Raw genomic sequence first — 57671 nt, 5'->3', positions numbered from 1 at the left:
CTACGCTCCTCGCGAATCCGCGCGACGCGCGTGAAGTCCACCTCGAACACGGAGTGCACGTGTGCCGACGTGCGACGGCTCACGATCATGTGGTCGGCGATCTTCTTGCGCATGACGGACATCGGCACGATCTCGACCGCTTCGCCTGGCGCGTATGCGGAAACGTGCGGCAGCGCGCCACCCGCCGCGGCAACCGCCGGCAGTCTTTGTCGTTCGTCGATGAACTTCAGGATGTCTGCCTTCGTGACACGGCCATTGATTCCGGTGCCGGAGATTTGTGCGATCTCGACGTTGTGTTCTCGCGCGATCTTCCGCACGAGCGGGGATGACTTCCGCCGACGCAAACCTTCACGCTCGGCCTCGGGCGAGACCGGCTCGTCCCTCGACGGTCGGCGAGCGTCTTCAACGAGGGGGAGCGGCTTGGCCTCCTGCGCGGGCGCTGGCGCCTGCTCCACTGCTGCTCGATCGCCGTCGTTCCCGACAACCTGCTCCTCAGCGCCGTTGATTACACCCACAACCGTGTCAACCGGCACCGTCTCACCTTCCTTCACGCGGATCTGCGCGAGGACGCCGGCCACGGGCGACGGAATCTCCGCATCCACCTTGTCGGTCGAGATCTCGAAGAGCGGCTCGTCGCGGTCAACGGAGTCGCCGAGCTGTTTGATCCAACGCGTGACCGTCCCTTCCGCGACGGACTCGCCCATCTGGGGCATGACAACGTTTGTTGGCATCTTGGACCTCGCGACACAGGTAGGGCGCGTCAGCCTCCCGCGCCGTCACGGCCGCCTCGGCGAGGCGGCCCTACCTAGTATTCCACCAATTCTCTTACGGCGGCCGCCACCTTGGCCGCGTTTGGCATGAAGGCCTGCTCCAGCGGCGGGCTGTATGGGACTGGTGTGTCGAGCGAGGCAAGCCGCTTGACGGGCGCGTCCAGGAGCTCAAAGCCCTCGTCTGCAACAATGGCGGCGAGCTCGCCGCCAATGCCGCCCGTCAGCGGTGCCTCGTGCACCACGAGGATGCGACTTGTCTTGGCCACTGACGTGAGAACCGTCTCGCGATCGAGTGGCGCGAGTGTTCGCAGATCCAATACCTCGATTTCGATCCCGTCGCGCGCCAGCTCGGTCGCCGCATCGAGCACATGCTGCACCATGGCGCCAAACGTGACAACGCTGGCGTCGCGTCCCTCTCGCCGGACCGACGCGCGGCCGAGCGGCACGACGTAGTCGGCGTCGGGAACTTCATCTTTGACGCGTCTATAGAGATACTTGTGCTCGAAGAACAGCACCGGATCGTCGTCACGTATCGCTGCTTTGAGCAATCCCTTTGCGTCGTAGGCGGTGGCGGGCTCGACGATCTTGAGACCTGGCGTGTTCAAGAACGACGCTTCGGGGTTTCCCGAGTGAAACGGCCCGCCGCTGACACCTCCGCCGCACGGCCCCCGCACGACCAGCGGCACGCCCACGCCCGAGCGATATCGGCTCTTCGCAGCAAAGTTCGTCAGCATGTCGAAGGCACCCGCAATGAAGTCGATGAACTGCATTTCCACGACGGGACGCATGCCCATGTAGGCGGCGCCTATCGCGGCGCCGACGATGGCCGCTTCCGAGAGCGGGCTGTCGATGACGCGGTCGGGGCCGAAGCGATCGAGGAGGCCCTCGGTGACCTTGAAGGCGCCGCCGTAGATACCAATATCCTCGCCGAGAAGAAAGACGCGGTCGTCGCGGGCCATCTCTTCGGCCAGCGCCTGCCTGAGCGCCTCGACGTACGTGATGATTGGCATGATCGGACTTTTGAGTTCTTGCGGACCGCCTCGCCGAGGCGGCCATGACAGCGCGGGAGGCTGACGCGCCCTACCATCGCTGAGGGATCAGTTCAAAACTCACAACTCCCTAAACGGCGAGCGGACGAGCTCGACGCGGCGACCTGGGAACGGATGCGTGCCCGCGTACAGATCCCGTGTCACATCAGCCGGGTCCGGCCTTGGTTGCGCGAGTGCGTCGTTCGCCTCCGCTTCCGCAAAGCTCCGTGTCCGACGATCGATCTCGTGGAGATCGGTATCTGTGGCAAGGCTCAATTCCACGAGCAAGGTGCGGAGCTTCGCGATGGGATCGCGCGTCGTCCATTGTTCGAGCATCGCCTTCGGAACGTATCGCATGTCATCGTGCTCCGCATGACCGCGCATCCGCATCGTGTCAACACCGATGAGCGTCGCGCCTTCGCCACGACGACCACGATCGACCGCACGCTTCGTGGCTTCGTAGACGGCAATCATGTCGTTGCCGTCCACCATCTCGTGTGCGACGCCGTAAGCCTCGGCGCGCTGGTCGATTCGCTCGATGGCCATTTGGCGCGCAATGGGCGTCGAGTAGGCGAACTTGTTGTCCTCGGCAATCACGACGAGCGGGAGCCGCTGGACGGCGGCAAAGTTCATGCCTTCGTGAAATGCGCCGGTGCTCGTGCCGCCGTCGCCGATATAGGTCAGCGCCACCAGCCGTCGCTGTTGCATGCGTCCTCCCAACAGCGCGCCGGCAACCACCGGGATGAGATCACCGAGCATACTGATCGGTCCGATGATGGTTGGCTCACCGCTCGCCGCCGGCGGGATGTGGGAAAAGTGCAGGTTGAGGTCTCGGCCGCGGCTCGGCGACGCTCCCCTGGCCATGTATTGGGCGAAGATATCTCGCGGTCGTACGCCGCGCGCGAGGAGGGAGCCGAGATTGCGAATGAGTGGCCCAATGATGTCACTCGGCTCGAGGGCGAGGGCGGACGCCACCGACTCGCCCTCCTGACCGAGACTCCGATACAATCCGCCGACGACTTGGTTGGTGCGGTAGAGGATCGCGAGCCGCTCTTCGACATCGCGCGTCAGCCGCGCATAGTAGTAAAGCTCGAGCAGCGTCGTTCGGTCTAGCATGCTCAAAGGGGTCAAGGGATCTAGGGCTCAAGGAATCCAGGGTCGAGGGAGAAGCCATAGGTGGCCCTGTCGCCTGCTCCCTTGATCCCTTGACTCCTTGATCCCTTGATCCCTACATATGTATGGCCGCGCCGTGCGCTGCATGAGCCGCCTCCCCCACAGCCTCCGACATCGTGGGATGTGCGTGTATGGTGCGGAGCAGCTCCTCAACCGTGCACTCGAGACGCAACGCCATCGTCGCTTCGGCCACCAGCTCTGTGGCTCGCGGGCCAATCATGTGCACGCCCAGGATCTCGTCGTACTTCTTCTCGGCGACGATCTTGACAAACCCTTCCGTCTCGCCCGCAATCTTCGCGCGGCCGAGCACGCCAAACGGAAACGTGCCCACGACCACGTCGTAGTTGCGTGCGTGCGCCTCTTCCTCGGTCAAGCCGACGCTTCCAATCTCTGGATCGCAGTAGGTGCACGCCGGGACGTGATCGTAGTTGATTGGCCGCGTCTCCCGTCCGGCCGCGCGCTCCGCTGCAACGATCCCCTCCGCGGATGAAAGGTGCGCGAGCTGCGGATGCGCTTGGCCATCGCCCAGCGTAATCACGTCGCCGACGGCAGAAATGCCGGCAGCGCTCGTGCGAAACAGCTGATCCACCTTGATGTAGCCACGGTCGAACGCGAGCCCCACGTCTTCGGCACCGAGCCCCTTCGTCACCGGACCGCGGCCCGTCGCGACGAGCAGGTAGTCGGCAACAATCTTCGTGCTCTTGCCGTCGGAGAGCGTCGCGTCGATCTGCACGGCGCTTGCCTTGACCGCTGCCGCCGTGACTTTTGTACCGGTGAGCACCTTGATCCGTTGCTTCTTGAAGCTCTTCTCGAGCTCCGCCGATACCGCCGCATCCTCGGCCGGCACGAGGCGAGGGAGCAGCTCGACGAGCGTGACCTCACTACCGAACCGGCTGAAGATCGAGGCGAATTCCACACCCACCGCGCCGCTGCCCAACACGACGATCGACTTCGGCACTTCGCGGAGGTTCATGGCCTCGTCACTCGTGATGATGCGCGTGCGATCGATCTCGATCCCGGGAACGCTCCGCGGCTCGGAGCCCGTGGCGACAATGATCTCTTGACCAACGATCTTCTGCGTCTGCCCCTTCTCGTCGGCCACCTCTACCTGACCATCGCCCAACAGTCGGCCGCTCCCCTTGACCCATTCGACCCCATTCTTCTTGAAGAGATAGCCGATGCCACTCGTCAGCCCCTTGACGATCTTGGCCTTCCGGGCGTGCACGCGTGTCATATCGATGCCGACGGCGGCTTCGCCCAGCGTCAGCCCCCATTCCTTGGCATCCCGAGCAATCTTCAGGGCGTGCGCATGCTCCAGCAACGCCTTTGTCGGAATACAGCCCCAATTGAGGCAGGTCCCACCAAGCACCGGCTCTCTCTCGATGCAGGCGGTCTTGAGGCCGAGCTGCGCGGCGCGGATGGCCGCCACATAGCCGCCCGTGCCAGAGCCAATCACGACGACATCGAACTCGTTCGCCAAAAGATAGCTCCCATTGCTGAAAGGTTGAGACTACAGTGAAAGGGTCATGGGTCACTAGGGTGTTACCCCTGCTTGACGCCCCACGTATCATACCCAGAGGCTGAGGGATTACAATACGAGCCCACCTTCCGGCGCGGTCCAGATGCCAATCGAGCCCAAAGTTCTCCTGATCGTCGATGACGATGAGGGGATGCGCGATACGCTGACGGCGATCCTCAAGCGCGACTACACGGTGCGGACGGCGGCGTCTGCCGAAGCAGGCCTCGAGGTCCTCCGGGCGGTCAACGTGCATCTCATGCTGCTCGACGTCCGACTGCCCGGGATGAGCGGTCTGGATCTGCTCCGTATCGTCCGCGAGCAGTACTCGATGGTCGAGGCCATCGTGATCTCGGCCATCAGCGAGGTCGAGACCGCCGTGCAGGCGATGAAGTTGGGCGCCTACCACTACATCACGAAGGAGTTCGAGTACGATGCGCTGCGGTCGTTGATGCGCCACGCGAGTGAGCGGCAGGACCTCAACCGCCGTGTCCTCACGCTGACGGCGCAAGTGGCCGAGCAGCAGGACGAGCGTGAGTTCATCATCGGTCCGAGCCCGAACAGCCGAGCGGTCCTTGAGCTGGCGGCCAAGGTTGCCGGTCTCTCCGCCACGGTCTTGGTGACGGGAGAGAGTGGTACCGGCAAGGAATTGCTGGCGCGCAGGGTTCATCGCGACTCGGCCCAGCGCGACGGTCCGTTCATTCCGGTCAATCTCGCCGCCATCCCAACCGAGCTGGTCGAGAGCACGCTCTTCGGCCATGAGCGCGGCGCCTTCACCGGTGCCGTTCGCCAGCAGATGGGCAAGTTCGAGATGGCGGCGGGCGGTACGCTCTTCCTCGACGAGATTGGCGACCTCCGCGTGGAACTGCAGGCCAAGCTGCTCCGCGCGTTACAGGAAGGAGAGATCGAGCGGGTTGGCGGAACCAAGCCGATCAAGACGCAGTTCCGGCTGGTGGTGGCCACCAATATCGACCTCGAGCGAGCCGTCAGGGAAGGTCGCTTCCGTGAAGATCTCTACTATCGCATCAACGTCGTGCCGGTTCGATTGCCGCCGCTGCGCGAGCGCGCCGAGGATGTGCCGGTGCTCGCCGAAGTGTTCCTGCGCCGATATGCGGCGCGCTTCCGCAAGCCGATCACAGGCCTGTCGCCCGGCGCGCTCGAGATCCTCAAGGGCTACTACTGGCCGGGCAACATTCGAGAGCTGCAGAATCTCATCGAACGGCTCGTGGCGACGAGCGACGCTCTGGTGCTCACCGAGGGCGATGTCCCCATCGAGCTCCATCTCTCGCAGCTCGGCACACGTCCTGGTCGCAGCGACAGTCTCCTCGATGACGCACTCAGCACCTTCGAGCGCAGCTTCCTGCTCAAGTCGCTCGAGCGGTGCGAGTGGAACATCACGGCTACGGCGCGGTATCTCGGCATTCCACTCAGCACGCTGAAGTTCAAGCTCGGTCGCCTGGACGTGTATCGACTGGCGCGGCGACTTCGCGAGTCATGAGAGGCCCGAGACTGCACCGCGCAGGCTCTAGGGTCGACAGCCACAGCCCCGCGACCCAACCTCCCGGCCGTCGACCAACTGTCAGATTTCAGGATTCTCAAGAGGCGCCGTCGTCGTGTACTATGTTCTTCTCCTCCCTTTCTTAGTGTCATTCCCCTACATTTCTTAATACAGACGAGGTATGGGTTTTCGCCTGATCATCTCGGGACGTAGTTGTATGTACTATGGACCACTTAAGTATTAAACCTCCTCTTCACCCCGAAAATACGAGCGTTTTTCTTGCTTGCTGGCTGGCATGAAGCGTCGCCCTTCAGGTATGTTGTAGCGGCTGATGCTTGTGACGATCCCGCTCGTCAACGAGTTGGAGCGGCGCTTGCAACGGTCAGCAGATCTCATCGAGCGGCCTCGAAGCTGCTCATGGTTTTCGTGCGAGATGTTAGCCGATGCTCGTTCGGGCTAGACGCGAAGCGACCCGAGCAGGCACTTGGATTTTGCTGTCGAGCTCGTCTCCTAGCGCTCGACCTTTTCTCGTCCTATCGAGTGACTAGCTCGGCTCACGCCGGTGAGTCGAGCGGCCGGCCAGCTACCCGATGCGCACGCGCGTCAGAGCGTGGGTGTCGCCCACGTGCTCGTGTCGAGCACTCCACGCTCCGCGGTTCTGAATCTACACCCTAGGGGAGGAGTTTGCTATGCAAGCGTCGCTTTTCAATGTTCGCGTCCCGCTGCCGGACCGGGGAGAAGTGTTTCTCATGAACACGCTCACCGACGCGCAGCTGATCGTCTCGGAAGATGTCGCGACGTTGTTGGATCGGCTGGATGGAAGCAGGGGGCCGGCCGATCTCGAGACCGAGGAGCGCGAGGCTGTGGAGACGTTACAGGCGCATGGCTTCGTGGCGCCCAGCCGGGAGCAGGAGCGCCTGCAGCTCGAGCGCTTCTTTCGGGACGTCCGAGAGGACACGAGCGAGCTGCGAGTCACGGTGCTCACGACGCTGCAGTGTAACTTCGCGTGTGACTATTGCATCCAGGGCGACCATGGCGATTACAACGCCAAGGCGACGAAGATGTCTCTGCAGACCGCTGACCGTGTGGTGGCCTGGTGCGAGAAGAAGATCGACGCCTTGCAACCGAAACGGCTCGTGCTGACGTTCTTTGGTGGCGAGCCGTTGATCAATCTGCCGGTCTTGTATCACCTCGCCGAGCGGGTTTGGGAGGTCTCACAAGCGCGCGGCGTCACACTCGTGATCAATATGATTACGAACGGATTGCTGCTCACGCCGGAGGTCGTCGATCGTCTCCTGCCGTACGGCTTCAACGGCGTGAAGGTCACGCTCGACGGTGACCGTGAGACGCACAATCGGATGCGGCCGTTGCGTGGCGGGCAAGGCACGTTCGACAAGATCATCCACAACCTCCGTCAGATCTCAGGGAAGTGCGCCATCGCCATCGGCGGCAACTTCGACGCCGACACGGTCGAGAGCTACCCTGCCCTCCTCGACTTCCTCCGCGCGCAGGACTTCGCCGACGGGCTCGTCAAGGTCAATTTCAAGCCAGTGATTCGCGACCAGAGTACCAGCCAAACGGCATCCGTCGTCCGGCAGCCGGACGGCCGCCACATGATTCCGCTGGCAGTGGTCGATGGTCAAGGCAAGCCGCTGGGCGGCACCTGCATGACGTCGGTGGGCGCTGCGACCAGCTCGCCGTGCGATAGCTGTCATTTCGTGGATGAGCAGTTGTCATTCTTACGTGAGGAAACGAAGAAGCGAGGTTTCCCCACGCCCGACGGTGTGCACATGGGTCCATGCGAGCTGCACAAACGGCACGCGTACACGATTGGCCCCGACGGCGAGTTATACGCCTGTCCTGGGTTCACGGGTGATCCCACGCTGTCAGTCGGCGATGTCGATGACAAGCAGCGGCCTTCGCAAACGGCCGCAGCGGCACGGTTCGAGCAACACGCCCCGTGGAAGGCGTGCGGCGATTGCTCGTTCATTCCTGTGTGCGGAGGCGGCTGCTCGGTCGCGGCGCACACGGAGCTGGGTGACATGCACGCGCCCTCATGTCACAAGAGCAGTATGGAAACGGCGCTGGTCTCGCTCGCGCAGGAAGCCGCGAGTGGTGTGTGAAGGAGATTGATGATGAAGGTCAAGATTCACGTGGTTCGCAGCGGCAATATCGCTCCATCAAGCAATAACTGTCCTTGGTACGTCGATTTCATGCCTAGCTCCTCTAAAAAGTAAGCAACAGTGCCAACTCGTGGGTGCCATCGTGGGGCCCACAGGTGAAGGAGGTTCTCGTGAAGATCAGAATCGCCGCTCGCAATAACGACGAAGGTCGCGTTCAGGGCAAGGTCTCTCCGTGGCTCGTCGACGTCCCTGATGTGCCACCAACAGGACCTCACAAGTAGCACGTAGAAATTGTGCGTGCGACGCGCGGTGCGCCTGAGAGAGCTTTCTTGAGGGACGCGCGCGCCACGCTCTCGAGAATCGCGAATAACGCGCAAGGGAGATTTAGATGAAGGCAAAAATTACCGTCGTCCGCAGTGGCAACATCGCTCCGTCGAGCAACAACTGCCCCTGGTACGTCGATTTCATGCCGACGGCGCCGAAGAAGTAGGCCCAGGCTTCTAGCTGGGTGAACGTCCCTGCTGTCGTTCACAGCAGACGAAGGAGGTTCGTCATGAAGATCAGAATCGTCGCACGCGACAACGATGAAGGTCGCGTTCAGGGCAAGATCTCTCCGTGGCTCGTCGACGTGCCCGACGTGCCGCCCCTGGGGCCTCAAAAGCAGGCGTAGGCCCCCGTGTCCGCTCGTGAACATGCAGCCGGGGACCAGGGGCCCGGCTGCTCTCGGCCGCGCTGGGCTCCATCCGGCAAGTCGCGGTAACATGAGCACTACGGATGCCCTGGTGAAGCAACCGGCACTCTCGCGCGCAACGGCCGAGTCGGCCCCCGAGGCAGTTCGGCTGTCCGGCCGACCGGTAACAAGTGTGTGTAATCGGCGCTCCTGGATTCGCCGAGGGAATGGGTGTGTGCTCGGCGCCCTGACCGCGGCTGCATTCGTAGTGACACTCGCGAGCGCCTGCAGCTCTCAAAGCCGTGGTGCTGCGACGTCGGACGGTCCTGTGACACTGCGAATCGGCTACGCCGCCCCGCAGCCGGCTGAGAAGGCGGACGGCCGCGTCGGCTTGGAGGCCGTCCTCAGTTTTCTGTCCGAAGCCCGACTCGTCACGCCGACCCGAGCCGGTGAGGTGGAACCTGGGCTGGCGGAGCGCTGGCAAACGTCTGGCGACGGCCGCACGTGGCACTTCTGGTTGCGGCCAGACCTTCGGTTCCACAGTGGCACGCTGCTCACCGCCGACACCCTCGCGAGAGTCCTTTCCGAGGCCTTGGAGGGGCCCCGCCAAACGCTCTATCCCGGCTTACGGGATATTGTGTCCATTGAAGCAGCGAGCAACACAGAGCTCGTGATCCGCCTTCGCGCGCCCTCGTGGCTCCTCCTGGAGGCGCTCAGCCTGCACAACATCAGCGATACGAGCGTCGAGCGCCGTGCCGGCCCCTTCATGATTGGGCCGCGACAAGGTAGGGAAGCGACGCTGCTCGCCTTCGAGGAGTACTACGGCCGTCGACCGGCCATCGACCGCATCACATTGCGTGGGTATGCGCGCCCACGCGCGGCCTGGGCAGCGCTCCTCCGCGGCGACATTGATTTCGTCTACGACGTCGCACCAGAAGCGCTCGGCTTTCTCGAGCATGCCCGCGAGGTGCAGGTGCGCTCGTTCTTGCGCCCTTACGTCACGCTCCTTGGCTTCAATCTTCGCCACCCGGTGCTCCGGCGGCAGGATGTGCGATTGGCACTGAATTACGCCGTGGACCGCAAGACCATTGTCGAGCAGGTCTTGGCGGACCGTGGCGTGCCTGCGAGCGGACACATTTCGCCCGAGCATTGGGCCTTCGACAAGGGTGTCACGACGTTTCCGTACCAACCCGATCGCACGGCGGCCCTCCTGGCAAGTGCTAATGAACAACGCGTGGAGTTCACCTGTCTCGTCGCCGCTCATATCCCCCGTGTCGAGCGCCTTGCGCTGTTGCTGCAGCGGCAACTCATCGAAGTGGGAGTCGACATGCGGATCGAGCTGCTTCCGCTGAATGAGCTGGGTCGCCGTCTCGCGCGAGGCGATTTCGACGCCTACCTCGTAGAGATGGCGGCGCATTTGAACTATCCCTATGTGTTCTGGCATTCAGGAACTGGCGACGATGCGCCGTGGGTCGCGTCCGGGTATACGGCCGCCGATGGGGCCCTCGATCGACTGCGGCATGCTCGAACCACCCCCGAGGCCGCCGTGGCGGTTCGCGAATTCCAGCGCGTCTTGCGTGACGATCCACCCGGACTGTTCCTGTATTGGGAGCAGACCTCCCGTGCCCTGAGCGCGCGGTTCACCCTTCCGGAAAGCTCCGAAGGGGACATGCTCAGCATGATTGCTGAGGCGAGCATCGCGGATACGCAGCCCGGTGCACGACGGGGCCGCCTGAGCACGGCCAGCTCGCCATGACGACGCTCACTCAGCGCTTCGTGATGTTGGTGGCCACGGCTGCCGTTGCGCCGCTGCTGCTCTTCGGCATCGTCGCGATCTGGTCGCTCGACACACGGACGCGAGAGTCGGCGGTCTTGGCCAACCAGGAAACCGCAAGGCGCGCGGCCGAGGAGATCGGTTCCTATCTCTCACAGAACATGAAGATGCTCCAGGCCGTCGCGGCCGACCTGCAGCACACGCGTCTCGATCATTGGCAGCGGGAGCGCATTCTCCGAAACTATGTCCTGGCGTTCCCGGAAGTGCGCGAGATTACGCTCTTCGACGTGAACGGGCGTGTGCTGGCGACGAGCCGGCTTGGTGAGACTGCTCTCCAGCCACAGACGTCCGAGGTCACCAGCTTGGGTGGCGTGCTGGTCTCTCCGATCGAAGTCGACGATGATCTCCTGCCTCGCAGCACAATGACGCTGCCTCTCCGAGGCCAAGGCGATCGTGCTGGTATGCTGGTCGCCGACCTCACGCTCGAAGAACTGTGGCGCCTCGTCGACCGAATCCGCATCGGCGATCAAGGATTTGCCCTGCTCGTCGATCGCGCCGCCAAGCTAATCGCGCACGGGAATCCGGACGAGAAGGCGCGCATCGCGCGCGGTGAGTATTTGCGCGATCATCCGCTGGTTGCGGCGACCCTCCCCAATGGCGGTGGGCCGACAACCGTCGAGTACCGAGACGCCGCCGGGCGTGAGCTTCTCTCTGTGGCGGCGTCGGTCCCGCAGCTCGAGTGGATCGTTCTCGTGGATCAGCCGACGGCCGAAGCGTTCGCGGCCGCCCGCCGCCTTCGCAGCTTGCTGCTTACGGTGGTCGCCCTGGCTCTCCTCACCACCGTGGTCGTAGGAGGAGCCTGGGGCAGGTCGTTCATTCGGCCGATCTTTGCGCTCCTGCGCGGCACCGAAGCGCTCTCCCGAGGGCGGTTCGACACGCATGTCCACATCGCCCGGCGTGACGAGTTTCGAACGCTCGGCGACGCCTTCAACAGCATGGCGGACCGGCTGCTCGAGCTGCAGCGGAAGACCATTCGGCAAGAGCGTCAGGCGATGTTCGGCCGGATCGCGGCCGGTCTCGCCCACGACCTGTCTCACCCGCTGCACAACATCAAGAACAACTGCAAGCTGATTCTGAAGCTCCACACCGACACCGATTATCGCGGGTTGTTCGACCGCACCGTCAGCCGCGAGTTCGGCACGATTCAGCGCATCGTCGAAGACCTGCGCAACATCGCCAGGCCGATTCCGCTCGAGCGCTTCCCCCTCGATGTCAATCGTTCGATTCTCGACGTCGTCGAGCGCATGCGCGCGCCCCAACAGGCTGCGGGTGTGGACATCGAGCTCGATCTCGCCGACGACGAGGTGCACATCGAAGGCGATCTCTTCGCGTTCAGCCGCGTCCTGCGCAATCTCATCACGAATGCGCTTCAAGCGACGGCGCCGGGCGGGCGGGTCACGTTCACCTCGCGCGCCGTCGATTCGCAGGTAGAGATCTCCCTGGCAGACACCGGATGCGGCATCCCGCCCGATCGCCTGGCCGCGATCTTCGACGACTTCGTCACCACGAAGCGCCGCGGCCTTGGCCTCGGCCTCGCCATCTCACGCAAGATTGTGGAGCAGCTCGATGGGACGATCGCTGTCGCGAGCGAAGTGGGCAAAGGGACAACGTTCGTGCTCCGGTTCCCGGCGCTCGCGCGGCAGCAGGAGCACTTGCAGCGACCGGTCGCCTCCTAGGCGCACGCATCCGGACGCGGGAACCCGAGATGGCGCGGTGGCCACCACTCTCCGGTTCCCGGCGCCCGGGCTCTCCAGCCCGCACCGCTGCCGCCTACTTTCGCGGCAGGACCGCGTCTTTGATCTGCTTGACCGGCCGCGCCTTCACCACGGTCTTGGCGGGAATCTTGATCGGCTCACCGGTCGCGGGGTTACGACCCATCCGCGCCTTCCGCTTCTGGACCACCAGCTTGACGACGCCCGGGATGGTGAACTCGCCGGAGCGCTTGAGCTCCTTCTCCGCGAGCGTGGTGACCTCGTCGAAGAGCTCACGCACCTCGGTGCGCTTCATGTCGTACTTTTCCGCGAAATGCGAAAACAGCTCAGACTTCCCCATTCTCCGGGCTTCGGCCATCGTGACCCCCTGGCGCGCATGCGTGAGTCAGGCGACCGCGAGCCGCCGCGCGCGCAGGCGGCAGACACTCACGGATTGCACCCCACGCGGTCCCGCCGCGTGGGCGCCAAATCCTAGCAGTTTGCCGAGAAACCCTCAATGGACGAGCGGCCAGGTGACTTCCGAGGCAGCCGACCTACCCCGACAGCTCGCACACGGGCTCCCCTAGCCCGCAGCATCTCGAGCGGCCCCGCCGGATCCCACCCTCAGCGCTGTTCAAGCCCGTCTGGCGGCTTCGGCTCGCAATGACGCCTGAATGATACACTGATTTGATGAGTGGCTCACGCGTGGAAACATTCCGCAATCCCGAGCCCAATCGCGATTACACCATCGACATCCGCTGCCCCGAGTTCACGTCGGTCTGTCCCAAGACTGGGCTGCCCGACTTTGGCGAGATTCGGATCAGTTACGTTCCGGACGCCCACTGCTTGGAGCTCAAGGCCCTCAAGTACTACCTGCTCGAATACCGGAACAAGGGGGTCTTCTACGAGGCCCTCACCAACCAGATCCTCGACGACCTCGTCGCATCTTGCCAGCCGCGCCGGATGACGATCGTCGGCGACTTCTCGGTCCGCGGTGGGATCAAGACGTCGGTGACAGTGGAGTACGCAAGCGGCAAAGGTGAGGGCGTAACAAGGTGAGGGGCAGGCCGAGACTGTATAGGTCGTTGTCCGAGACAGTGGCGCTTCGTCGCGATGAACGAATCACCCCCTCACGCCGTGCGGTTTACCGCTGCTTCCTCCGCGGGGCCTGAAGGCCCCGCGCTACGTACGCTGAAAGCGACCCCCGTCCCCTTCCCCCCTCACCCCTTCACCTTGTCACCTCCGACCCGGCACGTCCCTTGCCTGATCACTGTGTGAGGAGGCGCGAAGATGGCGTTTCGTGCAGATTCTGCACCGCGAACGTCCGTGACGCGCGCAAGAAATGCAACACACAGGGCAAGGGGCGAGGGGTGACGAGGCAAAGGCAAGGGGTGAGGGCCAAAGAGCGAGGGAGCTGCGTGAGCCGGTCGCCTGGCCGGGTGATCTCGTCCGGCTCCGTGACCGCGCCTGGCGCGTTACTCGCACGCACCGCGATGATGACGTGGCGGCGCTCGCTCTTTGCGGTGTGGAACCCGACAATCGACACGATGCGCGGACCGTGCTCGCACCGTTCGAGCAGATCGTCCCGATCGCGTGCCCCGCACGGCCGCATGGCGTGACGCTGGGTCGGTGGCTGCGCGGCTTGGTGGCACTAGGTCTCCACGACGGTGCGTACGCGCTTCCGCGCTCAGCCGCTCTGGCTCGCGTGGCCCTGTTCCCATATCAGCTGGCGCCGACCTTGGCCGTTCTCAATGGCCAGGCATCGCGACTTCTCGTGGCCGACGAAGTGGGCCTCGGCAAGACCATCCAGGCCGCAATCCTCCTCCGTGAGCTCACCGATCGCGACCTCGTGCGGCGCGCCCTCATCATCGTGCCTGCTGGCCTGCGAGAGCAGTGGCAGGGCGAGCTAGCTACTCGCGTGGACATCCATGCCGAGGTCGGCGATGCCGCCTGGGCCATGCGCGTCGGACAGACACTGCCGCCGGACACCAATCCATGGCAGCTACCGGCGGTCTGTCTCGTGTCGCACGACTACATCAAACAGCCGGAAGTACTGAATGCGGTTGCCGCCTGTTCCTGGGATCTCGTGATCATCGACGAAGCGCACACGCTCACGCCGCCAACGTGGCGTGCCGAGGCCGCTCAACGGCTCGGCCGCACGGCACGTTGGCTCCTCTTGCTCACGGCTACACCACATCGGGGCGACGAGGCGGCGTTCCGCGCACTGTGCAACACAGGTCGCCTCGGACATGACGATGTGGTCGTCATGTTCCGGAGACGGCGCGAGGATGTAGGCCTTCTACGCGCGCGCACGACACGTGTCTTGCGCATACGCCCGTCGACCGCGGAAGTACGCCTCCACGCCGAGCTCACGCGCTACGCCACGCGCATCTGGGCGGAGCCGTCGGTGAGCGCGGGCGCACGCCTGGTCACGTCCGTGCTCACCAAGCGCGCGCTATCGTGCGCCTTTTCGCTCGCCAGATCGCTCGAGCGGCGGCGTGCGCTGCTGGACCGAGCGCCTTCCCTCGAAACCGAACAGCTCTCGCTGCCGCTCGACGTCGGCACGGAGCCTTCCCGGCCCGAAGACGATGTGTCGGACGAGGTGCTGATGGCGCCTGGACTCTCGGACCGCAGGCTCGAGCAGCGCTGGCTTGGCACGCTCGGCACCTTGGCAATGCGTGCACAAGAGACCGAGCGCAAGCGGGCTGCCCTCGTGCGGCTCGTTCGACGGACCGACGAGCCTCTGGTGGTGTTCACGGAGTACCGCGACACACTCGCCATGCTGGTGCAGGCAGTGAGGCGGGTTGCCTCCGTTGCCGTGCTCCACGGAGCGCAGGACGCTGGGGAGCGCCGTGACGCGCTGGCTTGCTTCGACGATGGCCGCGCGCGAGTCCTGGTTGCCACCGACGCTGCCTGCGAGGGGCTGAACTTGCATGCGCGGTGCCGGTTCGTGGTCGTGTACGAGCTCCCGTGGAATCCAAACCGTCTCGAGCAGCGCATCGGGCGCGTCGACCGACTTGGACAGGCGAAGCGTGTCCACGTGATCGAGCTCGTCCTCGCGGGCTCGCGCGAAGACACCGTCCTCACCCGGTTATGTGCTCGCCTGTCGCGCATCGGTGCAGCTCTCGATCCCTTCGGAGAGCCAGCCGCGGACTCAGCGACCCGCACAGATCGCCCGGCAAAGATCGGCCCTGACAGCGCGATGCACGCGCTGGAGGCGGCAATGGTCGTCGGCAATCACGGCGCCCTCGGGGATCCACGTCACACGCTCGAGCCTCGCGCGACACAGGGCGATCCGGCGCAGGTGGTGAGGACCGGCGATGGGCAGACTCGACTGACGCCGCCGGACGAGCAGGCGCACTTCCTCTCCAGGCTGGACCTCGAAGTGCAGAGCCGCGAGGCGTGTGCAGAGCTGCGGCGCCTCCGGCGGCTCAGGGCATTGTGGGGCGGGAAGATACCTCGCATCCGCGAGATCTCCTCCGTTGTCGGGCAGATGCAGCGCCGGGCGCCCTGGATTGCCGTGCTCGACGCGCGCCGGCGCATGAAGCACAGGCAAGGGGGATCCGCGCTGCCAGCGGCGTGGATGCCCGGCACAACGCTGGTGCTGCTGTTTATCACGGAGCTGCGGGACTCGTCTGGGCGCGCGGTCATCTCCATCCCAACGATACTGGCCGGAGCGTGCTCGGCGCTCCAGGGTGTGACAGGAGAGAGAAAGGTAATGGACGCCTCGGCGAGGCGCCGGGGTCCCCAGCGCGGCAGCCGCGCTGGGGTGGCCCGTCCCTACCTTCCGCCTATGGTGGGGCGGGTCCGCCGAACGCGCCGTGCCAGACAGTTCATCGACCAGTTGGTCGCGAGCCCGCATTGGCGCGAGCGCGTTGCGGCTGCGACTGACGCAGCCCTCGCAGCGGCGCGCGACGCCGACGAGCGCCTGCTCGCCCGTCTCCGTGAACGTGAGCGACGAGCTCACGGTGAGCGTGAGCGGCTCGCACGCCTCCACGCGCCGGATCTGTTCGGCCGCTCACCCACGCATCTATCGCAACCCAGACGTGCGACAACGGATACTCGGACCTTTGCACCACCCGAGCCGCGCTACATCACCCGCGTCTCGTTGCAGCTCGCGCTCCTGATTGCCGACGGTTGAGTCCCGTTCCTGAATCCTGAATCCCGAAAATGGAAGGTCTGGACGGTCCGCTCATCTCGCATCACGCGGCGAGCCACCTCGTGTGGCCGGCATTCCGCGGCCAGCTTGGCGAGCAGAGCGCAGCCGGTGCCGGCCGCCGCTTTCGCGCGTGTCAACGATCCGCACAGGCGACGCTCGGTCCGGCATCTGGTCTGCGCGCCGTTCTGGAGGTGGCGGTTACCCCGGTGGCGAGGCTGCTCGGCTACACGGTGCACGACGCAGTTCGCGAGGAGAACGCGCTCTTTGGTGAGCTGCGGGCGCTGCGTGAGGTTCGGCTCGGGCTGGTCGTCCTAGCCTGGGACGCCTCGCTTGCAGCGGGATGGCGGGCGACCGTGCGCGACGGGCTTGCGCGCAGTACCCCTTGGTCGATCTGTTGTAACGGCACGCGCCTGCGGGTGGTTGATATTCGGCGCTCTCACGCCAGACGATATGTCGAGTTCGATCTTGCAGCGGCGGAGCGCGATCCTCACCTCTTTGCCCTGATGTGGGCGCTGTGCCGGGCGGCAGCGTTCGCACCCAACCCTCGTCTGGGCGGAGATGACACGCTCTTTGCGCAGATCGTCGCGCTCTCGGCGCGTCACGGCGTGAGCGTGTGCCAGTCGCTGCACGGCGGCGTGCGCCTGGCTCTGGACCGCCTTGGCACTGCCCTCGCGCCCAGCGAAAGGAGACTGTCGCGCGAAAAGCGGAAGGGCCAGGCAGGGGCCCGTTCCGAGGCTCGTGCCCAGGCTCGTTCCCAGGCTCCTTCTTTGGGCCCGGGGCTCGCCGAGCAATCGCTCACGCTCATCTATCGCCTGCTCTTCCTGCTCTTCGCCGAGGCACGGCGGCTCGTGCCCGTCTGGCATCCCGTCTATCGGGCGAGCTACTCGATGGCGGCCTTGATCGACGCGCTTCGCTCGTCACGCCCCCCGGTTGGGTTGTGGTCCTCGCTCCAGGCCACGTGCCGTCTCGCCCACAGCGGTTGTCGCTTCGAAGACCTCATCGTCACGCCGTTCAACGGCCGTCTCTTTGCTCCGGCGCGCACCCCGCTTGGTGAAGCGGCACGGGTGTCGGACGACGTCATGCGTGACGTGCTGCTCGCGCTCACGACCCGCCGGACGGTCGGTGGCCGCGAGCACATCTCATACGGGGACCTGGGCGTCGAGGAGCTCGGCGCCGTCTATGAGCGTGTGCTCGACCACGCGGTGTCGCTCGACCTGAAGGAGTCGAAGGATAGCCGCAGCGAGCGGCCGTCGACGCGCAAGGAGACCGCTACCTTCTATACGCCGCGAAGCATCACGGACTTCCTCGTGCGGCGCACGCTGGCCCCGCTCGTGGTGGACGCGGGAAGTGAAGACATTCTCAGGCTGAAAGTGCTCGACCCGGCCATGGGCAGCGGCGCATTCCTGGTTGCGGCGTGCCGGTTCCTCGCCGATGCCTACGAGCGTGCTTTGGTCGCGGAACGACGGGCCGGGCCAGGCGACATCACGGACAAGGAGCGCGTGGTCTTTCGCCGCCTCGTGGCGCAGCGCTGCTTGTATGGGGTGGATCTCAATCCAATGGCTGTGCAGCTCGCTCGCCTCTCACTCTGGCTGGCGTCGCTCGCGGCGGACCTCCCGCTCACCTTCCTCGATCATCACCTCCGCGTGGGCGACAGCTTGCTTGGTGCGTCGTTGGCCGACGTCGCGCGCCGTCAACCAGGCGCCCGGATTCGTCGGGCGCGATCGGCCGGCGGGCAGATCCCCTTGTTCGACGCGGAGGCACTCGAGGCGGATGTGCGCGCCACGCTCCCGGATGTCTGGCGTCTGGCGCTGGACGAGGACGCATCCCCGCAGGTGGTGACGAGCAAGGAGCGCCGCCTCGCGGCACTACGCTCTGACGGTGCACCGCTTGCCAAGTGGCGGCGTGTCCTCGATTTCTGGTGCACCTCCTTCCTTCGGCCTGAGGGGCTCCCGCTGTCGCCGGCCATGGCTGGGGGAATCATCGACGATCTCTTGGGCCGAGACTCGGTCGTCCCGCACGGTCTGTGCGACGCGTGGCGCACACGAGGAACGGAGGTCGCGGCGGAGGCTCGGCTGTTTCACTGGACACTCGAGTTCCCCGAAGTGTTTGCCAACACCGATGGGGCGCCCCGAGCGGCGCAGGGGTTCGACGCGGTGCTGAGCAATCCTCCGTGGGACATGCTCCGTGCCGACACGCAATCGGACCGTGGCCAGTCTCGAGCACGGGCGAAGAGCATCGCCCGCTTCGTGCGTGACTCGGGCATCTACGCGACCGGCCGCGAGGCGCACGTGAACTCGTATCAGCTCTTCGTCGAGCGAGCGCTGCAACTTACGCGATCAGGTGGCCGCCTAGGGATGGTTCTCCCGTGGGGTCTGGCCACCGACCTGGGCTCGAGCGGGCTGCGGCAGCGACTGCTCGACACCTGCACGCTGGATGCGCTCGTCGGATTCGAGAACACGCGAGGTGTGTTTCCCATCCATCGCGGCGTGCGCTTTCTACTGCTCGCCGCCACGGCCGCCGGACGCACGGACCACCTACCGTGCCGGTTTGGCGTGGTCACACCAGGTGACCTCGACAGCATTCCCGATACTCACCACGGCGAGCCGGTTCGGTTCTGGACTTCAATCGCAACGTCGCTCCTGCGTCGGCTCTCGGGCTCGCGGCTCGCAATCCCCAATGTGCGGTCGCCAGTTGACCTCCGCTTTCTCGCACACCTCTGCGCCTCGGCGCCGGCACTTGGCAGCTCTGACGGCTGGCAAGTCCACTTCGGACGTGAGCTGAACGCCAGCGACGATCGCGCTCGACTTCGGTTGCCAGGCCACGGGATGCCCGTTGTCGAGGGGAAGCACGTGAGACCGTTCGTCGTGGATGTCTCCGCCTCGCGAGCCAGCGTACCGCTCGATCTGCTGGGCGCGACACCGGGCCGGCTCGCGAGAGTCCGCCATGAGAGGCTCGCGTATCGAGATGTCGCCTCTGCAACGAATCGCGTGAGTCTCATCGCGGCCATCCTGCCGGCCATGACCGCGTCGACGCATACGTTGTTCACGCTCGAAACGCCGCTCGAGCGTGACGAGCAGCTATTCCTGTGTGCCGTGCTCAACAGCTATGTCGCGAACGCCTACGTGAGGCTGTTCATCAGTAACCACGTCACCACCACGCTCCTCGAGACACTCCCGGTGCCGCGACCGCCACGCGGTAGTCCTGAGCACAGCGTCATCGTCTCGCTGGCGCGCCGTCTGCACGACGATCCAGCGGATCTCGCATCACATGCGATGCTGCAAGCGGCCGTCGCCCACCTCTATCGGCTCGACAAGGCGCTCTATGCACACGTGCTCGCTGGCTTCCCTCTCGTGGAAGCGCCCCTGCGGCAGGCGGCGCTGGAGGAATTCAGTCGAAGGCTGCACGAGCCCGGCTGAGCGTTCACGGTCGTCTGGTCATCGCTGAAGCATCGCCGCCCAGAAGGTGCCGCCGAGCACGGCCAGCACCGCGAGCGTGACCAGCATGAAGAACCAGTCTCGCGCCCGCGCAAACTCTACGACCGAGACCACGACGCGCAGCACTGGCGTAAGCATGAGCGTGATGAGACCGGCATGAAGCAGCTGGAGCGCTATCGTGGGCTCGACGCGAGGCACCCAGAGCGCGAGTCCCACCACGAGCAGCACCGTCGCCACGACCACGCCAATGCGCAGGATACGGCCGACAATGAGCTCGAGCCGAGCGAGGGTTTCGGTACTGGAGGCGGTGGACGAAAGGTGCGTCATCGTACCCCCATCACCATGAGAAGCGACACAGTGAGCAGCACGCAGGCCATGAGGATCTTCAGCCGCTTCGCACGCGTGCGTTCGCACAGCCAGAGGCCCGCCTGGGATCCGGCGAGCACCCCGAGGACGGCCGCCGCTGCCAGATGAGGCACCACATCGCCGTTCGCGTAGTAGAGCGGAACTGTTGCGACGGCCGTGACGCCAATCATCAGCGAGCTCGTGCTCGCTGCGACACGCAGCGGCACGCCGCACCACGCGTTCAGTGCCGGCACCTTGAGAATCCCGCCGCCAACGCCCAGCAGACCTGACACGTTGCCGGCGAGGAAGGACATCCCGAGTGCCACGGGTAGCCGCTTGACGCGATAGGTGACCTGACGGCCCCGGTCATATGAGTAGAAGCGGCCGCCGAGCCACCCGGGATCGGCCGCTTCGTCGAGGACGGTCACGAGCTCGTTGCGCTGGCGCAACATGACCACGGCAATGAGCATCGCCACGACGCCAAACAGCGCGCTGAGCACGCGGTGCGACAGCGTGAGCGCGGTCAGGCCGCCCGCCAGACCGCCCAATGTCGTCGCGACCTCGAGCACCATGCCAAGCCGGACGTTGATGACGCGGCGGCCGGTGCTCCCGGCCGTGACCATACTGGAGGTGGCGATTACCGCGAGCAGACTGATTGCTGCCGCATGCCTGAATGGAAGGCCGAGGCCCAACGTCAGCAGCGGCACCAGGAAGACGCCACCGCCGAGGCCGAGCAGCGCCCCGAGCACGCCAGCGACGGCGCCGCCGCCCACGACCAACAGCACGTAGACTGATGTCATCACGCACGCCCATGTTACGAGAAAAGATGACGGGCATGTTTCTCCCCGTTTTCCCGTTTTCCGACGCCGGACGCCCTTTCCGATCTAGAATGACGCGTTCGCCACGAGCGTCGCTATGGCCGCACGCCTAACTGCTTACCTCGTCTCTGTCATCGTCGCTGGCACGCTCATCGCCGGCCTCCTCGTTGGAGCGCAAAATGACGGTGAGGGCCCGGTGGACCTCATCATATACAACGGTAAGGTCTACACTGGCGCTGGCCAGCCAATGGCCGAAGCGGTCGCAGTCCGCGGCAATCGCATCCTCCGCGTCGGCACCGATTGGGAAATCAGACGCCTCCGCCGCCGCGAAACGCGCTTCGTCGACGCACATGGCGGGACGGTCTTGCCCGGCTTCAATGAGGCACACGCCCGTGTGGTGGAGGCCGGTCTCTCACGCGACGAGGACACTCGGACACTCGTCGAGCCAGTGGAGCCGCAGCACACGCGCGGCGAGCGTCTGCAGGCCATCCGCAGCGTGCTGGCTCGGGCGCATCGCCTCGGCATCACGAGCATTCAGGACATCAGCGCCGGCGCCGAAGATCTGGAGCTCTACGAGCAGCTTCGCGCTGCGGACGAGCTAGGAGTACGTGTCTATGCGCTCCTCGCCGTGCGGACCGATCTCACAGAGGAGGACGCCGCACGCCTCGACGCCGTTCGCAAACAGTATCTGGATGACCCGCTGCTCAAGACCGGCGGCGTGCGCGTGACCGTGGGGGACGTCCTCGATCAGCGGGGTCCCCAGGCCGGCAGCCGGCCTGGGGTGGAGAGCGGGCCGCAGAAGCTGCTGCGCCAGGCCGACACCAGCGCGCCACTTCGCCCGACGCAGGCAGAATTGAACCACGTCGTCGCGCTGATGGATGAGCGTGGTTGGCAGGTGATGGTTCAGGCACCTACTGCCGATGTTGCAGATATGGGACTCGAAGCATTTCTCCATGCGCTCGAGGTCAACCGCGGCGGTGAGAGACATATCCGCCGCCATCGCATCGAGCTCGACGTCCCGCTCGACAACGTCGACTGGCTCCGCTTCCAGTCGCTCGGCATTCTCGCCGATCTCGCATCGCCGGTCGCGCGTTCCTTTGCGTCGCTCGAGGGCGGCGACGAGATCCTGCTCGGCAGCCGCTGGCTGGGTGATCCAGGCGATCCACTTTCCGCCATTTTCACGGCGGCTGGCGCCGGGCCGGACGGCCAGAGGCTCGCGGCGGCGATCGACGCCTACACGCGCGCGCCCGCTTATGCGTCCTTCGAGGACAGTCGCAAGGGTGTTATCGCGCCAGAGATGCTCGCGGACCTCGTGGTACTCTCCACCGATATCTTCTCGCTGCCTCCCGACCGTCTTGCCGACAGCGTCGTCCAGACCACGATCTTCGATGGGCGCGTCGTGTACAGCCGCGCGGAGGACGACACGCAGACAGAGTAGGGAGGGCGAGTTCGCCGACTCGTCCGCCGTAGCGCGGAGCGCGAAGGCGTGAACGCGCCGTTCGGCCGCCTCGGCGAGGCGGCCCTACCTAAGGACTCGTCTAACTGTCCAGCAGACGTAGCACTTCATCGAGCGAGGGCACGCTTGCGATCGCGCCGGGGCGAGTACAGCTCAGGCCGGCTGCGGCATTGGCGAAGCGGAGGATGCGATCGGTAGGCCAGCCCTGCAGCCAGGCATAGATGAAGCCAGCCCGAAAGACGTCACCGGCGCCTGTTGTGTCGACGGCGGTCACTTCGTACGCGGGGGAGTGGATCAGCTGATCGCTGTCCAGCGCCAGCGCACCTTCCGATCCCAGCGTGACGCACAAGAGCCCAGGCTGCCTCGTCCGCAGCTGCTTCAGGGCCGTCTCGGCGTCACGGGCACCGGTCAGGCCGAGCGGCACGTGCTCTGCGAAGATCGGGATCGTCACGGCGTCGACTAAATCAAGCGTGCGGTCGGTCAGCCGGTCGATGTCGGTCGTGACGGGGTGACCAGCCTCCCGCGCCAGCAACGCCGCCCTGATCGCTGCCTCCTGATCCACGTCGTCGACGTGGAGGAGCCGCGCCGACGTGATCGCGCTCTTCGGGATCTCACGCTGGCGAAGGTGTAGGCACTCGTCGCGGTCCCACAAAACGATGCGCTCGCCGCTTCGTTCGTCGACCAAGATGACGGCGTACTGGTTCGGCGCGTCATGGATGACCGCATCCGCAGTGTCGATCTTGTGGTGGGCGAGCTCCTGACGAATCCGCCGGCCATTCTCGTCGGTGCCCGTGGCGCCCAGGTATTTTGTCCGCAAACCAAAGCGCGCGCAGGCGACGAGCGCGGTAGTCATCTGACCGCCGCACGAGATTGTGCGCTGAGCGATGCGCATCTTCGCGCATGCGCCCTGCGCCTGAGGTGCCGCCGGCAGCCGGTACACGAAGTCGACCGAGTTCGCCCCCAGGCCGACGACATCCCAGCGAAACTGGTCGGAAGAGGTGTGTGACGTCACGACGCGTCAGTATAGGCTAACCGTGGTCCGGCTCGAGTGCCCAGCCCGAGCACGTAGCGAGGGTTCTTTAGACCCATCGCCGCGCGACCAAGAAAGCAACCGCCATGGCAACACCGCGTTTCGAGCGCCTCTCGACGTGGCGCGAGTATCCACCTGACGAAATGGAGCGGCGCGCGCGGGCGTTCTACGAAGACATGCGCCAGCGGCGGACCGTGCGCCACTTTTCGGAACGGGCCGTCCCACGTGCTGTCATCGAGCAGTGCCTCTGCGCGGCGCTGACGGCACCTAGCGGTGCGAACATGCAGCCGTGGCACTTCGTCGTCGTCAGCGATGCCAGCACGAAGCGGCGGATCCGCGAGGCCGCAGAGGCCGAAGAACGGGAGTTCTACGAGAAGCGGGCACCGCAGGAGTGGCTCGATGCCCTCGCGGCGCTCGGCACCGATTGGCGCAAGCCCTTCCTCGAAGCCGCACCGCACCTGATCGCGATCTTCGCCGAGACCTACGGCGTGCTGTCCGACAGCCGCCGAGTGAAGCACTACTACGTCCAGGAATCGGTTGGCCTGGCGACCGGCCTGCTCATCGCGGCTGTACACCATGCTGGCTTGGTGTCGCTCACGCACACACCGAGCCCCATGGGCTTTCTCAATACGATTCTCGGCCGGCCATCCCACGAACGTCCATTTCTCTTGCTCGTTGTCGGCTATCCGGCCGAAGATGTGGAGGTCCCGGTCATCACGAAGAAACCATTCGACGCCTGCGTAACCTTCTGGCGCTGAGATTGCGGAGGGACCCAATGGTGATGCCAGTGGAGCACGTTGAGCGGGAACTGTCGGTCAAGGACCAACCACCACGATCTGCCGCACACGATACCGGCCAGGCGTGCTCTGCGGCTCGAGGAGGAGCAGCTCCGCGGGCTGGCCGAGGCCGATGAAGGGCCGGCTCGCGGGTCCGCGCTCGGAGGGTTCACTCGAATCTCCGTTGCTCGGGCTCGCGGGTGACGCCTCGGGTAGGCTGATGACTTGCCCGATGTCTGCGTCGGTAATTCGAGGAGCAACCACGAGTCCTTCCGCGTCGATCGTCTCCAGGGCGCCGTAGACCCGCATGTCTCCAAGCTCCTGAATACTCGACACCCACTGGATTTCGCGACCGGCCTTCGTTTGGCGGACAACGCGCGTGGCGCCGAGGCCGATGTCGCCCTTGAACGGCGCGACACCAGTGCCGGGCCAAATCGTTCCGCCTTTCACGATCGTGTGAAAGAGATTCGAGTCGTTCTCGGGCAGCGTGGTATAGAGCTCGGGGTCCGCGCGATCGACCGAGCCGGAGGCCAACGCCTCGAGGGCAGAGAAGATCGCCACGAAATTGATCCGGACGAGCGCACGATCAGGCTCGGGTCCGGGCCACGGCCCCGTCTCGATGAGCACGACGCCGGTGCCTGCGCGAGAGAAGTTGTCGCCGAACGCCCGGACGTTGAACGTCTCGTCGTAGCGGCCGATCTGGCCTCGAGCAAAGGGCTCGATGGCCTGTCTCACGACCGCCGCCGTCTTCTTGGCAAGCACGCGCTGCGGCGTGTCACTGAGCGCCTCGTCTGACGCGACGGCGAGCAACGAGATGGCGGCCGGCTGCGGCGGCGCTCCCACCGAGGTCCGCCAGTTCTGATTGTGCAGATTGAACCCGACCGCCGGTTCGAGCCGATCCCGAAGCGCCTTGAGCGCGCGCGCCTCAGGTGATTGAAGCAGCGCCGCATCGCGATTGATGTCGAGGCCCTGGGCATTCCGGCGTGTCCAACGCTCAGCTCCGTCCGGATTGACCATGGGCACCATGTGAACCGTCAGACGTTCGAGGATCTGCGCCACGTGCGGCTCAACGCGATGGCGGGCAATGTAGGTGCACACGTCGAACAACGCACTGGTCGCAGTCGGCTCATCGCCATGCATCTGCGACCAGAGCAACACGTGCAACGGCCCGTTCCCGAACCAGATGTGGTTCAGGCTCCGATCTTCGACGGACGCTCCAATCCGTTCGACCTGGAACAGGCTCCCGTCGGCGGTCTTCAACTGCTCGATGAGACGGAGGACGTCCGCGTGACGCACTAGCGGCGCCGGTGGCAAAGGTAAGCGCTCGGCGTCCCAGGCACGAGCCAGCACTTGCGGGTCGACAGCAGACTGGGCCGGCGCTGGAGCCGCCACACAGCCGGTGAGGAGGGGGGAGAGAACGAGCGCAAGCCGAAGGCGACGCGGCGACATGCGACGAGTCTACGACACGAGCCGGAATCTGGGGTAGGGCCGCCGCATCCTCGTCCTTTTGCATTTTGTCGTGCGAGACGTCAGGATTGAAGCTGGAATGCTGGGGCACCTCGAACGAAGCACGGTTGGCACGCTCCTTCTCTTCTCGATTGTCAACATGCCAAGCGCTGGACAGGATCCCCCGGCGCCGGACGGGAGCGCCACGGGTCACTGGCGAGCGGAGCTGGTTTCGAGCGGTGGCATCACGGGCAAGGGCACCGGGGGCGTCGCGGTCAGCTCCGACGGCACGGCCGAGTTACTGCAACTCGGCACCCAGACAGCCTGCACGACGAAGTTGACGATGTCGCAAATCGCGGCGCTCGACGGCGCCGTGACGAACATCGCGCAGGAGCATTGGCGCGCTGGCGTGCTCAAGAGCAAGCCAGCGCCCTGCTGTGATCAGCTTCAGTGGAATCTCAGGGTTACGCGAGCGTCCAGCGCCGCGGGAGAGGAGCAACTGGTCTCCTCCTGGACCGCGGACAGCGCCGAGCCCGCCGGCGCCCCGGCCGGTGTTGCCACCGTGCACGAGGCGCTGGCTGCCCTCTGGCCCGTTGTCCGTGGCGCCTGCTCAACGAATCGATGAAGACGGGGACAGCCCAGGGCTGTTTTCGTTTGTCGACAAGTTGGGCCCGTCGTCATCGATGATGGTGAAGACGCCAGACGCCTTGCCGATTACACCGTTCTTGGCATCTTTCAGCCTGATGCTAAACGTCTCGTCCGGCTCGGAGACATGATCGCCGATGAGCGCCAGCGGCACGCGCGCGGCGATGCTGAGCGGCGGCACGACCACGAACGGGAAGATCTTGTCGATCGATAGATAGTCGCGCGGCGATTGCGCCGTGCCGTCCGCGATCCGATAGCGAACGATCACGGGCCGTGCGTAGGCGTGTGACAGCTTGAGGGTAAACGTTGCGGGCGTGAGGCCTCGGGTGCCCTCCACCTTGCTCGCGTCGCCGACGTCGACCGTTGGGAGCGCGTTCGACGTGCACGCATGGACGGTGACATCGTCCACGTACCAGCCGAAGGTTCCAGTACAGCCGTCCGTGCCGAAATCGAAGCGAAGACGGACGGTGTCTCCCGGCCCCGCGTAGCTCGCCAGGCGCAGATGCGACCGTCCCCACGAGCCTGTGAATCCTCCCTCATCGGCCCCCGTCCAGGCAGGCTGACCGGCCATTGGATTCGTGTTGCCTGCCGCGACGGGCTGTAGCGTCGTCTTGTATGCGTTGAAGGTGAAGTCGGTCGGCGCGACGAGCTGCCATGGTCCGCCGTTGACACTGACCTTGACATTGGCGCCGTCCCAGCCCTCCTCTGAGCCAATCCAATGACGGAAGGTGACGAGAGGGTCGGCCACGCCACTAGGGATCCTGATGGACGGGCTCTGGAGATGCAGCACCGCGGATTCGTCGCCACCTGGCTCGCAGGTCCCGCCCTGAAAGTCGACCGCAAAGAACGCCGAGCCCTCGCGCCCATCCGGGATCTCGCTCGTCCACTCCCAGTCTCGCTCCGTGAAATCGGCCGGTGCGACTGGTGCGTGGCTGACGCTCCACCGGCGGCTCGGATCTCGCTCGAAGTCGTCGAAGAATAGATTGACCTTGGTCGTGTCCGCCCCACAACGATCCGGCGGATCTTTTGCGAGAAGCGGCTGGAAGTTGCATTGCGTCGGCTCGCGCTGCATCTCGACGGCTACCATCGCCTTTGCCACCTGCTCGCAGTCAGCCGCGCTGAGCGTGTCTGGGACGGGCTCGCCGGTCTTCAGATCGGTCAGCTGCTCTCCAATCAGATCCGTGCACGCGGCATCGAGCGCGTCCGCATGATCGGCGAAGTTGGTCGTCGGCACCTGGTAGACAGTCTGCGCGCGGTAGTAGAGATGCGCAGCCTTGGTGAGCCCAATCGACGCGACGTTCTGATCGTTGTACACGCCGCCGTCCACGAGCAACGCAAAGGCGTGATTGGGAATACCGGAGTTGAAGTGCACACCACCGTTATCGAGCTCTTGGCAGAAATATTCCGTATCCGACACCTTGGCAGGCTGCCCCATGCAGGTGGGCGTCCACATGTCGCGAATTCCGCCCGTCCCCGGCAGCCCATTGAGATCCTCGCCCATCAGCCACCGCACGGAAGAATCGATGATCGGGCTCGGCGGCTCTGGCAGCAGCGTCACATTGACGACGTCGCCCAGGTGAGCCTTGAACTGCTGGCCGGTGGTCAAGCCGACGAACGCCGAAGCGATCGTGATCGTCGGGTCGGCACCGCCCATGAAGATGAGCGAGTCATCGAGATTGTTGGCGACGATGGCAGCGCTCGCGCCGGCATCCTGAGCGTTCTTGACCTTGACAACGAAGTCGCAATTTCCGCGGTCGATGAGCGCGATGTTTCCGGCAATCGTGTCGGTGTTGACAATTGGCTCGCAGGCGTCAGTGGGCGACGCGCCCGCCCCATCGCTTACGAGCGCCAGGTCGCCGGTGATCGTGTCGCGGAGCGGCGGCCCGAACGCCGCGGCCGCGGCCGGGTAGTCGCCGGCAATTGCCTCGGGTGAATTGACCGTGACTTTCGGTGGGAAGATCTGAAACTCGGAACAGCCGGTGGCGCGGCGCACGCTCTGCTCGTCCGTGCCACGCTCATTCAGCAGGTCGACGACCTCGCCCCAGATGTCCGAGTAGGCCTCGTTGAGCGCACCCGGCTGCCACTGGTAGATCAAATTGTGTGTGTACTGTGTGTAGGCGTGGGCCCACTCGTGCGCCGTGATGTCGTCGGTCGTGAACCCCGGACAAAACGAGATGAACACGCCATTCCACGACGCGTTGGGACAGCTGTATCCTCGGTTGAAGATCGAGTCCATCACGGCGCCGGCGCCGTCGAATGAATCGCGGCCGAACGCCTCGAGGAAGAAGTCGTAGGTTTCCTTCGAAGCGATGATCATGTTGTCCGCCTCGGTGGAGGACGTGGGAAAGGGATCCCCTTCGACCCAGAATGGCGAGTCGGGATACTCGGGTGGCACCCTGGCCAGGCTGCGCCCGTCGTAGGCGCGGCGAACGAGATCATCGTGAATGCCGGTGATCTGGTCGATGATCTTCCCTGTATGTGCGTCGACGTAGAGAAACTCGCGGATGTCTCGTCGGTTGCCGACTTCCACTTCCCAGGCTAGGCGATTCGGTCCTGGCACGCCCTTGAGAAGCCCCTCGCGAAATACGAGCAGGCGCGTGTGCTGTACGGCGACGCCTGCGTCCTCATGCCCGGCGGCAACCACGCCGACCGCGACGCGCGCCGCCTCGTCTGCGGTCCGTGTGGGCGTTGGATCAACGCTGATCTCCGGCACGATGGCGCCGTTCACGGCCGTGAGGTTGTCTGCCGCATCGAAGTGCGCCTTGAAAGTGGCGCCGAACACAGGAAGATTGCGGTACGTCTGCTGATAGGTCAGATGCTCGTCCCCGCGCCTGTTCGGCACCGTGCTCAACAGCCCGAGCTCGGTGCGCGGATTGGCGAGGCCAAACGCACGCGCATGTCTGTCGAGAAATGCCATCACGCGGCCGTGACGGCCGGCACTCGTCGCGGCCTCGGGGCCGCGCTGTTGCTGATCCAACCCCAACTGAACCGCACGACGAGCGCGAACGAAGCGCGCGGTGCCCGTGGCGCGATTGATGCTTACGCGGTCGGCGCCGCCAGCCTCGGCGGCTAGCTGCTGAACCGCCGTTGGATCCAGGACCTCGGCCGTGGGTTGGCGCGTGCCGCCGGCTTGGGCGTCATCCTGTGCCCAAACCGGACCGGCCATCGCCAGCGTCAGAATAGTACAGAGGGCGGAAGGGGCGCGGCTCATCACTCCTCCTGAAGGTGGGCGAGGTTGAGAACTAGTCCCCGACGTTCTCGGGCGCCTGCGACGCGCGATATGGCCCGTGCGCGCGTCGCCGTGCCCATGTTGCTACTCGAGGGCTGGGCTAGGAAACGTGATCCTTACTCATGGGCGTCGCAGAATATCCGGCCACTATAGTCGAGTCACGGACTGGCGGCAAGCAGCCAACAGAAAGGTAGGGTGCGTTCGCCGAACGCACCGTGGCAGACGCCTCGGTGAGAGAACGGCCACCTCGGCGAGACAGCACACTAGGATGTGGTCCAGCGCGCCGCCAACTCCTCGGCGTGTCGGGCTCCCTCAATGTCTTTCAGCGTGACACCTCCCTCGCTGTGCGTCGAGTAGCCGACGGTCACGCGGCGATAGTTGATCGAGAGATCAGGATGATGATCGACGGCCTCCGCGCGGAACGCGAGCCGTGTCACAAACGCGATCGCGTCGGGGAACGACGCGAACGTCAGCTGCTTCTCGAGCGCTTCTCCCCTGCGGCTCCAGCCGGGAAGTTCCCGCAGGTGCTCACCGATTTCGGCGTCGCTCAGTCGCATGTCGTCTTCTCCCAGAAATGGAACCGGGTACCTTTTCGGGCGCGAAAAGATACCCGGTTCCTTTTTGCGGTCATAGCCCGAGGCGTGCGGGGGAGGTTACCTCGAGCATTGGATCCTCGCGGCCACTTGCGATGAGATCGGCAACGACGTGCGCTGTCAACGGTGCAAGGAGAATGCCGTTGCGGTAGTGACCCGTCGCATAGATCAGCCAACGCAGTTGCCGTGACGGGCCCACAATGGGGAGCCCATCGGGCGAGCTCGGCCGAAGCCCGACGCGCACGCCCTCCAGCTCTGCATGCTCCAAGCTCGGAAAGAGACGACTCACGGCTGCCGCCAAGTGCCGAACGCCGCCAAGGGTCGCACGCTCGTTGAATCCCGCATCCTCCACGGTCGCGCCGACGAGCAGGCGGCCGCGGGGCCACGGAACGCAGTAGCAGTCAGGTGCCCAAACAACACGCCCTGGCGCGGTCGAAACATTCGCGAGCGAGAGCAATTGGCCTCGCACGGGTCGGACCGGAACGTCTCCTCCGTGCTCCACGGGCACGCCACCGCCCCACGCGCCGGCGGCAACGATGACGCTCTGTGCCCGCAGGACGCCGCGGTCCGTCTCGACCTCGGCCTCGGGCCCGGGCCCGGGCGCGACGCGACGTACGGTGCACGCTTCGTCGAAGGTGACGCCGCGTGCTTGTGCAGCGCTAACGAGCGCGCTGACCAGATCGCGTACCGAGACTGCCCCATGCGTCGGAATCAGCAGCCCTCTCTGCGCGAGGGGACCGATGGCTGGCTCCCGCTCTCGCAGCTCGCTCGCAGTGAGTAGCTCGCACTCGACGCCCACGCTTTGGAGGGTTCGCCACGATCGTTCGAGCTGCGACACGCCAGCTTCATCTGTGGCCACCTCCAGCGTGCCGTCGCGGACGTACGGGACCGCTTGTCCCGCATCGGTCGCCACCCGTGACAGAAACTCGTCGAATAGCGCCAAGCTCCGCACACCCAGTGCCTCGAGGGGGCTATGTGACTCCGCCTCGATGTAGGGTGCGAGGACGCCGGCCGAAGCCTGCGAGGCCCCTGCTCCCGGAGCGCGGGTCTCAAAGACGTGGACCTTCAGCCCGCGCCGGGCAATTTCGTAGGCTGCGGCGCAGCCAATCACACCTGCGCCGATGACGACAACGTCGGTCGTGCCCTTCACGATGCTCGTATCCGGACGGCGGCGGATCCCGCGACTGCTCACCATCGACCAGTCATTTTATGCGGCTATGGAGGAAAGCGGGGGCTGCAGCGGCTTGGCTCTCATGTGGCGCCGAACGCGCCGTCAGGACGCCGCGGCGAAACAACGGCCCCCTCGGCGAGGCGGCCCTACCCAATCGGCTCACCGGGGGCGCCTGGAGCCAGGCTTGCGGTCCGAGTCAGAATCGGACCGGGAGCGAGCGGCATCTGATGAGGAACGATCGTTCGAGCTCTTGTCGAGATGCGCCCGCTGTAAGGCACGCAGGTCGCGGGCACCGAGATCTCGGCTGTGATCCCGATAACGAGGCTGCTCGGATGCAGGAATCCCCGGCCGTGGTAGATCCCTTGCCCATCGCTCCTTGGGTAGCTCACCACGCCGCCCTGGGCGGTCGCCGTGCTGCTGCGATGCGTCGTCGCGTGCATGGCGAGGCCGCTCATCGATGGAACGCACCTTCGAGTCGGGCGGAGCTCGATGGGGGTGCCGCTTCTGGCGCTGATCGGGCAGGTCCACGAACACCGGCACTGGGACGAGGGTCTCATACTGCTCGACGACAATGGCGGTCCCTGGCGCGTCGACGTAGAAGAGCTCTTCTGGCGAGGGCGCCGGCTGGGGAGCTGCGGGAACGATTGTGACCTGCGGAGCGTCGTAGACTGGTTCTTCGGGCGCCAGCGGCTCCTCGGCGATGGGCACTGGCCGACCGCGGCCAGAGTCGATAATCGCGAGCAGAACTCGCTCGCTCACGCCTGCCTCTGTCAGCTCGACAACCTGCTGCGGTGTCAGATCCCAGGCGGTGCCATCCACCTCGATGAGGGCAACCAGCACCTCCTCGCTCACCCCAGTCTTGCTGAGCTCGATGATCTCGGCAAGTGTCAGCGCACTCGCTGGTGCCGCGAGCAGCAACAGGGTCACCACTGCCGACGCGAGCGTTCGGCTCACGCGTCTCCACGAAGCGCGTTGAAGCCTGATCATGTTGGGCCCAGATGCAATCAGCGCACCAGCCTTCGCTCGTCTTCGGCAAGCTACGGCTAGGCAAGCCCCGTTCCGACCTTCGGCTGGGCAGGCCTCTCCTGATTCCCGATTCTTGTTTCCTGAGTCCTGATTCCCGAGTTTCTTCGAGTGGACATAGTGTCCCCGGTAGGTGAAGAGCTGAACCACAGTGTGGCGACCAAGGAGGTCAGAGTCCTAGGTAGGGCCGCCTCGCCGAGGCGGCCGTAGCGGCGCGGGAGGCTGACGCGCCCTACCATCTTCGAGCCCCGAAAACTTGCGTTAAATGCATCAAGTTCCGAGCTCTCGAGGGTTCAAGGTCAGCCATAGGACCTGGCCCGGATAGCACCGGCACATCTCTTGCGTCACTATACTTCGGAGGACGACCAATGTCTCGACCCGTCCTGATTGCTGGTCTCATTGTCGGGTGCGTGACGGCGGCTGGACTGGGCAGCTATATGGCCACGCGCCACGTGGCGCAGTCGGCACCCGTCGCTGCCGCGCCTGGACCCTCGTCTGCGACTTCGACGCCAGACGCCGTCGCTTCGGACGAAGCGGCTACCGACGGCACGCTGATCGATCTCCAGCAGGATGCCTCGTCTGCGGAGGAGAGTGACCCCGCGGCGCCTTCCGCCGACCCTGGCGGCGTGGAACCGAGCGCGGCAGCAGTTGAAGAAGCGCCCCGGACCACCCGTTCGGATCGCGAAAGGGCCACTCGCCGGCAACCAGAGGTGGAGGCGACGACTCCGCCGGCAAGCGCTCGCACCGAGCCCAGCCGCGAGACCGCGCGCGCCACGGAGCGTGACTCGGCCCCCGTCAGCGCGCCCATTGATGACGTCCCAGACCGGCCCGACAGCTCGGAGGAGCCCGCCGCGAGCCCGGCAGCGCTACCAGTAGAGAGCCGGAGCGCCGAGCCGGTTGCGTCTTCCGCCGAGACTGTTGCCGTTCTCGAGCAGCCAGAGGGGCTCATCAGTCCACGCTTGCCCCAGAGAGAGAACGTCACCGTCGAGCCGGACGCCGTTGTGGGACTCCGCATCGAGAACACAATCTCGAGCGCCACCGCAGAGGTCGAAGATCGGGTAGAAGCTCGTGCTACGCGCGACGTCCTCGTGGGTGATCTCGTCGCCATTCCGGCAGGAACCGAGCTCCGCGGCTCGGTCGTCGAGGTCGATCGCGGCGGTCGGCTAAAAGGGGGTGCGCGCCTCGGCGTACGCTTCCACACGGTGGTGCTGGACGATGGCACCGAGGTTCCGCTGCGCACGGAGACGATCTACCGCGACGGCACGTCCTCATCGGACAAGAGCACGGCAAAGATCGGTGGCGCCACCGTCGGTGGCGCGATCTTGGGGGCTATTCTCGGTGGCGGCAAGGGTGCGGCGATCGGTGCGGCAGCGGGCGCCGGGGGCGGTACGGCGGCCGCCATGTCCCAGCGGGCGGAGCCAGCGGTCTTGCGAGCTGGATCCAACGTCACCGTACGGCTGACCGAACCGTTTACCATCGAGGTCGAATACTAGGGAAAGGGGTCAAGGGACCAAGGGACCAAGGGACCAAGGGATCGAGGGACCAAGGGATCGAGGGACCAAGGGATCGAGGGATCGAGGGATCGAGGGACAGACAAGGCAGGGTAGCGACGTAAGAGGTGTGCTCCAGCCCTTGACCCCTTGATTCCTTGATCCCTTGACTCCTTGATTCCTTGATCCCTTGATTCCTTGATCCCTTGACCCCTTGACCCCTTGACCCCTTGATCCCTTGATTCCTTGATCCCTTGACTCCTTGATTCCTCGATCCCTTGACCCCTTGGTCCCTTGCCCCACGTGGCCTGCCGCTCACCCCTCCCGTATACTACCGGGGTGTCCCGAGCCCTCACGCGCCTCCCATGACCGAGCCCTCCACCCACGCAGGCGGCGCGGCCGCATCGCCAGCGCTTCCCCACGGCGACATGGACCCAGAGAGCTTTCGGCGAGCAGGCCACGCGCTGGTCGACTGGGTGGCCCGATACCTCGAGGAGAGTGAGCGGTACCCGATTCTGCCGCGCGTTCGGCCCGGCGAGATCCGGGCGGCGCTGCCGGAGGAGGCACCACAAGAAGGTGAGTCCATCGACGAGATCCTCGCGGACTTCGAGCGAGTGATCGTGCCCGGTCTGACGCACTGGAACCATCCGGGCTTCTTTGCGTACTTCGCGATCTCGGCAAGCGGTCCAGGCGTGCTCGCAGAGTTACTGGCTGCAGCCCTCAACCAGCAGGCCATGCTCTGGCGAACCTCTCCGTCAGCGACGGAGCTCGAGGAAGTGGTTCTCGGGTGGCTCCGGTCGCTGGTGCAGCTGCCACCGACGTTCGAAGGCGTCATCTACGACACCGCGTCCGTCTCCAGCCTTCATGCGTTGGCCGCGGCGCGCGAGGCGGCGGTTCCCGAGATCACGGTGAGTGGGCTGGCTGGGCGCGACTTACCGTCGCTCCGCGTCTACTGCTCGGAAGAAGCGCACTCCTCGATCGACAAGGCGGTGCTGCTCCTGGGACTTGGACGTGACGGTCTCCGGAAGATTCCGGTCGATGCCGCGTTTCGCATGCGTCCCGCCGCCCTTGCCGATGTCATTCGCACCGATCGCGCGCGCGGTGTGATGCCAATGGCCGTCGTCGCCACGGTTGGCACGACGTCGACGACGAGTGTCGATCCGGTGGCGGCAATTGCGGATGTGTGCGAGAGCGAGCGCGTGTGGCTGCACGTCGACGCCGCGTACGGAGGGCCCGCAGCGATGGTGCCGGACTGCGCGTGGATCTTCGACGGCGTCGAGCGGGCCGACTCGGTCGTGCTCAACCCGCACAAGTGGCTCTTCACTCCGTTCGATCTCAGCGCCTGTTACTGCCGTCGCATGGATCTGGTACGAACGGCGTTCTCGCTGACGCCCGAGTACCTGCAGACGCGCGAAGCCGGCGCGGCGCGCAACTTGATGGACACCGGTATCCAGCTCGGACGCCGGTTCCGTGCGCTCAAGCTGTGGTTCGTCCTGCGCTACTTCGGTGCGGCTGGCATTCGCGCGCGGCTGGCCGAGCACGTGCGATTGGCGCGGCGGTTCGCGTCGTGGGTGGATGGCCATCCCGACTTCGAGCGGCTCGCACCGGTGCCGTTGAGTGTTGTCTGCTTCCGCGCCGTACCACGCACACTCGCGGAAGCCGCTCGAGCGGACCGCGACGAGGCGCTGGACGCCTTCAACGCGGCGCTACTGGACCGGGTGAACGCTTCCGGCGAGGCGTTTCTCTCTCACACGCGGATTGGCGGGCGTCTTGCTCTGCGCCTCGCCATCGGTCATCTGCGGACGACCGAAGCACACGTCTCACGCGCCTGGGAATTACTGCGTGCAGGGCTGGAGGTAGGGCGCGTTCGCCGAACGCACCGGGGATAGGACATGTCACGACTACTCGGAACGATGATCACGTTGTCGCTCGTCATGGTGCCGACCGCTGCGCATGCGCAGCTCTGGTTAACGCCATTTGCCGGCGTCGGTACGACTGGGGATCTCACGGCAGCCACGGTGGGCGTCAGTGTCGCGGGCGGCGGCGTGGTCAGCGGCGAGCTCGATCTCGGGTTCACGCCAGGACAGGGGCTCGATGGAATTCCCCTCCTGGATATCGATGCCAGCATGACGACCATCATGGGCAACCTGCTCGTGCGTGCGCCAACCGGGAACGTGCAGCCGTACGGATCGGGAGGTATCGGTCTCATGCGCCTTTCGCTCTCCGCCGACGTCCCGATCCTTGGAGACATCGGGCTCGGTAGCGTGCACAGTAACGAGCTCGCGTGGAACGCGGGCGGCGGTGCTGTGTTCTTTGCTGGGGATCGCGTGGGTATTCGTGGCGACGTACGCTACTTTCGTGCGTTCGACACCACCCTCAATCTCTCGGACTTCACAGATTTCGACATCGACGATATCCCACTGCCGGGCTTTGACTTCTGGCGCCTCACGGGTGGCGTCACGTTCCGCTTCTAGGGGGATCCAATTCGCCTCGCACCGGGATCCAAGCGGCCGTGTAGCGAAGGCGAATGGTCGAGGTCTCCGCCGTTGGCTGAGGGCGAAGATCCGCCCTCAACGTGAGGCACGGCCCTTGCAACCCACGGCGGCGGCGATCCTGCGCCGGCCCGGCTGCGCTTCTCCCAAAGGGACGTGAACGGCACCGTCGGGTCTCATATGAGGTGAATGGACAATGCGACGACTGATATTGATAATGATAGGTGTGGTGGCCCTGACGGCGCTTCCGACGCGCGCCAGCGCAGACGGTCTGATAACGCCGTTCCTCGGCTGGAATATGCGAGGTGAGGGGGTGAAGAATCGCCTGCACTACGGCATCGACATCGGAGGCATGGCGAGCGAGATCATCGGCTTCGAGGTCGACTTCGGCTACTCGCCGAACTTCTTCGAGCTCGACCCGGAGGACTTCGGTGACTTCGATGCCGATGGCAGCGTGACCACCCTGATGGGCAACGTTCTCATCGGCATACCGGTGGGCGCGCGGCGCGGCGCGCAGATCAGACCGTTCGCGACCGGGGGCATCGGTCTGATTCGGTTCGACGTCTCGGATGTGGGAGACTTCTTCGAGGGCACCACACGAAACGACTTTGGCATCAACGTCGGCGGAGGCGCGATGATCTTCTTCAGCCCGAACATCGGTATTCGGGGTGACCTTCGCTACTTCCGGTCACTGAACGACGAAGATCCCGGCAGCGCCCTCCCTGTGGACCTCGGCTTGGGTGATTTCGACTTCTGGCGCGGCGACGTCGGCGTGACCTTCCGCTTCTAGTGTTTCCGTAGGTAGCGTGGGCGAGGGGTCTAAAGACCCCTCGCTACCTCGTTCTCTTCCCTTCACTCCACTTCCAGCCTCCAGCGCTCGATCCACTTCAAGCGGTTGGCGCTCCGCTCGAGCGCGACCAGCCCGTGCTGCGGAAACATGATCGCTGGATCGTCCCACCCAGCCACGAGCCAACGCAGCAGTGCCGGAAGATGCGGCATGTGGCCGACGATGAGCGTCTCGCGGTCTTCCGCGCCGAGTTGATCCGCGATGATGCCAGCCGGGTCGTCCGGTTGAAGGCCCCGCTGGGCCAGGACCGTCGCCAACGGGTTGCATACCTGCCAAAAGGCCTCGGCGGTCTGGCGCGCGCGCAACTTACCACTGTGCCAGATCTCGACCGGTTTGACGGTGCGGGCCACAGCGGCTTCAGCAAGTGATTGAACGGCTACGAGGCCGCGCGGCGACAGCGGTCGTGCAGGCTCGATATCGGCTGGGAGCGCGTCGCCGTGATGAACGAGAAAGACACGCATGATCGGCACTCGATGCTCCGGGGAAGGGTGCTACGAGGTGACACGGTGACCAGGTGACCGGGTGACTCGGTGAACGTGGGTGGGGTGGTTTCACCCCCTCACCTTGTCACCCCGTCACCCGTCACACCCTATCATCGCGTCTCATTGTCATACAGAATATATGGCTGATGCGTTCTTCTCAGCGGATTGCCAACGTTCAGCTTCCGGTCGTTCCCCACGTCGGCGAGCTCGTTCGCTCGACACCCGGCGCCATCTCGCTCGCGCAGGGCGTGGTGGGCTACGGGCCCCCCCGAGAGGCGCTCGACGCGGTTGCCGCATTTGGCGAGACGGTCCACGATCACCACTACGGACCAGACGAAGGACTGCCGGACCTCATCGAGGTCATTCGGCACAAGCTGCGGACAGAAAACGGCATCCCGCTCGATGGGCGCGCAATCATGGTGACGGCCGGCGGCAATATGGCCTTCCTGACTGCCGTGTTGGCCATCACCGATCCCGAAGACGAGATCATCCTGCCTCTCCCCTACTACTTCAACCACGACATGGCAATCGCCATCGCAGGATGTCGCACCGTCCCGGTTTCGACCAGTGCCGCTTACCAGCCGCTACCAGAGCTTATCCGGGCCGCCATGACACCGCGAACGCGAGCCGTCGTCACCATCTCACCGAACAACCCCACCGGTGCCGTCTATCCTCGCGCCACGTTGTGCGCCATCAACCAGCTCTGTCGTGACGCTGGCGTCTATCACATCCACGACGAGGTGTACGAGTACTTCACGTACGACGGCGTCGCGCACTACTCGCCGGCAGCCGATCCGGCAAGCCAGCCGCACACGATTGCCCTTTACTCGATGTCGAAAGCCTATGGGCTTGCGAGCTGGCGGGTAGGCTGGATGGTCGTGCCGGAGGCGCTGTACGCGCCGGTGACGAAGGTTCAGGATACGAACGTGATTTGCCCGCCGTCGATCTCGCAGCGCGCGGCCTGTGCGGCCCTGGAGGTTGGCCGCAGCTATTGCGACGCGCGTGTTGCGGCGCTGGGTGATCTCAGGCATCGCGCGCTCGATGCCTTTGCCGAGATGCAAGACGTCTGCACGGTGCCGCCGGTGAGTGGAGCCTTCTACCTCCTGCTCAGAATCCACGGTACCGTAGATCCATTGCTGCTCGTCGAGCGGCTAATCCGAGAGCACGGTGTGGCGCTCCTGCCTGGAAGTGCCTTTGGCCTGACCGACGGATGCTATCTTCGATTGTCCTATGGCGCGGTTCCAGCCGATCGGCTCGGCGAAGGGCTCGAGAGATTGGCACGAGGGCTTCGAGCGATCCTGCGCGGCACGTGAAAGTCACTCTTGGACCGGCAAGGAGAGCTGCTCCCGAAGATTGCGTCTGCCTGCCTCGTACACCTGAAGCAAGGTCGTTGCGAGGTTCTCGACGGCTGATTGCAGCTCATGCACGAGCGGGGCATCACCAGTGGCCTCGCGTACAATGCGGGCCACGGCGCGGAAGTACCAAACCGTCTCGTGTGGCTCGGCGTTGAAACGACTCATGATCCGCACGCCGCCCGTCGCGAGATCCTGCGCGATTGACTGAACGTTGTGCAGGGCGTCAGCCGCCTTCAACGCGGCAATGTCTGGCTCTGTCCGCCCCCGCGCGGCGAGCGCGGCAAGCGCCTCCTCCTTCCGGACCTTCCACGGCCGATCGACGCCATGTTCACGCTTTTGCTCTGTGACGGCGTCGACGAGCATCAGGACACGACGTCCGAACTCCCGCTCGATGAGGGTGCGCAGCCGCTGCGACGTTTGCTCGGCTGGCGCCTCGACGCCACCCGTCGGATCGAATGGCGGAAAGGTCTCCGCCACGCCGTGGTGCATCTCTTCGTCGTCCGGCCGGGCGTCCTCTATGACGTCGTGCAGCAACCCGGCGATCACGGCATCCTCGCCGTAGCCGTAGTGCTCCAGGATGCGCGCCACTTGGACCGGATGCATGATGTACGGGATACGAGTACCCCTGCGCTGCTGCCGCCGGTGAACGATTGCCGCGAGCTTCAAGGCGCGGTCGAGGCGTGGAGAGTAAGCGCCAGTGTGCGAATGCGAGTCGGAGATCATCTGCGTATGGGCCCGACCTTCCGCCTTTGCGCTTGGGCAGACGAGTTAGGTTTGGCGCCAATCATGCCGCCGACACGGGTGCCGGACGACCACTCTTACGCCATCGTATCTTCTGCAGGTCTCCATACAACAGCTGACCGAGCTGGTAGGCAGCGCTGGCGGAGGAGAGCGGCGTCGAACGAACGTCGACGCGGCCGGCACGAATCGCCTCGCAGATTGCCTCCGGATCGCGGGGCGCATCAACGAGTGAGTACGTGGGCCCGAGGAAGTTCAAGCGGTGAACGTCACAGTTACCCACGAGCGGCTTCCGGTGCGCGTGTGCCCACGCGCGTGCCCGGCGATTGAAGTCAACCCACCGTGTATGGAACGCACTGATCTCGACGGCGTCGAACAGATCAGCGTGCGCGTCCAACCGGTAATTGAGACATGATGAGGCCGGGTAGAACGGATGCGGGGCGACGACGAGCCAGCCGGTGCTGCCAGCGCGCGCCCGAAGCGTGGCGATCTCGTCGAACGTCTGCACACGCTCGGCACCCGCCTCCCGCGGGAAGTTGATGAGCAGCACGTGGCGCCCTTCAATGCTGACTTCGACACCCGGGATGAGTGTGATGCCGCGCGCCCGCGCGTATTCCGAGAGCTCGGGTGTCAGATCCAGTTGCCGACCGTGGAGGGTGATGGCCAACGCGTCGTACTCGAGGCGAGCCGCATGGTCCACCAGCTCATGTGTAGTATGTGGGATGTAATCCTCGGGGTCGTCTGCCGTATGGGTGTGAAGCTCAACTTTCAGCATGGGCGATTGGCGCGGTAGTTGACCGGCCCCGTCAGGATAATCCAAAATCGCGACGCTTCGATGACGATCCGTCCAATTAGTTGCCTGGTGTGCGCCTGGATGCTTGCAACCGGTCTGTCTGGCCGACCGACTGGCGGTCCGCCTGCGCCGGTTCAGCCGGTGCCAACCGGGGCGCAGGTGGCCTGGCAGCGGCTGGAGCTCAACGCCTTCGTTCATTTCGGTCCGAACGCATTCACCGGCGCCGAGTGGGGAACCGGCCGTGAAGACCCCGGTGTGTTCAACCCCAGCCAGCTCGACGCGGGACAGTGGGCTCGCGTCTTCAAGAACGCCGGGTTCAAAGGGGTTGTCATCACCGCGAAGCACCACGATGGGTTCTGTCTCTGGCCGTCGAAGCTCTCCACGCACACCGTGGCCCAGAGCCCTTGGCGCGGAGGCAGGGGCGACCTGCTGCGCGAGCTCTCGGACGCCTGCCGGGCCGCCGGACTCCGGTTTGGCGTCTACCTCTCACCATGGGATCGTCACCATCCGACCTATGGCACACCCCAGTACAACGGCGTCTTCGCCGACATGCTCGAGGAGGTGCTCTCGAGCTACGGCCCGATCTTCGAGGTATGGTTCGACGGCGCGAACGGCGAAGGCCCCAACGGCAAGCGCCAGATCTACGATTGGAATCTCTTTCAGTCGACGGTGCGCCGCCTGCAGCCGAGCGCGGTCATGTTCAGCGACAGCGGGCCCGACGTGCGCTGGGTGGGCAACGAGCGAGGCGAGGCACCGCTCACCGCGTGGTCGCTCCTTGACAGATCCCGTTACTTTCCAGGAACGCCGCTGTCTCACGAGCTCGGTGAGGGGTCGCGCTTCGGCCGCGACTGGGTGCCGCCGGAATGTGACGTCTCCATCCGGCCCGGGTGGTTTCATCGCTCGTCCGAAGATGAGCGTGTGAAGTCGTCGCGTCGACTTCTCGAGATTTACGAGGCATCGGTCGGACGCAACTGCACGCTGCTCCTCAACGTGCCGCCGGATCGGCGGGGGCGCATTGCTGATCCCGACATTGCGGCGCTCGAAGGCTTTCGACAGCTCCTCGACGCGACCTACGGCCTTGACCTCGCCAGCGGCGCGCGGGTCGAAGCGGACGCCGTCCGAGGCGCCGCGTTCGCGCCTGCGAACGTTGTCGATCAAGACGTCGATACGTATTGGGCGGCGCCTGATGGAGTCGTGCGCGCCAGCGTCACGCTGACCCTGCCGGAAGCGCGCCGCTTCGATCGCGTCGTGCTCCAGGAGTACATCCCTCTCGGCCAGCGTGTCGACGGCTTTCTCATCGAGGCCAAGGTTGGGGAATCGTGGGAACGGATTGGCTTCGGCACGACCATTGGCCACAAACGGATCGTGACCGTGCCACCAACAACGACGCGGCAGGTACGCATCATCCTGGACGAGGCGAGGGCCTGTCCGACGCTGGCCAGTATCAGTTTGCACCGGAGCCAGATCAGAGGCGCAGGATGATGCCGTGCGACGGTCTCCCGGTCGCACGGGCGATCGCCTCGGCGTAGATCGCCACTTGCCGCTGATACTGCTCGAGCGCCCCGTCCAGCTCCTGATCCGTCTTGAAGTCGACGACGACCCATCCGTCCTCGTCTTCGTAGGCAAGGTCGAGCACACCTTCCACGATCACGCCGTCGTTTCCGACCAGGGCAATAGGCGTTTCGCGCCTCAGGCGACCATGGGCGGCGGCGGCGCGTGCGCGTGCGAAGACGGGATGTCGGAGCGTGCTCGCGATGAGCGTCACGGCGGCTGCACGCTCCTCTGGCGTCGCCCCAAGAATCCGCGTCTGTTGATCCACGATCTCGCCTACATGGCCGGGACTTGCCTCGATTGGGACGAGACCCAACACAGAATGGACGAGCGCCCCAAATCGTGCGCCGCGGGGCCGCGCCTGGCCCTCCACGCCGTGCACGCGATCGATCGTCACAGCGGAAACGAGCGAGTCGCCGCCTGCTCCTTCGTCGCCCGACCTCACGTGTCCGGTCGGGCCGACATCGGACGCTTGCGACGCGTGCGCCCGCACCGTCAAGACGCGTGTCGACGGCGTGCTGGAGTGCTCCAACACCTGCTGCTTCGACGAGCGCCACGCTTCATACTCGGTGAGCGCCCGCTTCACGATGGGCTCTGGCGCGTTGCGTGCAATGAGCTCTTCGCGCCGCAGAGCTGGTGCAGGCGGTCGTTCGAGCTCCAGCACGCACGGGTCCCACCACACCACGGAATAGCCTTCCGGAGATGACTCGGACCCGCCGAAGCGGTGACCGCCCGGTCGAACGTTCCAGATGGGGGTGGCACCAACGTCTCGGGTACGGACGCTGTCATTCCCAAATGTCGGGCATCGGGGCGCGGGCAGGGGATCCCGCCGGCGGTCCTCATCCGGATAGATCGCTTGGTTGAGTGGTGACAACCACCCGCCGTGCCGGGGGCCATCACCCACGGTGGGCACCACCAAGAGATCGCGCGCGCGCGTAGCCGCCACGTAAGCCACGCGTACAGCCTCCGCCTCGTCACGCAGCGCCTCCTCTTGCTCGTGCTCGCGCAGCTCGACCGGTGCCCAGCCCGTGAGACTGACAGCTGCACGGACCGAGTGGCGGTCGATCCAGCGGCTCGCGAAGCCGCGCGAGAGCTTGCATCCTGGATCGACCAACACGACAACCGGGAACTCCAACCCCTTGGCGCGATGCGTGGTCATCAAGCGGACACCGTCGCTGCCCGCTTCGAGAACTGGCGCTTCGGCAACACGCGACCGCTCCGCCTCTTCGCGCAATGCGTCGACGAAGCCACGGAAGGAGAAGCCGCCAGCCGCCTCGTACTGGCGGGCAAGCTCCACGATATGGTGCACGTTGGCAAGCGCCTGCTCGCCCGCGGGACGTAGCGCCAGCGCAACATGCGCTCGGGTGGCATCGAGCAACCTTGCAATGGTCTCCGCAACCGGTCGCGAGTTTCGACGCGTGTACAGCTCGCCGAGAAGATCGAGGGCCGCAACGATGGGCGACAGCTGCTCCGGCACCGGATTGGTCGGACGCTTGAATGGGTGAAGACGCCGGACGATTCGCCGATATTCGAAGAGGAGCTCGTCCCGGACACCAAACAGCATCCCGCGAAGTGTTCCGTAGATCGAGAGCTCATCGTCGGGCCACTCGAGCGCCGTCAGCGCCGTGCGCACGGCTTCGATTTCCTCGCGATCGTGAAAGGACTTACCCCCAACGAGCAAATGCGGAATCCCTCGCGACTCGAGCGCCTCCACGTAGGGCCGCGTGATGTCGTCGAGACGGCCGTCGAATCGCCGGACGTCGAAGCGTCGAAACAGCAGGCACACATGCCGCGCCGCGACCGGCGCGAGCTGGTCCGGCGCCTCTCGCTCGGTGATCGTCCACCCGCTATCGTTGACCAGCCAAGCGAGGAACGCGCCAACCGCTTGGGGAAGAGACGTCTCGATGGCGCGCTCGGTCACGGTTCGACCATCGCGGCCTCCATACGGATCCGGCACCGGCAGCGCGACGACAGCCGGCTGCGAGCCCTCGTCTACACGCGAGGATGACAACGGCACGTAGGCCGCCTGCAACGACACGTCGTCGGCGCGTATGCAGGGCTGGAACGCAGCGTTGACGAAGCGCTGCAGCCGTGGCACCGATCGGAAGTTCGTGGTGAGCACTGGGCATGCGGCGCCCGCCCGCCGCAGCTGCTCGCGCACGTCCTGATAGACGCCAACATCAGCGCGCCTGAAGCGATAGATCGACTGTTTGGGATCGCCGACGATGAACAGCTTGCCGGCTTCCGGCACCGCTGCACGCCAATCGCGCAGGTCGGGATCGTTTGCCGCGATCAAGAGAAGGAGCTCTGCCTGGAGCGGATCGGTATCCTGGAACTCGTCCACGAAGATGTGGGTGAACCGCCGCTGGAAATCGCGCCGGACCTCCGCATGGTCGCGGACGAGGTCACGCGCGTACAGCAGAAGATCGAGGAAATCGAGAGCGCCCAGCCGCATCTTCGCCGCCCGGTAGTGATCGAGAGGCTCGTGCAGCTCCGTTTGGAGCAGCGCAGCAAGGTGAGCGTCTGCGGTCTGAGCGAAGGCATCGAGCCCGCTCAGCAACGCCTCGTGCGCCGAGAGCACCTCCGCACGCGGTAGTCCTTGCCGATAGGGCACCGTACGGCGACCGGTGCGTGGACGGCGAAAGTCGCTGCTCCGCGCCAGGCTGACCAGACGACCCTCCAGACCATCGTAATCTCGCGGATGCACCCGCTCGGCGAGCGAGACGTCACGGGCCAGGCGATGCGCTGCCTGGATGCTCGAGAAGAACGAGTCGGCGGGATCGGCGGGCTCGCGCGTGAGCGCCACGAACGCGTCCAACGAGGCCACCAGCCGGTCGATGGTGGTCTCGCGGTCGAATGGATCGCGGCGCCACGGCGCGGGAAAGTCCCGCCACTGAGTCAGGGTCCAGCCGGCGCGCTCGAGGCGCGTGATCGGGCCCTCCTCGTCGAAGCTACGCCGCCGCAGGGCTCGGCGCACACCCTCCGGTGGATTCTCGAGGGTCCGCGGCAACCAGAGCCGAAAGGCCTCGCGAAACAGCCCTTCCGCTTCGTCTTCCGTCAGGGTGCGAAACTGCGGATCCACACCTGCCTCGACTGGCCGCTCCCGCAGAAGGTCCGCGCAGAAGCCGTGGATGGTGCTGACGTGCGCCTGCTCCAGGCGCGCAAGCGCCTTGTCCAGCGTCCGCGTCGCGCCCTCCTGTCGCTGCCGCGCCTGCTCCAGGCCGGCGCGCAGCCGCAGCTTCAGCTCGCCGGCGGCCTTTTCAGTGAAGGTCACAGCGACGATGCCGTCAACGTCCGCGCGGCCGGAGGCGATGACGTTGACGATGCGGTCCACGAGAACCGTGGTCTTACCCGTGCCCGCAGCGGCCTCGACGGCCATCGTCTCGTCGAGCGATGTGCGAATGCGCTCGCGATCTTCCGCATCGACGAGCGGGGGTGATTGATGCATGTCTCTCGAAGACGGGTGACAAGGGCCACCAAACCACCCTTCACGCCGTCACCTTGTCACCGTGCCACCCTATCACCTGTCACCGCATCCGCCGCAGCGCCAGCAGATCGCCGACCGCGGACGCGTCCGATCGATCCTTCCGCAGGAAGCGCTGCTCCTCGGACGGGCCGCAGACGGGCCGAAAATCGCACCAGCGGCACGCCTTCTCGCGCGGCGCGGCGGGGAACGTGCCTCGCTCCACCGCGCGGTCGATGATCTCGAGCACCTCCACGCCCGCCCGCCGCACTTCGTCGGTCAGCGTCAAGGCGTGCGTCGAAAAGCCCCCTTGCGCCGTGGCAAAGAAGAGGCGCGACTCGAGGACGCGTTGCTGCAGCACCTGCTCGATGACCATTCCGTAGACGACCGGCTGCAACGTCGCACCGCCACCGACGATGAGCCAGCTCGACGCAGGGCTCTTCCCTGTCTTGTGATCGGTCACCCGCAGCCCGGGGCTGCCGACTCGCTGCTCGATGAGATCGACGGCGCCACGCATCATGAACCGCCGATCGACGAGCACCGGCTCTCGCACGCTGGCCGAATCGTGCTCACGATCGAGCGGCAGCCCGAAGCTCAGCTCGAAGTACGCTGGCTCCCATGTGCCGGCGGACGTCATGAGCATCGCGAGCCACGTGCGGAGGTCGAGCCGGAGGTGCTCCACTTCGTCTTGCCACACGCGGGCAATCGCGGGTGCCAATCGATCGCGGTAGCGATCGGCGACCTCGTCGAGGGTCTCGTCGAGGAGCTCGCGGGCGGCGTCTGCTCGCTCCTCCGCCAGCGGAATCAGCCCACGCGCCTTCAAGCGGCGTAGGACGTCGCGCTGCACTTCGTGGAAGAGCGCGCCCCGCGTCAGCGGATCGAGACGCTCCAAGGGCTGTGGCACCGCGAACGGCTCGAATCGGTGGATGGCACCCAACAGAAACTGATACGGACAGGCGGAGTAGCGCTGCAGCGCGGACACCGAGTACGGCCGCGCGCCAAGGCGCTCCGACCCGAGCAGCGTCAGCACATCAGCTGGAGAGACCAAGCCGTCGTAGCGCGACCAGCCGCGCTTCCAGCGCGCCCATCGCATGCGCAGCGATTCTGCAAGCCAGGGATTCAGCGTGAGCAGGTAGTGCGCTCGGCCGCGCAGCTCCTCGCGAGCCCCACCTGGCTTGAGCAGAGGGCGCAGCACCGCCAGGTCATGCTCCGCGTCGTCTATTGCCTGCGCGGAATCTTCGGGCGCCGGCCACACCAGCCACGCGGCGGAGGTGGTGGCAATGTCGCGCTCGAGCTGTTCGTAGTCCGGCACCTGTCCCGTCAGCGCACGAACCAAGTCGAGCGCATAGAACGATGGCACACGTGGTCGCGACTGCGCCAAGTCGAGTCGCGGGTACGAGACATAGAGCCGCTCCCGTGCTGCGCCAACGGCCAATTGCAGGAGCAGCCGCTCTCCGTGGATGCGGTCTTCTTGCGTCTCCAGTCCCTGATCCAGGTCACGTCTGAAAACGTCGAGCAACAATGGATCCTCTCGCGGCTTCTGCGGGAAAATCCTCTCGGCGAGGCCCATCACGAACACAACGCGGAAGCATCGGCCGCGCAGCTGTCCTGGCGTGCAGACGAACACGCGGCCATAGCGGTGCTTGGGAGGCTCCCGGTCGATGGCGGTCAGATGTGGCAAGAGCACGCCACGGACCTCATCGAGGGAGACCGGTCCAACCGCCGCCATCGGTCTCAGCTCTGCTAACACCTCGAGCACTCGCAGGGGATGCCGCAGGACGCGGGGCGCGAGCGCGACAAGGCGCTCGAGCCAGTCACCCCAGCGCGCCTCCGGTGGCAACCGCGCGAGCGCACGGACGATGGGCAGAGCGAATCGCTGCAGGGCATCCAGCTGCTCCCGGTCTCGACGAAGAGCCGCTGCCCGTGCCGAATCACCCTCGTTTGCCATCTCCTCGGTCAAACGGATGTCGAGCTCTGCGGCGAGGCCCGCGAGACGACGCTCCCAACGATCGGCGCCACCGATCACAGACGATTCGACGATGAGCGCCTCCCAATGCCGTGGCGCTCGCAGGGTGCCAGCCCATTCGGTGGGTTCGTGATCCGCGCCTTCGGAAGCGGCGTCCGACGCGGGGCCTTTTGGCCCCGCGTCGATCAAATCGAACAGCGAGAGCTGGCCAACGGTGAGTGTCTCTTCAACCGGCGGTACCCAAGGTGCAGGCAGCTCGGGCGGCGTGCCTTCCGGATCGAGCACCGGCACTTGTCCTAGCGACAGGTACTCTGCAAAGCGCCGCGCTGAGAGGCCCTCCGCGGCGCAAGCGAGCAGCGCGAGAAACGCTCGTCCGGTTGGGTCCGGCCGGCGCGTGCCTCGCGCGAACCACGCGCGGATTCCCGCCCGATGGAATGCGTGCTCCAGCAAGCCCCAGTAGGTCCCAGGCAGCCGCACCACGACGGCAATCTCGTCGAGCGGGACACCGCGTTTCGCCTCCGCCACAATGCGCCGCGCCACTTCGATCGCCTCGCGTCCCTCACCAGGGGCCGAGAAGAACTGCACATCGTCTCCCACCTCGGCGGGCGCAGATGATGGCTCCTCTGAGAAGAGCCGATCGCGCACGCGTGACAGACCCAACGGTGCCGGCGATGTGTTGGCAGGCCTGAAGGCCTGCGCTACGGCGCTAGTGGTGTGGCCCTCGAGCGCGGTACCCAGGCCGCTCACGAACGACCGGGCTGCTCGGTCACCCGCTGGTATCGTCGCAAGCGCCGATGGCGCCGCCTCGACGAGGGCGCGTACGACGTCTTGCTCCGCGCGCGTGCCGAGCAGCACGTCGACGAGCAGCACGGGCAGCCCCGCGAGACTCTCCGGCGCGAGGGCGCGCACCGCCTGTTCCGCTTCGGCGAGCAACATGGCGCGATCCGCCACACGTACATCGTCGAGCAGGCGCAGGTGCTCACGGAGCAGGACCGCGAGGTCGCGGCCAGCGGCTCCGAGATGTTCAAGTGACTCCGCCCGCGCGTGCGCTTGCCGCAACTCCGCGAGTGTCGCGGCGAGGGCGCGCGGAAAGCCGGGGCAACCAACCATCGGCGTGAAGTAGCGCAACCTACCCGCGCGCGCCGCTTCGAAGATGGCTCGCGCTGCAATCGCCTCGGTACCTAGTGGGGTTCCTGGCGCCAAGCCACGCGACGCGAGTCGAGATGAGGCGGCCCGGGACGCGTATTGCAGAAGAGTGAAGCGGTGCAGGCCAAACGTCGCGCCCGCGTCGCGGGTCAGAGTGCGACAGAGGTCGTCGAGGGCGTCGCGCTGCGCACCAAGAAGGAGAACTTCACTCGCAGGGGCCAAAGTGGTGAGGAACCCACGGGCCGCGTCCAGACGATCTGCAGCCGAGGAGGCTTCGAAGTACCGAAACATCTACAGCGTACTGTAGACGAAAAGCGGGCTCAGGGCATCCGACTCGCCTGTCGGCTTGCCATGACCCTTCGACAAGCTCAGGGTCACCCCGAGTGAAGTCGAGGGGTGAGCGAGCCTGACGGCCCGCCGAAGGCGGGCCGTCAGGCAAGTCGAATGGGGTCAGGGGTCAGTAGGGATCAGGAGTTTGCGGATATTCGTAATCGGTGGGAATGCGGAGTGGGTGGGAATCACCCGACTGGCAGGAATCGCTACTAGGAGAAAGAGGGGGGCTGCTCGGCGGACTCGGCAAAGCGAGCACACGCAAGCAGCCCTTACACCCCTAACTTCGTCTCTGATCCCTACTGACCCCTGACCTTTCTCATCTAATCTTGGTAGCCAACGCTGCGCCGCCCGCCTCTGCGAAGAGCCCGTTGGGCGACTGATAGCGCGACACCTCGACCGAGATCGGCGCCGGCGGCGTTGTCGCGTCGAGCGCCTTGCTCTCGACGAGCACGCTGAACCGGCGTCCTTCAGAATTCGGGAACAGGTTCCTCATGAGAAGCGTCATCCGCGAGTTGCCGACCGAGTCGACGATCGTGTCCTCGCACCCGCCAGCGCCACCGCCACTGCCACCGCCGTCGTCGCCGTCGTAGCAGATCGTGAACCGCACCCAGGCAAGCTCCGGTGACGTGTTCGACACCAAGAGGTAGGTGTCTTCAGCCGCCGGACCTCCCGAGGCCCCCTCGGCAACGGCCCAGAGCGTTCCGGTCTCGGTGGAGCCGAGCGCCGAGTGGGATTCGTACCAGGATTCGGCGGTCGGCCCCCACCACATCGCCCGTTCGACGATGATGGGCACGTTCGAGGATCTCACGCTGATCGCCATGGCAGTGTCCACGAGCCGCGGATCCTCTGATTCGACGAGGATCGTCCGTCGCGACTGCGCAGGTATTTCATGCTGCTTGTTCAGCGTGCTGCCGTCGGGCAGCTGATACGTGATCAAGATGTGAGCCTCTTCGTCGTTCGGGTTCCCCATCGAGACGAAGGTGTCGAAGAAGTTCGTCGCCCCCTCCGCCAGGAACCACTCCATACTGGGTTCGGTCACGCCAACTCCGGCTTGGCCCGCGTCGAACGGCCTGCCCGAGAGGCTCAAGTACATCGCCCGCTCCGCGACAACCGGCTGGTCGGACTCGATGACCGCCGATACCTCCGCGAACTCCAGACCTGGTACCTGGTTCGCGAGAATCGTGCTGCGCGAGGAAGCCGGCACCTCGATCTGTTGCGTGATCGGGTCGCCCTCAGCTCGCAGGTAGCGGATCGTGACGTTGGCGGGCGTCAGGTTCGGGTTCACGATCAGGTAGAACAGGTCGAAGATGTAGGTCGCACCCTCGCCGAAGAACCATGTCCTCGACGGCATGGGTGAGCCGCTCTCCAGCGTGCCTCCATACGGCGTCGTTGGATTGTCCCAGAGCATCTGCCGCATCGTCGAGACCGGCTCGTCGGACTCGACCCGGATCGACACGCCGGTTGGTGGGAGGTCGGCGAGCTCGGCGCCGACGTCGATGGTCTGCCGTCCCATGGGATCAAGCATGAACGGCAGCCCGACCGCCTCGTGTGGCGGCTCTGGGAACAGCGTCACGAGCACGCGCTCCGGCACCGAACCGTTCGGGTTGAAGATGCCCACCTGGGTGTTGAAGAACCCGATGGCACCCTCGGCGAGATACTGCACGAAGAACCCTCGCGGGTGCGACGGCGGATCACCATTGACTTCATCGATGTTGGGGATGCCGTCGCCGTCTGGATCCTCCTGCGCATCGGTCGGATCGTTCGGATCCAACCCGTAGTTGATCTCATCCTCGTCGGACATCCCATCGCCGTCGCTGTCGACCGGCGTGCCGGGACCGGAGTAGGTGAAGCCGTTCGGCAGGGTGAAGTCACCTCCGAGTGTGGTCACCGTCACGTTGACCACAAGAGGCGGAAGTCCTGGCGCGGGCGGCGTGGTCACCTGCACCGTGGTGGAGTTGAAGATGATCACTGGCGACGGTGGCGCCGAGCCAAATGTCACCGTCGTTCCAGGCACGAAGTTGGTGCCCGTGATCGTGACCACCGTGTCCGGCGGTCCAAACGTCGGGTTGATGTTGGACACCGTCGGCGGCTGCAACGATCCATACGTGAACCCGGCAGGCAGCGTATCGCTCCCGAAGTCCGGGTTCCTCAACGTAACGTCCTGCGGTCCACCAACCAGGCAGGACGGCGCGGTGAAGCTCACCTCGGTCGCGCTTCCGAACACCGTCGCCACAATCTGGCCACAGATGGTCACGGTGGCGTTCAGCTGGAAGCCTGTTCCCATGACCGTCACGTTCTCGCTCGCGTTGCCGGATGCCGGGTCGACGCTCGTGATCTCCGGGGGTATGACATTCGTCCCAAAGTACGTGAACCCCGCCTGGAACATTGCCGACCCGTTCTCCGTGGTGACAACGACGTCCACACTGCCGGTCGACCCGCCTGGCGCCGGCGGCGTGTCGACCACCAGCGTCGTCGAGCTCAGCACCGTGAGGTTGGTCCCGTCGACGCCTCCAAAGGCCACGCTGGTGCCGTTGAAGTTCGTCCCCGTGATCGTCACGGTCGTTCCCCCGCTGACAGGACCAGACGGCGGCGTAACGCTCACGATCGTCGGCGGACCAACCACGCCGTAGGTGAACGCATCAGGCACCGTATCGCTACCGCCGTCAGGATTGAGGGCAGTGACAGCCTGCGGTCCACCCTGCGGGCAGCCTGGCGCGATGAAGGTGAGTAGCGTCGTACTGGCCGTCACGGGCACTACCACCTGATTACAGATGGTGACCGTCACGCCGGGCTGGAAGCCGTCGCCGGTGACGGTGACCGGCGTGCCCACCGAGCCAGTGATGGGAAACACATCCGTGATGCTCGGTGGCGTGATGCCTCCGGCAATGTAGCTGAAGCCGTTCGGCAGCGTGTCGGACCCACCCGATGTGGTCACCACGACATCGACGGGGCCGGTGTTGCCACCCGGTGCGGGCGGGAGCTCGACCTGGAGCGTCGTGGAGCTCAGAACGCTGACCGCCGGCGAGCTCGCCCCACCGAAGCTCACTTCCGTGTCCCCGGGGACGAAGCCCGTGCCGGTGATGGTTGCGGTAATTCCACCCGTGACCGGACCGGCTTGTGGAGTAATGCTGTCGATCGTCGGCGGAGCGGGTGGGTATGTGAACCCGCCCGGCTGCGTGGCGAAACCGCCATCCGGGTTCGTCACTGTCACGGTCTGCGGGCCACCTGCTGGACACAGCGGCGCGGTGAAGACGATTTCCATCGCGCTCACCGACGCCGGTGTCACCATCCGGCCGCAGATGGTGACGGTCGCACCGAGCTGGAAGCCCGCGCCGGTAATCGTCACGGGTGTTCCGGCGTCACCTTCCGGCGGCAAGATATCCGTGATGGTCGGTGGCGCACCAGGACCAGAGACGTAGGTAAAGCCGTCCGGCAGCACGGCGCTGCCTCCCGGTGTCGTGACCGTCACATCGACCTGCAGGGGTACCGGTCCCGGCGCTGGCGGCGTGGTGACCTGCAACGTGGTCGAGTTCAGGATAACCGCAGACTGCGGTGTGCCCGCGCCAAACGCCACCGTTGTCCCGGGTGTCCCGGGGACGAAGTTCGTGCCCGTGATAGTAACGATGGTCCCGCCTCCGGCCGGTCCAAACGTCGGATTGATGCTGGACGCCGTTGGGGGCTGCAGCCCCGCGTAGGTGAAGCCGGCGGGCAGCGTATCGCTCCCGAAGTCCGGATTCATGACGCTGACGTCCTGCGGTCCGCCAGCCAAGCAGAGCGGCGCAGCAAACACGACCTCCGTCGGATCCATGAAGACCGTGGCGACAACCTGCCCGCAGATCGTCACCGTCGCACCGTCCTGGAAGCCGGTGCCGGTGATGGTCACGTCCGTCCCCGCATCGCCAGTCGTTGGCTCGAGGCTCGTAATCTCCGGCGGCGTAACGGCTGATCCGAAGTATGCGAAGCCATCGTCCAGTGTCGCGGACCCATTGGCGGTGGTGACCACGACGTCGACCAGCCCAGGCGATCCGCCCGGCGCCGGTGGCGTGTCTACCAGCAGTGTCGTCGAGCTGAGCACGACGGTCGTTGCCTCCACGCCACCGAAGGTCACCGCGGCGCCACCGAAGTTCGACCCGGTGACCGTGACGACCGTGCCGCCACCCACCGGACCTGACGGCGGCGCAACGCTGTCAATGGTCGGCGGACCGGCGACCCCGTATGTGAACGCCGCAGGCACGGTGTCGCTTGTCCCGTCCAGGTTGGTGACGGTGACGTTCTGCGCCCCAGCCAGCAGGCAGAACGGCGCCGTGAAGGTGATCGCGGTCTCGCCGACTCCTGTGGGCGTCACGGTCTGCGCGCAGATCGTGACGGTCGCGTCGGGCTGGAAGCCCGTGCCGGTAATCGTGACCACGGTCCCGGCGTTACCCTGAGACGGCGAGATATCGGTGATCGACGGCGGTGGTGTCGGTCCAGGTTCGGCGGTGTAGGTGAATCCGCCGGCCAGCGTGACCGAGCCTATCGGCGTCGCCACGACGACGTCGACCGCGCCTTCTTGTGCGCCAGCTGCGGCCGGCAGTTGTACCTGAAGGGTCGTCGGGTTGAGCACATTGACGGCTGGTGAGGGCGTTCCACCAAAGTGTACCGTCGTCGTCCCAGCGAGGAAGTTCGCGCCGGAGATCGTCACGAGCGTGCCGCCTGCCACGGGGCCAGTGGAGGGGCTGACGCTGCTGATTGCGGGCAGACTGACGCCCGAGCCCGGGTACGCGAAGCTCGCAGGCAGTGTGTCGGTGCCACCATTCGGGTTGGTCACGGTGACGTCCTGCGGTCCGCCCGTGGAGCAGGTCGGTGCCGCAAAGACGACCTGGGTGCCGGACACGGAATCCGGTGTGACGACCTGGCTGCAGATCGTTACGGTCGCGCCGGGGTCGAAGCCGGCGCCGCTGACCGTGACCTCCGTGCCGGCGTCACCTGAGGGCGGCGAGACACCTGTGATGCTGGGTGGTGTCACGGGCGTGCTCGTGTAGGTGAACGTGAGGCCAAGCGGCGACGAGGAGCCTCGCGGGGTCGTGACAACGACGCTCACGGGCCCCGGAGCGCTTGCGGCCGGGACGCGCGCCTGCAGTGTCATTTCATCTGAACCGGGCTCCGGCTTGAGGACCGTGACCATCGGTGATGGTGTGGTGCCAAAGGTCACCGTGGTACCGGGGAAGAAGTTCGTGCCGGTAATCGTGGCCAGGATGCCGCCGGCGACCGGGCCGGTCGTTGGCACGATACTGCTGGCTGTGGGCGCTGGTGCCGGCGTGTAGGTGAAGGCGTCGGACAGCGTCTCGCTCCCGCCGGGGCTGGTCACGACGACATCGACAGCGCCCGGTGCATGCGGTGGCGTGATGGCTGTGACCTGGGTCGCGCTGTCGACCGTCACGTCGAGGACCGGCACTCCACCGAAGGTCACCTCGATCGGGTCAATGAACCCGGTCCCTGGAATCGTGACGATGGTGCCGCCGGTTTCGGGACCAGTGTTCGGTACCAGCGGCCCGGAGACGTCCGTGGACTGGATCGCAATGGCCGCGCGCAGGAAGAAGAGGTCCCCGGTCGCCACACCTGGAATATTCAGGTTGACGCGGATGCCTGTCGCGGTTGCCAAACGCATGCCGTCCTCGACGACATCCGAGTAGAAATTGAGGACGACTTCGCCCAGGCCAGGAATCTCGAGCGAGGTATTCGGCTCGGGTGTCGCCGGCAGGTCCCCGAGCTCGCTGCTCGTCAGGTTCACGAAGCTCGTGATGCAGACGGGCCCGCTCGGTTCCCGCGCGCAGCGGACGAGGGCCCCCTCCGCTTCCAGGAGGCCATTACCGATGTTGAATGGGCCGCTGGAGGCAACGCTCTCGAGGGAAGGGCTCGCCGGGCCGCCTTCTGTGGTCGCCTCGAGGCCCTCTGCATCCAGCAACCGACCCGGTATGCGGTTGGCGCCCGGAATCGCGGGCATGAGGCCGAGCGATTCGGATTCGCTTCCGCCACCCTCTGGGAGCTCGGCAGCCGGCCATGGACCGTAGACGACTGGGCCGACAAATGGCAAGGGATTCGCCGGCGTGGAGACGGGATTGATCCGACTCATGACGGCGAACGCCTCGCCGGCAACCGGCAGGCCTGGGGTTGGATTGACAGACGTAAAAGCATCCGGGAGGGAGAACCGGTCGACCGGGGTCGTCACGTTGACCGGCCAGGTGCCGCCAAGCAACTCAGGCACAGTGGCGGTCAGCTCCGTCGGGCTCTCGACCTCGACATCCGTTGCGGGGACGCCGCCGATATCAACGCTGGTCTCGCCAGGTCTGAATCCGCTTCCCGTGATGGTGATGGGCGTGCCTGGTCCGCCCGAGCCGGCCGAGATGTCACCGACAATCGGACGCTCGGCAGACATCTCGACATGACCCAGGACAAACTCACCGATGATCGGCGTGGGGACACCCGCGTCTGGAACGGTCGTGAGATCGAAGTCGAAGCGAACACCGTTGGCGCGAACGATGGTTTGATTGCCGCTCTGCTCTCTCTCGGTCTCATGAAGAAAGACCGTGCCAAGACCCTCGATCTCGAGCCGGACATTGGGTGGCGCTTGCGCGAAGAGGGTGGGGTCGAGCACGGTCGGGAACCAGTCGGACCCGGCCGCCGGAAACGTCGCGGTCGTCCTGAACCCCGCCGGACCCAGGACACCCTCCAGCGTGAAGCTCCCAACACGGAAGAATCCCGTCGTGCCTGCGCCGGGGCTCGAGATTGGGTACGGGAAGAGCACAAACCGATCGGGGCCCTGCACTCGCATCAGGATGACGTTCCCATCCGGGTCCCCTGACGCGAGGGACACGATGTGTTCCCCACTATTCAGCAGCGTGGGCATGTTGGCGTTGGCGGTACTGGGGTGCCAACTCGTTGGGAAGGTGCTACACGGCGTTATGGGACCAAGGATGCAACCCCCTGCAGGCAGATTCTGCCGGAGGTGTTGCACGTTCCCGACGGGCGTTCCGCCGATGTTCAGGTTGGTATACGCCGCATAGAACGCAAAGCCGCCTATCGGCAGCGCGCTCAAAACCGTGGACAGCCCGGCAAAAAGCACCAGCGCGAGTCCCGCGATGCGCAGCTGGGTCGGGACGCGGCCGGAAGGCCAGGAAAAATGTGTCCGTCTCATGAGCCACCATCCTCCGTCTGTCTGTCACCTGCTCCGTACCGGGCAGGCGCGAGATGTGGGCACCCCTTCGCAGATCGCCGCGGTCGCGACGCAGACGTCGCGAGCGCGGCCAAGTCCGGGTGGCCCTCGCCGACCGGTGTGGGACCTTCCGTCGAGCTCCTACTTAGCGATAGTTCAGTTAAGTAGAATCCTGGGGGAAAGGTAGATTACACCTGGTGAGTATCAGACGCAATAGGGCCCACACCCCAAAGCTATCGGCCGGGGCCGGACGTTGGCTTAGGGCCTTGCGAAAGGGCTGTCTGAAATCTCGAGCGGAGGGTCACGGCTGGGCCGGCTCCCGGTGGTGCTGACACCTTTGCGATCTCATCGCCATCCAACATGGCGTGGCTGCCAATGGTGCGACCGATGCGCGGCAAAATGGTCGGGCCGTGTGAACAGCTTGATGAGGATCAGCCCCACCACGAAGCCGCCGACGTGCGCCCAGAACGCGACGCCCCCGCCTTCGCCACCGATTCGCGAAAAGCCCCCAAGGAATTGAAGCAGCACCCAATAGCCGAGCATGACCCAGGCGGGCAAGGCCACCGAGGTGAGAAAGAACCCGAGCGGCACGATGGTGAACACGCGAACCTTGGGATAGAGGACCAAGTACGCGCCCATCACGCCGCTGATCGCGCCTGACGCACCGACCATCGGGACTCCGGAATCAGGCTCGGTCACCACCTGCAGCAGCGCAGCGCCAAGCCCGCACAAGAGATAGAAGGCCACGAAGCGCGGCCGCGTCATCGAATCCTCGATGTTGTTCCCGAACAGCCACAGAAACCACATGTTGCCGATCAGGTGCATCCATGAGCCGTGCAGGAACATCGACGTGATCACGTTGGTGAGCTGGGGGCCGGGGTCGGTAAGGCAGACGAGGCCTTCGCCCATCGCGAAACCGGTCCCCGGGGTGAGGGCGCCGGTCAGCTCCCCCGGAATGAGCCCCAGGTTACATACCGATCTGGCCAACCAGAGCGGAGAGCCCGCGCCTTGGATGAGCAGCCACATCCCCACATTGATCGCGATCACCGCGAGCGTGACAATGGCGGTCCGTTGCGTTGCGTTTTCGTCGTGGTAAGGAATCACCGCTTCACTCCAGCTAGCTGAGATCGATCCTAGGGCAAACCGATCGATCACACAAAGAAGCTGACGCGAAGCGGGTGTTTGGGGTTCTAGCGGGCCGGACGTCTGCAAACGAGCAGGCAGCCGCGCCGGGGCGCGGCTGCCAGTAGGGTTTAGCGCTACTGGATCTTCGTGGCCAGGGCCGCACCGCCAGCCCGCCCGAAGACTCCGCCAGTTGATTGGTATCGCGAGACCTCGACCGTCATCGGGACGGCCGCGTCCCCCTCTCCCAGGCTCTCCACCAGAATGCTGAAG

The 57671-nt window shown here is 65.3% G+C and carries 36 protein-coding genes and 1 pseudogene (1 of these 37 running past the window's edge); 16 read left to right on the top strand and 21 right to left on the bottom strand.

Features of this window, described 5'->3' with window-relative positions; genetic code table 11:
* The 4 genes from GEV06_04635 to lpdA form a co-directional block, all read right to left on the bottom strand.
* Positions 1 to 731, bottom strand: partial view of a 2-oxoglutarate dehydrogenase, E2 component, dihydrolipoamide succinyltransferase gene (locus GEV06_04635; protein ID MPZ17186.1) — the 5' portion only. The gene continues 538 nt to the left of window position 1, outside the view; 731 of the gene's 1269 nt are visible here — the first part of the coding sequence; its start codon is at positions 729 to 731; its stop codon lies beyond the left edge, outside the window.
* A 74-nt stretch (positions 732 to 805) separates the two neighbouring features.
* Complete coding sequence (locus tag GEV06_04630) at positions 806 to 1780, bottom strand: alpha-ketoacid dehydrogenase subunit beta (GenBank protein ID MPZ17185.1); 975 nt, start codon at positions 1778 to 1780, stop codon at positions 806 to 808.
* Positions 1781 to 1879: 99 nt separating this feature from the next.
* Positions 1880 to 2914, bottom strand: a complete 1035-nt coding sequence (locus tag GEV06_04625; GenBank protein MPZ17184.1) for a thiamine pyrophosphate-dependent dehydrogenase E1 component subunit alpha — start codon at positions 2912 to 2914, stop codon at positions 1880 to 1882.
* A 112-nt stretch (positions 2915 to 3026) separates the two neighbouring features.
* Positions 3027 to 4451: a dihydrolipoyl dehydrogenase gene (lpdA, locus tag GEV06_04620; GenBank protein ID MPZ17183.1), complete on the bottom strand. Its 1425-nt coding sequence runs from the start codon at positions 4449 to 4451 to the stop codon at positions 3027 to 3029.
* Between the two features lie 142 nt (positions 4452 to 4593).
* On the opposite strand from lpdA, the gene GEV06_04615 reads away from it, so the two are divergent.
* From GEV06_04615 to GEV06_04600, 4 genes are all read left to right on the top strand, one after another.
* Positions 4594 to 5985, top strand: a complete 1392-nt coding sequence (locus tag GEV06_04615) for a response regulator (GenBank protein ID MPZ17182.1) — start codon at positions 4594 to 4596, stop codon at positions 5983 to 5985.
* A 689-nt stretch (positions 5986 to 6674) separates the two neighbouring features.
* A complete protein-coding gene (locus tag GEV06_04610) occupies positions 6675 to 8108 on the top strand; it encodes an SPASM domain-containing protein (protein ID MPZ17181.1) in 1434 nt (477 codons plus the stop codon).
* A gap of 584 nt (positions 8109 to 8692) precedes the next feature.
* On the top strand, positions 8693 to 10534 hold the full coding sequence (locus GEV06_04605; protein ID MPZ17180.1) for a hypothetical protein: 1842 nt from the start codon (positions 8693 to 8695) through the stop codon (positions 10532 to 10534).
* A complete protein-coding gene (locus GEV06_04600; protein MPZ17179.1) occupies positions 10531 to 12288 on the top strand; it encodes a HAMP domain-containing protein in 1758 nt (585 codons plus the stop codon). Before GEV06_04605 ends, GEV06_04600 begins: the two co-directional genes overlap by 4 nt.
* Positions 12289 to 12382: 94 nt before the next feature.
* Here GEV06_04600 and GEV06_04595 read toward each other — a convergent pair whose 3' ends face one another.
* Complete coding sequence (locus tag GEV06_04595) at positions 12383 to 12664, bottom strand: HU family DNA-binding protein (GenBank protein MPZ17178.1); 282 nt, start codon at positions 12662 to 12664, stop codon at positions 12383 to 12385.
* A gap of 329 nt (positions 12665 to 12993) precedes the next feature.
* Between GEV06_04595 and queF the strand changes: the two genes are divergently transcribed.
* The 3 genes from queF to GEV06_04580 all read left to right on the top strand — a co-directional run bounded on the left by queF (position 12994) and on the right by GEV06_04580 (position 19878).
* Positions 12994 to 13362 carry an NADPH-dependent 7-cyano-7-deazaguanine reductase QueF gene (gene queF, locus GEV06_04590; GenBank protein ID MPZ17177.1) on the top strand — a complete coding sequence of 123 codons (369 nt, stop codon included), beginning with the start codon at positions 12994 to 12996 and terminating at the stop codon, positions 13360 to 13362.
* Positions 13363 to 13645: 283 nt separating this feature from the next.
* Positions 13646 to 16444 (top strand): hypothetical protein, encoded by a 2799-nt coding sequence (locus GEV06_04585; GenBank protein MPZ17176.1) that lies wholly within the window; start codon positions 13646 to 13648, stop codon positions 16442 to 16444.
* A 29-nt stretch (positions 16445 to 16473) separates the two neighbouring features.
* Entirely contained in the window at positions 16474 to 19878 is a 3405-nt protein-coding gene (locus GEV06_04580; GenBank protein MPZ17175.1) for an N-6 DNA methylase, read from the top strand.
* 18 nt (positions 19879 to 19896) lie between these two features.
* Here GEV06_04580 and GEV06_04575 read toward each other — a convergent pair whose 3' ends face one another.
* Together GEV06_04575 and GEV06_04570 are read right to left on the bottom strand one after the other, a co-directional pair.
* Positions 19897 to 20223 (bottom strand): DUF1634 domain-containing protein, encoded by a 327-nt coding sequence (locus GEV06_04575; protein MPZ17174.1) that lies wholly within the window; start codon positions 20221 to 20223, stop codon positions 19897 to 19899.
* Positions 20220 to 21041 carry a TSUP family transporter gene (locus tag GEV06_04570; GenBank protein ID MPZ17173.1) on the bottom strand — a complete coding sequence of 274 codons (822 nt, stop codon included), beginning with the start codon at positions 21039 to 21041 and terminating at the stop codon, positions 20220 to 20222. Before GEV06_04570 ends, GEV06_04575 begins: the two co-directional genes overlap by 4 nt.
* Positions 21042 to 21156: 115 nt before the next feature.
* Between GEV06_04570 and GEV06_04565 the strand changes: the two genes are divergently transcribed.
* Entirely contained in the window at positions 21157 to 22497 is a 1341-nt protein-coding gene (locus GEV06_04565) for an amidohydrolase family protein (protein ID MPZ17172.1), read from the top strand.
* 100 nt (positions 22498 to 22597) lie between these two features.
* On the opposite strand, the gene GEV06_04560 is transcribed toward GEV06_04565, so the two are convergent.
* Positions 22598 to 23527, bottom strand: coding sequence for a hypothetical protein (locus tag GEV06_04560; protein MPZ17171.1), 930 nt, complete (start codon positions 23525 to 23527; stop codon positions 22598 to 22600).
* Positions 23528 to 23631: 104 nt separating this feature from the next.
* Between GEV06_04560 and GEV06_04555 the strand changes: the two genes are divergently transcribed.
* Positions 23632 to 24303, top strand: coding sequence for a nitroreductase family protein (locus tag GEV06_04555; protein ID MPZ17170.1), 672 nt, complete (start codon positions 23632 to 23634; stop codon positions 24301 to 24303).
* A 57-nt stretch (positions 24304 to 24360) separates the two neighbouring features.
* On the opposite strand, the gene GEV06_04550 is transcribed toward GEV06_04555, so the two are convergent.
* Positions 24361 to 25770: a peptidase M14 gene (locus tag GEV06_04550; GenBank protein MPZ17169.1), complete on the bottom strand. Its 1410-nt coding sequence runs from the start codon at positions 25768 to 25770 to the stop codon at positions 24361 to 24363.
* 70 nt (positions 25771 to 25840) lie between these two features.
* Between GEV06_04550 and GEV06_04545 the strand changes: the two genes are divergently transcribed.
* Positions 25841 to 26392, top strand: coding sequence for a hypothetical protein (locus GEV06_04545; GenBank protein MPZ17168.1), 552 nt, complete (start codon positions 25841 to 25843; stop codon positions 26390 to 26392).
* On the opposite strand, the gene GEV06_04540 is transcribed toward GEV06_04545, so the two are convergent.
* From GEV06_04540 to GEV06_04525, 4 genes are all read right to left on the bottom strand, one after another.
* Positions 26378 to 29623, bottom strand: coding sequence for a hypothetical protein (locus tag GEV06_04540; protein MPZ17167.1), 3246 nt, complete (start codon positions 29621 to 29623; stop codon positions 26378 to 26380). The genes GEV06_04545 and GEV06_04540 overlap by 15 nt on opposite strands.
* A gap of 281 nt (positions 29624 to 29904) precedes the next feature.
* Entirely contained in the window at positions 29905 to 30198 is a 294-nt protein-coding gene (locus GEV06_04535; protein ID MPZ17166.1) for a 4a-hydroxytetrahydrobiopterin dehydratase, read from the bottom strand.
* 70 nt (positions 30199 to 30268) lie between these two features.
* On the bottom strand, positions 30269 to 31429 hold the full coding sequence (gene thiO, locus GEV06_04530; GenBank protein ID MPZ17165.1) for a glycine oxidase ThiO: 1161 nt from the start codon (positions 31427 to 31429) through the stop codon (positions 30269 to 30271).
* A gap of 135 nt (positions 31430 to 31564) precedes the next feature.
* The gene (locus GEV06_04525; protein ID MPZ17164.1) at positions 31565 to 32359 is read right to left on the bottom strand and encodes a hypothetical protein; all 795 of its coding nucleotides are present in this window, start codon (positions 32357 to 32359) and stop codon (positions 31565 to 31567) included.
* 437 nt (positions 32360 to 32796) lie between these two features.
* Here GEV06_04525 and GEV06_04520 point away from each other — a divergent pair, with 437 nt between their 5' ends.
* Positions 32797 to 33921, top strand: a complete 1125-nt coding sequence (locus GEV06_04520) for a hypothetical protein (GenBank protein ID MPZ17163.1) — start codon at positions 32797 to 32799, stop codon at positions 33919 to 33921.
* Between the two features lie 167 nt (positions 33922 to 34088).
* On the opposite strand, the pseudogene GEV06_04515 reads toward GEV06_04520, so the two are convergent.
* A pseudogene (locus GEV06_04515) lies at positions 34089 to 34274 on the bottom strand (hypothetical protein).
* A gap of 72 nt (positions 34275 to 34346) precedes the next feature.
* Here GEV06_04515 and GEV06_04510 point away from each other — a divergent pair.
* The 3 genes from GEV06_04510 to GEV06_04500 all read left to right on the top strand — a co-directional run bounded on the left by GEV06_04510 (position 34347) and on the right by GEV06_04500 (position 37200).
* Positions 34347 to 35807: an amino acid decarboxylase gene (locus GEV06_04510; GenBank protein MPZ17162.1), complete on the top strand. Its 1461-nt coding sequence runs from the start codon at positions 34347 to 34349 to the stop codon at positions 35805 to 35807.
* A 3-nt stretch (positions 35808 to 35810) separates the two neighbouring features.
* Positions 35811 to 36392 (top strand): outer membrane beta-barrel protein, encoded by a 582-nt coding sequence (locus tag GEV06_04505; GenBank protein MPZ17161.1) that lies wholly within the window; start codon positions 35811 to 35813, stop codon positions 36390 to 36392.
* A 214-nt stretch (positions 36393 to 36606) separates the two neighbouring features.
* Positions 36607 to 37200 (top strand): outer membrane beta-barrel protein, encoded by a 594-nt coding sequence (locus tag GEV06_04500; GenBank protein ID MPZ17160.1) that lies wholly within the window; start codon positions 36607 to 36609, stop codon positions 37198 to 37200.
* Between the two features lie 62 nt (positions 37201 to 37262).
* Here the strand turns inward: GEV06_04500 and GEV06_04495 are convergent, their stop codons facing one another.
* Positions 37263 to 37718, bottom strand: coding sequence for a phosphohistidine phosphatase SixA (locus GEV06_04495; protein MPZ17159.1), 456 nt, complete (start codon positions 37716 to 37718; stop codon positions 37263 to 37265).
* A 164-nt stretch (positions 37719 to 37882) separates the two neighbouring features.
* Here GEV06_04495 and GEV06_04490 point away from each other — a divergent pair, with 164 nt between their 5' ends.
* On the top strand, positions 37883 to 39052 hold the full coding sequence (locus GEV06_04490) for a pyridoxal phosphate-dependent aminotransferase (protein ID MPZ17158.1): 1170 nt from the start codon (positions 37883 to 37885) through the stop codon (positions 39050 to 39052).
* Positions 39053 to 39055: 3 nt separating this feature from the next.
* On the opposite strand, the gene GEV06_04485 is transcribed toward GEV06_04490, so the two are convergent.
* The gene (locus tag GEV06_04485; GenBank protein ID MPZ17157.1) at positions 39056 to 39817 is read right to left on the bottom strand and encodes an HD domain-containing protein; all 762 of its coding nucleotides are present in this window, start codon (positions 39815 to 39817) and stop codon (positions 39056 to 39058) included.
* A gap of 61 nt (positions 39818 to 39878) precedes the next feature.
* The gene (locus tag GEV06_04480) at positions 39879 to 40823 is read right to left on the bottom strand and encodes a hypothetical protein (GenBank protein MPZ17156.1); all 945 of its coding nucleotides are present in this window, start codon (positions 40821 to 40823) and stop codon (positions 39879 to 39881) included.
* On the opposite strand from GEV06_04480, the gene GEV06_04475 reads away from it, so the two are divergent.
* A complete protein-coding gene (locus GEV06_04475) occupies positions 40668 to 42107 on the top strand; it encodes a glycoside hydrolase family 29 (protein ID MPZ17155.1) in 1440 nt (479 codons plus the stop codon). The genes GEV06_04480 and GEV06_04475 overlap by 156 nt on opposite strands.
* Here GEV06_04475 and GEV06_04470 read toward each other — a convergent pair.
* The 4 genes from GEV06_04470 to GEV06_04455 form a co-directional block, all read right to left on the bottom strand.
* A complete protein-coding gene (locus GEV06_04470; protein MPZ17154.1) occupies positions 42091 to 45624 on the bottom strand; it encodes an AAA family ATPase in 3534 nt (1177 codons plus the stop codon). The genes GEV06_04475 and GEV06_04470 overlap by 17 nt on opposite strands.
* 79 nt (positions 45625 to 45703) lie before the next feature.
* Positions 45704 to 49042, bottom strand: a complete 3339-nt coding sequence (locus GEV06_04465; GenBank protein ID MPZ17153.1) for a PD-(D/E)XK nuclease family protein — start codon at positions 49040 to 49042, stop codon at positions 45704 to 45706.
* A 358-nt stretch (positions 49043 to 49400) separates the two neighbouring features.
* The gene (locus GEV06_04460) at positions 49401 to 56258 is read right to left on the bottom strand and encodes a hypothetical protein (protein MPZ17152.1); all 6858 of its coding nucleotides are present in this window, start codon (positions 56256 to 56258) and stop codon (positions 49401 to 49403) included.
* Positions 56259 to 56621: 363 nt separating this feature from the next.
* Entirely contained in the window at positions 56622 to 57302 is a 681-nt protein-coding gene (locus GEV06_04455) for a rhomboid family intramembrane serine protease (protein MPZ17151.1), read from the bottom strand.
* Positions 57303 to 57671: the final 369 nt, after the last annotated feature.

It is taken from the genome of Luteitalea sp., from assembly GCA_009377605.1.
Taxonomy (GTDB): Bacteria; Acidobacteriota; Vicinamibacteria; order Vicinamibacterales; family Vicinamibacteraceae; genus WHTT01.
This window is presented reverse-complemented; position numbering and strand designations above follow the sequence as displayed.

Coding starts and splice junctions, on each gene's coding strand:
- GEV06_04630 (MPZ17185.1), bottom strand. CDS start 1,780: ATGCCAATCATCACGTACGTCGAGGCGCTCAGGCAGGCGCTGGCCGAA.
- GEV06_04625 (MPZ17184.1), bottom strand. CDS start 2,914: ATGCTAGACCGAACGACGCTGCTCGAGCTTTACTACTATGCGCGGCTG.
- GEV06_04615 (MPZ17182.1), top strand. CDS start 4,594: ATGCCAATCGAGCCCAAAGTTCTCCTGATCGTCGATGACGATGAGGGG.
- GEV06_04610 (MPZ17181.1), top strand. CDS start 6,675: ATGCAAGCGTCGCTTTTCAATGTTCGCGTCCCGCTGCCGGACCGGGGA.
- GEV06_04605 (MPZ17180.1), top strand. CDS start 8,693: ATGAAGGTCGCGTTCAGGGCAAGATCTCTCCGTGGCTCGTCGACGTGC.
- GEV06_04600 (MPZ17179.1), top strand. CDS start 10,531: ATGACGACGCTCACTCAGCGCTTCGTGATGTTGGTGGCCACGGCTGCC.
- GEV06_04595 (MPZ17178.1), bottom strand. CDS start 12,664: ATGGGGAAGTCTGAGCTGTTTTCGCATTTCGCGGAAAAGTACGACATG.
- queF (MPZ17177.1), top strand. CDS start 12,994: ATGAGTGGCTCACGCGTGGAAACATTCCGCAATCCCGAGCCCAATCGC.
- GEV06_04585 (MPZ17176.1), top strand. CDS start 13,646: ATGCAACACACAGGGCAAGGGGCGAGGGGTGACGAGGCAAAGGCAAGG.
- GEV06_04580 (MPZ17175.1), top strand. CDS start 16,474: ATGGAAGGTCTGGACGGTCCGCTCATCTCGCATCACGCGGCGAGCCAC.
- GEV06_04575 (MPZ17174.1), bottom strand. CDS start 20,223: ATGACGCACCTTTCGTCCACCGCCTCCAGTACCGAAACCCTCGCTCGG.
- GEV06_04570 (MPZ17173.1), bottom strand. CDS start 21,041: ATGACATCAGTCTACGTGCTGTTGGTCGTGGGCGGCGGCGCCGTCGCT.
- GEV06_04565 (MPZ17172.1), top strand. CDS start 21,157: ATGGCCGCACGCCTAACTGCTTACCTCGTCTCTGTCATCGTCGCTGGC.
- GEV06_04555 (MPZ17170.1), top strand. CDS start 23,632: ATGGCAACACCGCGTTTCGAGCGCCTCTCGACGTGGCGCGAGTATCCA.
- GEV06_04550 (MPZ17169.1), bottom strand. CDS start 25,770: ATGTCGCCGCGTCGCCTTCGGCTTGCGCTCGTTCTCTCCCCCCTCCTC.
- GEV06_04540 (MPZ17167.1), bottom strand. CDS start 29,623: ATGAGCCGCGCCCCTTCCGCCCTCTGTACTATTCTGACGCTGGCGATG.
- GEV06_04535 (MPZ17166.1), bottom strand. CDS start 30,198: ATGCGACTGAGCGACGCCGAAATCGGTGAGCACCTGCGGGAACTTCCC.
- thiO (MPZ17165.1), bottom strand. CDS start 31,429: ATGGTGAGCAGTCGCGGGATCCGCCGCCGTCCGGATACGAGCATCGTG.
- GEV06_04520 (MPZ17163.1), top strand. CDS start 32,797: ATGTCTCGACCCGTCCTGATTGCTGGTCTCATTGTCGGGTGCGTGACG.
- GEV06_04510 (MPZ17162.1), top strand. CDS start 34,347: ATGGACCCAGAGAGCTTTCGGCGAGCAGGCCACGCGCTGGTCGACTGG.
- GEV06_04505 (MPZ17161.1), top strand. CDS start 35,811: ATGTCACGACTACTCGGAACGATGATCACGTTGTCGCTCGTCATGGTG.
- GEV06_04500 (MPZ17160.1), top strand. CDS start 36,607: ATGCGACGACTGATATTGATAATGATAGGTGTGGTGGCCCTGACGGCG.
- GEV06_04495 (MPZ17159.1), bottom strand. CDS start 37,718: ATGCGTGTCTTTCTCGTTCATCACGGCGACGCGCTCCCAGCCGATATC.
- GEV06_04485 (MPZ17157.1), bottom strand. CDS start 39,817: ATGATCTCCGACTCGCATTCGCACACTGGCGCTTACTCTCCACGCCTC.
- GEV06_04475 (MPZ17155.1), top strand. CDS start 40,668: ATGACGATCCGTCCAATTAGTTGCCTGGTGTGCGCCTGGATGCTTGCA.
- GEV06_04480 (MPZ17156.1), bottom strand. CDS start 40,823: ATGAACGAAGGCGTTGAGCTCCAGCCGCTGCCAGGCCACCTGCGCCCC.
- GEV06_04470 (MPZ17154.1), bottom strand. CDS start 45,624: ATGCATCAATCACCCCCGCTCGTCGATGCGGAAGATCGCGAGCGCATT.
- GEV06_04465 (MPZ17153.1), bottom strand. CDS start 49,042: ATGTTTCGGTACTTCGAAGCCTCCTCGGCTGCAGATCGTCTGGACGCG.
- GEV06_04460 (MPZ17152.1), bottom strand. CDS start 56,258: ATGAGACGGACACATTTTTCCTGGCCTTCCGGCCGCGTCCCGACCCAG.
- GEV06_04455 (MPZ17151.1), bottom strand. CDS start 57,302: ATGTGGCTGCTCATCCAAGGCGCGGGCTCTCCGCTCTGGTTGGCCAGA.